This is a genomic window from Ornithinibacillus scapharcae TW25, from assembly GCF_000190475.1.
GTDB lineage: Bacteria > Bacillota > Bacilli > Bacillales > Amphibacillaceae > Ornithinibacillus > Ornithinibacillus scapharcae.
In genome coordinates, this window is record NZ_AEWH01000064.1 from 1 (window position 1) to 46,752 (window position 46,752).

At 35.9% G+C, this 46,752-nt stretch carries 43 protein-coding genes, 1 pseudogene and 1 other annotated feature; of the genes and pseudogenes, 10 read left to right on the top strand and 34 right to left on the bottom strand.

All coding sequences use genetic code 11. The features are described from left to right. Positions 1-304: 304 nt before the first annotated feature. Positions 305-1,588, bottom strand: coding sequence for a hemolysin family protein (locus G5W_RS0117965; RefSeq protein WP_010098812.1), 1,284 nt, complete (start codon positions 1,586-1,588; stop codon positions 305-307). A gap of 294 nt (positions 1,589-1,882) precedes the next feature. Between G5W_RS0117965 and G5W_RS0117970 the strand changes: the two genes are divergently transcribed. Then, positions 1,883-2,464 carry a YitT family protein gene (locus tag G5W_RS0117970; protein ID WP_010098814.1) on the top strand — a complete coding sequence of 194 codons (582 nt, stop codon included), beginning with the start codon at positions 1,883-1,885 and terminating at the stop codon, positions 2,462-2,464. Positions 2,465-2,543: 79 nt separating this feature from the next. Here the strand turns inward: G5W_RS0117970 and G5W_RS0117975 are convergent, their stop codons facing one another. The 8 genes from G5W_RS0117975 to G5W_RS0118010 all read right to left on the bottom strand — a co-directional run bounded on the left by G5W_RS0117975 (position 2,544) and on the right by G5W_RS0118010 (position 11,376). After that, entirely contained in the window at positions 2,544-3,752 is a 1,209-nt protein-coding gene (locus tag G5W_RS0117975) for a C40 family peptidase (RefSeq protein WP_029191188.1), read from the bottom strand. Positions 3,753-3,973: 221 nt separating this feature from the next. Beyond that, the gene (gene aceA, locus G5W_RS0117980) at positions 3,974-5,245 is read right to left on the bottom strand and encodes an isocitrate lyase (RefSeq protein WP_010098818.1); all 1,272 of its coding nucleotides are present in this window, start codon (positions 5,243-5,245) and stop codon (positions 3,974-3,976) included. Position 5,246: 1 nt separating this feature from the next. Further along, positions 5,247-6,839 (bottom strand): malate synthase A, encoded by a 1,593-nt coding sequence (gene aceB, locus G5W_RS0117985; RefSeq protein ID WP_010098819.1) that lies wholly within the window; start codon positions 6,837-6,839, stop codon positions 5,247-5,249. Positions 6,840-7,173: 334 nt separating this feature from the next. Then, positions 7,174-8,007, bottom strand: a complete 834-nt coding sequence (locus tag G5W_RS0117990; protein WP_010098820.1) for an undecaprenyl-diphosphate phosphatase — start codon at positions 8,005-8,007, stop codon at positions 7,174-7,176. 13 nt (positions 8,008-8,020) lie between these two features. Beyond that, positions 8,021-8,629, bottom strand: coding sequence for a DedA family protein (locus tag G5W_RS0117995; protein ID WP_010098822.1), 609 nt, complete (start codon positions 8,627-8,629; stop codon positions 8,021-8,023). A 230-nt stretch (positions 8,630-8,859) separates the two neighbouring features. After that, on the bottom strand, positions 8,860-9,567 hold the full coding sequence (locus tag G5W_RS0118000) for a DNA alkylation repair protein (protein ID WP_010098828.1): 708 nt from the start codon (positions 9,565-9,567) through the stop codon (positions 8,860-8,862). 236 nt (positions 9,568-9,803) lie between these two features. Continuing rightward, the gene (locus G5W_RS0118005) at positions 9,804-10,778 is read right to left on the bottom strand and encodes an LLM class flavin-dependent oxidoreductase (RefSeq protein WP_010098829.1); all 975 of its coding nucleotides are present in this window, start codon (positions 10,776-10,778) and stop codon (positions 9,804-9,806) included. A gap of 22 nt (positions 10,779-10,800) precedes the next feature. Then, entirely contained in the window at positions 10,801-11,376 is a 576-nt protein-coding gene (locus G5W_RS0118010; RefSeq protein ID WP_010098830.1) for a DUF1836 domain-containing protein, read from the bottom strand. Positions 11,377-11,505: 129 nt separating this feature from the next. Here G5W_RS0118010 and trhA point away from each other — a divergent pair, with 129 nt between their 5' ends. The 4 genes from trhA to G5W_RS0118030 all read left to right on the top strand — a co-directional run bounded on the left by trhA (position 11,506) and on the right by G5W_RS0118030 (position 15,755). Then, a complete protein-coding gene (gene trhA, locus G5W_RS0118015; RefSeq protein WP_010098831.1) occupies positions 11,506-12,153 on the top strand; it encodes a PAQR family membrane homeostasis protein TrhA in 648 nt (215 codons plus the stop codon). A 178-nt stretch (positions 12,154-12,331) separates the two neighbouring features. Then, positions 12,332-13,609: an extracellular solute-binding protein gene (locus tag G5W_RS0118020; protein WP_010098832.1), complete on the top strand. Its 1,278-nt coding sequence runs from the start codon at positions 12,332-12,334 to the stop codon at positions 13,607-13,609. A 67-nt stretch (positions 13,610-13,676) separates the two neighbouring features. Beyond that, a complete protein-coding gene (locus G5W_RS0118025; protein WP_010098833.1) occupies positions 13,677-14,909 on the top strand; it encodes a carbohydrate ABC transporter permease in 1,233 nt (410 codons plus the stop codon). 12 nt (positions 14,910-14,921) lie between these two features. Further along, entirely contained in the window at positions 14,922-15,755 is an 834-nt protein-coding gene (locus tag G5W_RS0118030; protein ID WP_010098835.1) for a carbohydrate ABC transporter permease, read from the top strand. Positions 15,756-15,853: 98 nt separating this feature from the next. Here G5W_RS0118030 and G5W_RS21585 read toward each other — a convergent pair whose 3' ends face one another. From G5W_RS21585 to G5W_RS0118050, 4 genes are all read right to left on the bottom strand, one after another. Then, positions 15,854-16,141 carry a hypothetical protein gene (locus G5W_RS21585; protein WP_010098836.1) on the bottom strand — a complete coding sequence of 96 codons (288 nt, stop codon included), beginning with the start codon at positions 16,139-16,141 and terminating at the stop codon, positions 15,854-15,856. Between the two features lie 120 nt (positions 16,142-16,261). Next, positions 16,262-16,606: a hypothetical protein gene (locus G5W_RS0118040; RefSeq protein WP_010098837.1), complete on the bottom strand. Its 345-nt coding sequence runs from the start codon at positions 16,604-16,606 to the stop codon at positions 16,262-16,264. 239 nt (positions 16,607-16,845) lie between these two features. After that, positions 16,846-17,901 carry a M42 family metallopeptidase gene (locus G5W_RS0118045; RefSeq protein ID WP_010098839.1) on the bottom strand — a complete coding sequence of 352 codons (1,056 nt, stop codon included), beginning with the start codon at positions 17,899-17,901 and terminating at the stop codon, positions 16,846-16,848. A gap of 54 nt (positions 17,902-17,955) precedes the next feature. Further along, positions 17,956-18,264, bottom strand: coding sequence for a rhodanese-like domain-containing protein (locus tag G5W_RS0118050; protein WP_010098841.1), 309 nt, complete (start codon positions 18,262-18,264; stop codon positions 17,956-17,958). Between the two features lie 137 nt (positions 18,265-18,401). On the opposite strand from G5W_RS0118050, the gene G5W_RS0118055 reads away from it, so the two are divergent. Further along, the gene (locus G5W_RS0118055; RefSeq protein WP_010098842.1) at positions 18,402-18,620 is read left to right on the top strand and encodes a bifunctional nitric oxide dioxygenase/dihydropteridine reductase 2; all 219 of its coding nucleotides are present in this window, start codon (positions 18,402-18,404) and stop codon (positions 18,618-18,620) included. A 65-nt stretch (positions 18,621-18,685) separates the two neighbouring features. On the opposite strand, the gene G5W_RS0118060 is transcribed toward G5W_RS0118055, so the two are convergent. From G5W_RS0118060 to metG, 6 genes and pseudogenes are all read right to left on the bottom strand, one after another. Further along, positions 18,686-20,947: a carboxypeptidase-like regulatory domain-containing protein gene (locus G5W_RS0118060; protein ID WP_010098844.1), complete on the bottom strand. Its 2,262-nt coding sequence runs from the start codon at positions 20,945-20,947 to the stop codon at positions 18,686-18,688. Next, on the bottom strand, positions 20,934-21,263 hold the full coding sequence (locus G5W_RS0118065) for a hypothetical protein (RefSeq protein ID WP_010098846.1): 330 nt from the start codon (positions 21,261-21,263) through the stop codon (positions 20,934-20,936). Before G5W_RS0118065 ends, G5W_RS0118060 begins: the two co-directional genes overlap by 14 nt. Continuing rightward, positions 21,223-21,801, bottom strand: a complete 579-nt coding sequence (locus G5W_RS0118070; protein WP_010098847.1) for an RNA polymerase sigma factor — start codon at positions 21,799-21,801, stop codon at positions 21,223-21,225. The genes G5W_RS0118065 and G5W_RS0118070 overlap by 41 nt, the downstream gene beginning before the upstream one ends. 279 nt (positions 21,802-22,080) lie before the next feature. Then, the gene (locus G5W_RS0118075; RefSeq protein WP_138919095.1) at positions 22,081-23,022 is read right to left on the bottom strand and encodes a hypothetical protein; all 942 of its coding nucleotides are present in this window, start codon (positions 23,020-23,022) and stop codon (positions 22,081-22,083) included. A 66-nt stretch (positions 23,023-23,088) separates the two neighbouring features. Beyond that, positions 23,089-23,862, bottom strand: coding sequence for a type I 3-dehydroquinate dehydratase (aroD, locus tag G5W_RS0118080; RefSeq protein WP_010098850.1), 774 nt, complete (start codon positions 23,860-23,862; stop codon positions 23,089-23,091). A gap of 74 nt (positions 23,863-23,936) precedes the next feature. Beyond that, a pseudogene (metG, locus tag G5W_RS22535) lies at positions 23,937-25,577 on the bottom strand (methionine--tRNA ligase). 56 nt (positions 25,578-25,633) lie between these two features. Next, positions 25,634-25,895, bottom strand: a binding site (T-box leader). Between the two features lie 340 nt (positions 25,896-26,235). Between metG and G5W_RS0118090 the strand changes: the two are divergent. Genes G5W_RS0118090 through G5W_RS23865 form a run of 3 tightly spaced genes read left to right on the top strand, consistent with a single transcriptional unit; the run spans position 26,236 to position 27,931 of the window. Beyond that, entirely contained in the window at positions 26,236-26,763 is a 528-nt protein-coding gene (locus tag G5W_RS0118090) for a sigma-70 family RNA polymerase sigma factor (RefSeq protein ID WP_010098852.1), read from the top strand. Next, complete coding sequence (locus G5W_RS0118095) at positions 26,753-27,739, top strand: LCP family protein (protein ID WP_010098853.1); 987 nt, start codon at positions 26,753-26,755, stop codon at positions 27,737-27,739. The genes G5W_RS0118090 and G5W_RS0118095 overlap by 11 nt, the downstream gene beginning before the upstream one ends. Positions 27,740-27,790: 51 nt before the next feature. Then, positions 27,791-27,931, top strand: coding sequence for a hypothetical protein (locus tag G5W_RS23865; protein ID WP_010098854.1), 141 nt, complete (start codon positions 27,791-27,793; stop codon positions 27,929-27,931). Positions 27,932-28,199: 268 nt separating this feature from the next. On the opposite strand, the gene G5W_RS0118105 is transcribed toward G5W_RS23865, so the two are convergent. From G5W_RS0118105 to G5W_RS0118150, 10 genes are all read right to left on the bottom strand, one after another. After that, positions 28,200-28,760 carry a GNAT family N-acetyltransferase gene (locus tag G5W_RS0118105; RefSeq protein ID WP_010098855.1) on the bottom strand — a complete coding sequence of 187 codons (561 nt, stop codon included), beginning with the start codon at positions 28,758-28,760 and terminating at the stop codon, positions 28,200-28,202. Beyond that, positions 28,753-29,202: an NUDIX hydrolase gene (locus G5W_RS0118110; RefSeq protein ID WP_010098858.1), complete on the bottom strand. Its 450-nt coding sequence runs from the start codon at positions 29,200-29,202 to the stop codon at positions 28,753-28,755. Before G5W_RS0118110 ends, G5W_RS0118105 begins: the two co-directional genes overlap by 8 nt. A gap of 155 nt (positions 29,203-29,357) precedes the next feature. Beyond that, positions 29,358-29,873, bottom strand: a complete 516-nt coding sequence (locus G5W_RS0118115) for an RNA polymerase sigma factor (protein ID WP_010098859.1) — start codon at positions 29,871-29,873, stop codon at positions 29,358-29,360. A 28-nt stretch (positions 29,874-29,901) separates the two neighbouring features. Next, positions 29,902-32,112, bottom strand: a complete 2,211-nt coding sequence (locus G5W_RS0118120) for a sensor histidine kinase (protein ID WP_010098860.1) — start codon at positions 32,110-32,112, stop codon at positions 29,902-29,904. Next, entirely contained in the window at positions 32,090-32,779 is a 690-nt protein-coding gene (locus G5W_RS0118125) for a response regulator transcription factor (RefSeq protein ID WP_010098862.1), read from the bottom strand. Before G5W_RS0118125 ends, G5W_RS0118120 begins: the two co-directional genes overlap by 23 nt. A gap of 281 nt (positions 32,780-33,060) precedes the next feature. Continuing rightward, a complete protein-coding gene (locus tag G5W_RS23455) occupies positions 33,061-33,234 on the bottom strand; it encodes a type II toxin-antitoxin system antitoxin (protein WP_010098864.1) in 174 nt (57 codons plus the stop codon). A gap of 12 nt (positions 33,235-33,246) precedes the next feature. Further along, the gene (locus tag G5W_RS0118135; protein WP_010098866.1) at positions 33,247-34,101 is read right to left on the bottom strand and encodes an SPFH domain-containing protein; all 855 of its coding nucleotides are present in this window, start codon (positions 34,099-34,101) and stop codon (positions 33,247-33,249) included. A 445-nt stretch (positions 34,102-34,546) separates the two neighbouring features. After that, a complete protein-coding gene (locus G5W_RS0118140) occupies positions 34,547-35,533 on the bottom strand; it encodes a ring-cleaving dioxygenase (protein WP_010098868.1) in 987 nt (328 codons plus the stop codon). A 67-nt stretch (positions 35,534-35,600) separates the two neighbouring features. Beyond that, a complete protein-coding gene (locus G5W_RS0118145) occupies positions 35,601-36,206 on the bottom strand; it encodes a flavin reductase family protein (RefSeq protein WP_010098870.1) in 606 nt (201 codons plus the stop codon). Positions 36,207-36,217: 11 nt separating this feature from the next. Beyond that, the gene (locus G5W_RS0118150) at positions 36,218-37,153 is read right to left on the bottom strand and encodes a ring-cleaving dioxygenase (protein ID WP_010098872.1); all 936 of its coding nucleotides are present in this window, start codon (positions 37,151-37,153) and stop codon (positions 36,218-36,220) included. Between the two features lie 399 nt (positions 37,154-37,552). On the opposite strand from G5W_RS0118150, the gene G5W_RS0118155 reads away from it, so the two are divergent. Then, complete coding sequence (locus G5W_RS0118155) at positions 37,553-37,810, top strand: hypothetical protein (protein ID WP_010098874.1); 258 nt, start codon at positions 37,553-37,555, stop codon at positions 37,808-37,810. A 425-nt stretch (positions 37,811-38,235) separates the two neighbouring features. Here G5W_RS0118155 and G5W_RS0118165 read toward each other — a convergent pair whose 3' ends face one another. The 5 genes from G5W_RS0118165 to G5W_RS0118185 form a co-directional block, all read right to left on the bottom strand. Next, positions 38,236-38,466, bottom strand: a complete 231-nt coding sequence (locus G5W_RS0118165) for a DUF2651 family protein (RefSeq protein ID WP_010098878.1) — start codon at positions 38,464-38,466, stop codon at positions 38,236-38,238. Positions 38,467-38,810: 344 nt separating this feature from the next. Beyond that, positions 38,811-40,301 carry a glycerol kinase GlpK gene (glpK, locus tag G5W_RS0118170; protein ID WP_010098880.1) on the bottom strand — a complete coding sequence of 497 codons (1,491 nt, stop codon included), beginning with the start codon at positions 40,299-40,301 and terminating at the stop codon, positions 38,811-38,813. Between the two features lie 76 nt (positions 40,302-40,377). Continuing rightward, entirely contained in the window at positions 40,378-40,941 is a 564-nt protein-coding gene (locus tag G5W_RS0118175) for a glycerol-3-phosphate responsive antiterminator (protein WP_010098881.1), read from the bottom strand. Between the two features lie 74 nt (positions 40,942-41,015). Beyond that, positions 41,016-42,671 (bottom strand): glycerol-3-phosphate dehydrogenase/oxidase, encoded by a 1,656-nt coding sequence (locus G5W_RS0118180; protein WP_010098882.1) that lies wholly within the window; start codon positions 42,669-42,671, stop codon positions 41,016-41,018. Positions 42,672-43,022: 351 nt separating this feature from the next. Beyond that, complete coding sequence (locus G5W_RS0118185) at positions 43,023-46,121, bottom strand: GNAT family N-acetyltransferase (RefSeq protein WP_033445765.1); 3,099 nt, start codon at positions 46,119-46,121, stop codon at positions 43,023-43,025. Positions 46,122-46,752: the final 631 nt, after the last annotated feature.

Sequence of the window (46,752 nt, forward strand, 5' to 3'; positions counted from 1 at the left end):
ATACAAATTAACTAATTCCATAAATATCATTTTACTTACTCTATCCTTTTGAGACTTTATTATTATGTGGTAAATAGTTAGTGTCCTTTGAAGTGTAAAACTGTTCTTTATACTATTATTTTGAGTAGCGAAAACAAATCTTATTGTTCCCTTGGAGTGTTTTATACTTTGCTGTAATTCCCCATATACTTTAAACCTATCCTACGACCTCTACGTTATATAGAAAAGAAAAAAGACAAACTTAATAGTTTGTCTTTTAAGAATGTTATTATTGTAGTGTGTGAATACCTCTAAATTAAGCAAGTTATATCTTAGTTATCCTAATTTTCTTGATTTGATAACCATCTATTTCTTTCACGATAAACTGATAACCATCTTGTTCCACTGTTGTACCTTTTTTCGCTTCAACATTATGATTAATTACCCAACCAGCTATTGTATCCACTTCTTCTTCGTCTAAGTCAGTACCTAAATATTCATTTAACTCATATATTAATAATTTACCATCAACTAAAATTGAACCATTTTCTAATTCTTCAATCATTGGTGTCTCATGTGCATCAAATTCATCGCGGATGTCACCAACGATTTCCTCTAAGATATCTTCAACCGTAATTAAACCAGCTGTTCCACCATATTCATCCACTACAATAGCCATATGAATACGTTCTTTTTGCATACGTAACAATACTTGTTTAATTGGTGTTGATTCAGATACGTGTAATATCGGACGAATGTGTGGTTCGATTGACTCCGTTCCACTCGAAAGATGACCTGTAAAGAGTTCTTTAATATTTACCAAACCAATAATGTGGTCCTTGTCACCATCTGCAACAGGATAACGTGTATATTGTCCATCACGGATAATATTCATATTGGTTTCATAACTATCTTCTTTATAGAAGCAAATCATTTCTGTTCGAGGTACCATAATCTCCCTTGCTATTCGTTCATCAAACTCAAAGATATTATTTACATAAGTCATTTCAGCTTTGTTGATTTCACCGTTTTTATATGACTCAGATAAGATTAATCGGAGTTCTTCTTCTGTATGCGCTAATTCATGTTCCTTGACAGGCTTGAAGCCAAAAAGGCGAATTAATATTTGAGCAGAACCATTCAATAACCAAATGAACGGATACATGATTTTATGGAATATAATCAGAACTCTACCAAAATATAACGTCACAGCTTCCGCTTTTTGAATAGCTATCGTCTTAGGTGCTAGTTCCCCTACCACAACGTGTAAATACGTAACACTTAAAAAGGCAATTAAAAACGATAACATAGAACTAACGGTCTCGTTCAGTTCTAAATTTTCAAATACTGGATGTAACAATCTTTCAACTGTCGGTTCCCCTAACCAACCTAACCCTAAAGCAGTTACGGTAATACCTAATTGACAGGCAGATAAATATGCATCCAGATTATCAACTAATTTCTTAGCATGAACCGCATGCCTATTCCCTTCCTCAATTAGTTGATCAATACGAGTAGAACGAACCTTTACAATCGCGAATTCGGTTGCTACAAAGAATGCTGTAAGCATAATCAATATAGCAACCAAAATTAAGTTAACTATGTCCAATTAATATCCCTGTATCATTAGATACAAGGACTTCACCTCCTGGTTTATAAAAGACTAAAATATTTATTCCGATCGTCTGGTAGATGATTCATCCCATAGGAAAAAAGAATCATCTAACCCATTAACTTTGTATAAGCAAAAAATTACCTTCCCATCAGAATCACCTACCTCCCTACAATAATTATATTCTATCTAAAACAATCAGTCTACAAAATTATTTTTTTCAGGTATTTCATCTTTTTATGTCATGACACATACAATAGGATGAAGGCTTGGACAAGGGTGGTTGAGAGTTTGATACAGAAGATATTGGCAGTTGTATTTGGAAGTCTTATGATTGGCATTGGGATTAACTATTTTGTTATTCCTCATCATCTCCTAGACGGCGGAATTATTGGACTTGGTTTATTAGGTAAATATGCTTTTGATTTACAACCTGGATTGACCATAATAATTTTAAGCATCCCACTATATCTTATTGCATTCTTTTATAATCGAAACTATTTTTATAATGGTGTACATGGATTATTAGTCTCTTCTTTTTTTATAGACCTCTTTCGACCACTTTCCTATTTCTCTGTATTCCCCATTTTCCTTAGTAGTTTAAGTGGTGGAATTGTCATTGGCATCGGGATAAGTATCATGCTCATCAATAATATAAGTGCGGGTGGGTCTGATTTATTAGCATTAATACTTTCCAAAATTACCTCGATTAATGTAGGTATATTCATTCTCAGCTTTGATAGCATCGTCATCTTAACAGGAGCGTTAGTCATTCCAGAGGCGACGGTCTTATATTCTGCGATATTAGTTGGTGCAGTCGGTTTAACTGCTTTTGTAGTTACCGGTATATTAAAACCAATTATGAAAGAATAGAAAATGGTCTTGCTGCTTTTAAAAAACAAAAATGGTTGGACACTTATTATAAGATATCCAACCACTTATACATTTTTAATTATTGAACTACTCTTCTTACATGACCACTAAAGTGGTTTTTCCAGTAACCAGAAGTCATATTGGCAACAGCTAATCCTGTTGTGTTTTGAGCACCAATAAAGTTACCGTTTCCTACATAAATACCTACATGACCATTTTTCTTGTACGTATCAAAGAACACCAAGTCCCCTGGTCTAATGTCACTATAGGAAACTTTTGTTCCAGAATACTGCATCGAAGCTGTACTAGATGGTAATGATACACCAGCTTGTCCATATGCCCATGAAACGAATCCTGAACAGTCGAACCCACCAGGTCCTTTACCAGCCCAAACATAAGGAGTTCCTATATGTGGATAACCTGCATTAATAGCTGTTTGAACGGCACTACCCGATGCAACAGGAGCACTTTGGCTTCCTTTGCTTAGTTGAGTAAGGTTATTCGTTGATTTAGAACTATTACTATTGCTGTTTCCTTGATAAGCAACAGGGTTTGAAATAGTACGTTTTGCTGCAAGTTGACGATTAACCTGTGCCTCGATTGCCGCTAGTGATTTTTCTTCTAATTGTAATTCATTAATTTTAGCTTGAAGGTTTTTCTCTTTACTATTTAATTCTTTTTTCTTCGCTTCGTTTTCCTCTTTTTGAGCTACAATTGTTGCTTGCATCCCTTTAAGCTCTGTCTGAAGATTAGATAATTCATCAAGTTTATCTGCTACCTTAACTTTGTCTTCCTCAAGTTGATTTACAAGGTCAGCATCTGATGAAGTAATTTTATTTACAGCCGTTACACGACTAATAAAATCTGAAAAGCTAGTAGAACCGAAAATGACATCTAAGAAGCCAATATTACCACCATTTTTCTGATAGTTGACCATTCGATTACTTAAAATATCATAGCGCTTCTCAATCTCTTTTTCTAACTCAGCGATTTCTTTTTCTGTTGTTTTAATTTGATTGTTGGTATCATCAATCATCTTTTGGTTTGATTTTAACGCTTCTTCGACTTTTTTAATCTCGTCATTTAATTCTTCCAGTTCGATCAAGACATCTGCAACTTCTGCTTCTGCTTTTGATAATTTATCTTTAATTTCTGTGCGCTCATCTTGAATTTGTGCTTGTCTATTTGTTAAATCATTAGTTGTCTCTGCATGTACTGTATCAATAGCAAAATTACTGGCGAAACCTATTACTGTAACAGTGGCAATTGTAACGAAAGACTTCTTCACTTTCTTTCCCCGCTTTCCCGACATTCTACTAAACTACTAAGTCAATCTATGTAAATTGTCTATCAAATCTATTACTTTAGTCATAAAGAAGTATAGCATCATTTAATTTCACTAGTATTATTGTTTTGTTACAAATAGATTTCAAAGTTTATTAGTAGGTACTAATTACAGGGGTAAAAAGAAAGGGATAAACCCTAGATGAAAGGGTTCATCCCAGCATTTTAAAATTGAGCCTCTTCTGTTGAGCCTTTGAGAGCTACGGTAGAGGAATTTCCCCCTGATATAACCTGTGCTACTTCATCAAAGTATCCTGTACCAACTTCACGTTGATGTCTAGTTGCCGAGTATCCATATTTTTCACTTGCAAACTCATTTTGTTGGAGTTTTGAATATGCTACCATTCCACTTTCTTTATATCTTCTAGCTAGCTCGAACATACTATAATTGAGCGCATGGAAACCTGCCAATGTTACAAATTGGAACTTGTAACCCATCTCCGCTAACTCATCCTGAAAACTAGCAATTTCTTTATCTGATAGTTTTTGTCTCCAATTGAATGACGGGGAACAATTATACGCTAAGATTTTATTCGGATACTTTTCATGTATCGCGTGCGCAAATTCTCTAGCTTCCTCAATATTCGGTTCCGATGTCTCACACCAAATCAAATCTGCATATGGTGCATACGAGAGACCTCGGGCGATTGCCTGTTCCATTCCTGGCACCGTTCTAAAAAAACCTTCAGCTGTCCGTTCTCCTGTAATGAATTCTGCATCAGCAGGATCATAATCGCTAGTAATTAGATCGGCCGCATTCGCATCTGTTCTAGCAATAATTAAAGTCGGTGTGCCCATTACATCTGCAGCGAACCGTGCTGCTATTAAATTTCTCACCGCTGTCTGTGTAGGTAATAATACCTTGCCACCTAAATGGCCACACTTTTTTTCAGAAGATAATTGATCCTCAAAATGCACAGCGGAGGCACCAGCCTCAATCATTGATTTCATCAATTCAAATACATTTAATTGTCCACCAAAACCAGCTTCTGCATCGGCAATAATTGGTACAAACCAGTCAATGTCCTCTTTTCCTTCTGAGTAATGAATTTGGTCTGCTCGTCGTAGTGCTTGATTCATTCTTTTCACTACAGTTGGTACACTGTTCACTGGATAAAGGCTCTGATCTGGATACATTTCCCCAGCAAGATTGGCATCCGCTGCCACCTGCCACCCACTCAAATATATTGCCTCAAGGCCTGCTTTTACTTGTTGAATTGCTTGATTCCCTGTCAAAGCCCCTAAAGCTCTAACATACGAATCACTGTTCACCATTTCCCATAATTTCTCTGCACCACGAGTCGCTAATGTATATTCTATATCAATGGAACCACGTAACCGAATGACATCTTCTGCTGAATACGGTCTCTCGATTCCCTCCCATCTCCAATTCTCTTCCCAATCGTTCATTAATTTTTGAATACGTAAATCCTCCACATTATCTGCTCCCCTCGCCAATTAATGTTTGATATGCCGGTATGGTTAAAAAATCGATAAACGTGTCACTAAAAACTAACTCTTTGAAGATATCACTCGCTGTTTCAAGTTGAGAAAGACTGAGCATTCCTTTTTCAACTTGCTGCGCTATACGGATTACTTCATCCTTAATTACCTGCTCCACCAGTTGAATCGTTATTTCGGTACCATTGTCTAATTTTCCTTCTGGGTGCTTTATCCATTGCCAAACTTGGGCCCTTGAAATTTCAGCAGTAGCAACATCCTCCATGAGATTATTAATTGGTACTGCCCCCTTACCAGCCAACCACCAAGCAATATACTCAATCCCAACACCTACATTTACACGTAATCCCTCTTCCGTTATGTTACCTTTTGGAATAACTAATAAGTCTTTAGTCGTTATCCCAATATCCAACATTTTATCCATTTGATTAGGAGTCTTCATATGGTCATCAAACACTTTCTTAACAAGTGAAACCATACCCGGATGGGCGACCCAAGTACCATCATGCCCACAACGTACTTCTCTTACCTTGTCATTCCGCACCTTTTCGAAAGCTTCTCTGTTTGCTTCGTCATTGTATTTGACAGGAATATGAGCTGCCATGCCTCCGATTGCGGGTGCATTTCGCTTATGACACGTTTCAATGACAAGTAAAGAATAAGCTTGCATAAATGGTGTCTCCATCGTTACTTGAGAACGATTAGGTAGGATAACATCCTTCCTATGTTGGAACTTTTTAATAAAGCTAAAGATATAATCCCATCTACCACAGTTTAGCCCTGACGAATGATCTTTTAATTCAAATAATATTTCATCCATTTCAAAGGCAGCCGTTATGGTTTCGATTAGTACAGTTGCTTTAATGGTTCCTGTAGGAATGCCTAACCATTCTTGTGCAAATAGAAATACATCGTTCCACAGTCTCGCCTCCGTATGATGCTCGAGCTTTGGTAGATAAAAATATGGCCCACTTCCATTTTCAATTAATTGCGTTGCATTATGATAAAAATATAATCCGAAATCTACCAAACTTGCTGACATCGGTTCACCAAATAGATAAAGATGCATTTCTTCCAAATGCCAACCTCTGGGACGTACAACGAGAACGGCCGTATTTTCGTTCAGATTATAGAATCTTCCATTCTCCCCAACAAAATCAATCTCTCTCCGTATTGCATCCTTTAGATTGCGTTGTCCTTGTATCATATTTTCCCAGGTTGGAGAAGAGGCATCCTCAAAGTCTGCCATAAAGATATTTGCCCCTGAATTCAATGCATGAATAATCATCTTCCGTTCAACAGGACCAGTTATTTCAACTCTTCTATCCAGTAAGTCTTCTGGTAAAGATGCAATGATCCAATCGCCATTACGAATGTCCTCGGTATCTTTTCGAAAACCAAGCTTATATCCACTATTTAATTTTTCCTGAAAGCTTCTCCTATCATCTAATAATGCCAACCTTTTGGCATTAAACCGGCTATGCAATTCCATTAGAAAGTCCAATGCACCCTCTGTTAAAACCTCCTCTTGTTTGGAAATGTATTTCGAGCAAGATACAACATTACCCATGGAATCCCCCTTTGTTATATTACATATTTATGTTTTATTAACTGTTGTATAACAATATGCACAAAAAAATTATTCTGCTTTTTTGGATAAACAATAATCACATTCGAGAGTAAAATCTAGGTTTTCAACATAATTTCCACATTCCGGGCAACACACTTCTTTCTGAGACATAGGCACACCACCTTATATATAACAGTAATAGCATTTCCAAAGTTGTTATGATACACATTATGCATCTCCCATCAATTTGATACTCATTTTTTTTCTTACATTACAAAAGACCGAGCTGTTATTCCTGAATAACAGCTCGGTCTCTTCGTTACAAGTATCTTCTTTATAGGAAGAAAACAAAAATGATGACAACCAACACAATTCGATAAACCGCAAATGGTGTTAACTTAATTCTATCAATAAGCTTCAAGAAAAATTTAATAGAAATCAAAGCAAAGATAAATGCACTAACAAACCCAGCGATAAAGAATGCTAATGCATCCATTTCAAAGTACTGCCAGTTTTTTAATAAAGATAGGAAGCTAGCACCCGCCATAATGGGTACTGCCATAATAAACGTAAAATCAGCAGCTGCTCGATGGCTCATCCCCATTAATACACCACCAGAAATGGTCGCTCCTGATCTAGAAAATCCTGGCCATAGTGAGAAACATTGGATTAAACCGACACTTAATGCCTGTTTATAAGTAATTTCATCTACTGTTCTAGCTTGTGGTGTTTTCGATGCATAGCGGTCCGCTACAATCATTAAAATTGCACCTAATAATAAACCGATAAGTACTGTTTCTGTTGAAAATAAATATTCATCAATAAAATCTTCAAATAAGACGCCAAACACACCTGCTGGAATTAACCCAACAATTACTTGTGTTAATTTTAAACGTTCTTTTCTTGGTTCCGCATTTTTATTAAGATATCGATTTAATCCTAATAAATCTACAAAACGTTTCCAGAACACTACGACAACAGCTAGTATAGACCCCAACTGAATTACGATTTTAAATGTATTCGCTGGATATTTCCCTAAAAACTCCTCTGATTTAAGCCACATATCATCAACAATAATCATATGCCCGGTTGAAGATACCGGAGCAAATTCCGTTAATCCTTCCACTAAACCTAGGATTAGCGCTTTTAAGATTTCGATAAAGTCCATGTTAATTCCCCTTCTATTTTCGTATCCTCTTTCGTATAAAGAGAACTGCTACTACAACAATTCCGATGGCAATAAGCCCATAAGTGATTGTTGAGTACATATCCATAAATTCTAGTATAGAACTCCAATTTTCACCAAGTACCACACCAATCATGATAAGAATGACATTCCAAATCAACGTCCCGATTAAGGTAAATAGTAAAAATAAGGTAAAGTTCATGTTCGACATACCAGCAGGTACTGAAATCAAACTACGTATTAAAGGTACCATTCTACAAAATAGCACGGTCCAATAACCATACCTATCAAACCACTTATCTGCTTTATGAATATCTTCTTTTTTAATTCGTATGATATGGCCCCATCTGTCGACAATTTTTTCTAATCGTTCAACATCAATTAATAAGCCAATTCCATATAATATGATGGCACCTAAAACTGAACCACATGTTGCAGTAATGATAACCCCTGTCACTGTAAGATCAGAATAAGTTGTCATAAATCCACCAAAAGGAAGTACGATTTCCGATGGGATGGGAGGAAATACATTCTCTAAAGCCATCATAAAGAAAATTCCTACATAGCCAAATTGCTCCATAATATTCGTTATCCACTCTTGCATGTTAATCCTCCATTGATGCATAAGGTGTTTCATACATCATAATAGTATGTCCATAATAAATATAATCGACTACTGATATTTTTATGCACATTTTACTATAGCTCAAACATTTGCATTTCGTCCATAGGAAACACGATTCTATGTAAATTGAAATAAATCGGTAAAATTTCAGACTAATTTGCAACTCTATTTCTACCCCTAAAATTAATTTATTATATCCCAATAAAGTATTAACATCTTACATATTTCCGTTTAAATCCTAATCTTCCTTTATCTAGATCTTTTTGAATACTTTCATAAGCGTTTAATAGACTGCTCTTTTTATTCTCACGCTTAACCTCTACTATTCCAATCTCTTGTGCTATCTCTAACGCCTTTTCACTTAGTGGCTTAAAGGAAATCCCTACTGTATATAGAAAATTGTTCATTGCAGATTTTGTTCTTTCTGGGGAATCATGTATCTCATTTTTTACAACTTCAAGCATACTGGCGATCTTACTTTCTGAGAATTCAAGATCAGGTCGATTCCCTAATAGCCAACAGTAACAACTCCAACCACCTGACGTTCTTAACTCCTGACCGCTTGCAATCCATTTGTCGGCAACGTTTTGCGCGATATCTGACTCCGATAATGTCACCGCTACCACATAATCCGATAACATATAAAAATATGCAGCATCCATCCAAGCATCATAATCAGTCTCTGTCATAGCATTTGGGTCTGCAATAATACCAGCAAAATACATGGCATCATAGTTCCCTGTAGCATAAAGCTCCTCCGCTAATGCTTGATTTACCTTTATTTTCTTGGCGATTGGTTTCATTGCACCTGTAGCCACACCAAACAGTGGCTCACGAGCACCATTGGAAATGTATATCTTCTTCGTACGTTCCTTACCTAATGCTTCAAGCTCCTGCATGACTGTTTCAAAATCCATCTTTGAACCTTCCTCTCTAAATATCACTATGTGCTAGGAATATCGAAATCAATAAATGTTCGTTTTACGGTTTGACACACTTCCATTTTACCATAATCTATTCGCAAAAATGATGCCATACATAAGTATATATCCATATAAAAAACGCTAGATCATACAATATGATTAGCGCTTTTTATGGATATATCCTTTGGGGTACAGAGTAGTAAAATATAGCCCATATTTGTTATTTAGAATTACGATTTCTTCACTTCGTGTGATAATAGTTTATAAGACATATTTCTTGCTTCATAGGACGTCGTATTCGTTAAAATCATGAATTCTTCAACCTCATGTATGCGTTGCAGTTCTAGTAATTTCTCCTTGACCGCTGTAGGACTCCCAATAATCATCTTACTTCGTATATCATGGAATTCGTTCAACTCTTCTCCTGAAGGCTCATGATGAAAAGCTGTGTTATTGGAACTATTTCTTTTTCTCCATAAAAAACTATCTAGTGCTATTCTTTCCGCTTCATCCGTTGATTCAGCACATATCACATTCACCGCAAAAATAATTTTAGGCTCTTTCTTTGGGTGTTTCGTGCCAATTAATCTTTTATATGTAGAAAGAATTGGTGTAGCATCTTGATCACTCATAAAATGCCCAAACGCATAATTCAATCCTTTTTCAGCGGCAAGAATCGCACTTTTTTCACTAGTGCCGAGCAACCATGGAACAGGACTAATATCCGGCACTGGTACAGGGTTTATTTTTGCGTACATATTCTCTTCCTCAAAATCTCGATTTAAGAAATTGGTCAATTCATCCAACAATTCTGGAAACCTTCGTACGTTCTCTAAAAAATTTCCTGATAAAGCCATGGATACCTCTGCTGAACCCCCTGGGGAGCGTCCCAGTCCTAAGTCAATTCTATCCGGAAATATAGTCGCCAAAAGATTGAAGGTTTCTGCAATTTTAAAAGGTTTGTAGTGTGGTAAGAGAATAGCACCTGCACCAATACGTATCTGGCTTGTGCTTTTTCCAATCATTCCTAACATAATTTCTGGAGCAGGACAAGCTAAGCCATCTAAATCATGATGCTCTGCGATCCAATATCGATAATATCCAAGCTCTTCCCCTAATTCAGCCAGGTTGATGGATTCTAACAATGCTTCTTGGTGTGTTTTCCCTACTGCAATAGGGGACTGGTCTAATATACTTAATTTCAAATAATCACCTCGTTTATCAGTGTTACTCTCCCTCGCTACTCATCTCGTCTACTAATTTTTCTGCTAATCTTCGGTAGAAATTACTCATATTGACTAAGGAAGAAATGAGCAATAGTTGTTCAAGATAATTTGAATCTTCGTCTTTAAGCTTTGTGACCTCTTGTATTACTTCTTCCTTACCTAATTTAATGTCACTTGTAAAACGTTCTACCTGATTTTCCGTTAATCTAACATAACTTTGATAGAATTTTTCTAAATCTAGATCTTCCTTAACGATTTTCTCATTCAACTTTTCCAATGTCATTTTAATATCCTGAATGGATAGTGCACCTTTGAGCTGATATATCAAGCTTATCAAGATTATGTGCTTTTTGGAGTATTTTTTATTTTCGATAGGAAAGAATAATTTTCCTTTTGCATAGTTATTAATCATTGTTTTGGTTAATACTTTGTCTTCTTCTTTTCGCTTTGTTTTCTCTAAATTACTTTCAAAAATTTGGATGACCTGATCCATATACAAATCTAAATTTGGTAGTTCTTCTAATTGTAAATGATTTTTTAAATGTAGGCTTTCTACTAGTTTCTCTATATTTTTCATGTCAATACCCTCAATTAGTTTTTCTACTATTATACGTTATTTATATCAAATAAGTAAATGTTGACTAGATGACAATATGCTAGTATTATTATATGTAGTTATCAAAACTACATGTTGAGGAGTGAGTATATGAACACCTATATTCGAGAACCAATCAATGGATTCACCCATTTGTTTGGAGCTATCTTGTCCTTTGTTGGTCTATTAGCTCTAGTAATTAAAGCATCTACAGACTATGGTTCTGCATTAGTAATTACCGCTGTCATTATTTTTGGGGTTAGCTTAATTCTGTTATATTCTGCATCAGCTACCTATCATATGGTTGTTGCAAGGGATCATATTATTGCATTCTTAAGAAAAATAGACCATTCCATGATTTTTGTTCTTATTGCAGGAACTTATACACCAATCTGTTTAATTAGTCTACAAGGCACTTTAGGTTGGACGCTTTTCATCGTTATTAATGGTTTAGCGTTACTAGGCGTATTATATAAATTAATTTGGTTTAAGGCACCTAGGTGGTTATCTACCGCTTTATACGTGCTAATGGGTTGGATTATTATTTTCTTTAGTTCTTCACTAGTAGACGTCTTAACCTGGAATGGCATGATACTCTTAATATCGGGAGGTTTAGCCTACACCATAGGAGCTATCATTTATTGGTTAAAGCCTAAATTTCTAGAATTTAAACATATGGGGTTTCATGAAATCTTTCATATTTTTATCCTAGTTGGCAGTTTAGCTCACTTTTACTGTATATATAACTTTGTTTTATAGATTCCTAAAATGATTCTATCCTATATATTTATCAAACGAGTGTGATTTTTCACTCGTTTTTTTATTGGCTTCGAAGCCAAAATTTGTTTCTAGATTATAATTTGTAATCCTTTACAATACAATTAAATAGGGCATTTGCTTGTATAATGTCTAAAAAATAATAAAGGGGGATAACCGAATGAAATTCCTAAAGTCTTTATTCTTTATGGTAATACTCTTCTCTGCACTGATGTTAACTGCTTGTTCTGATAATGGTGATAATACACAGAAAACAGATAATAATGATAATAAGAGTGGAGAGGACATGAAAACAACTGATGAGAAAGTTACCATTAAGTTCGGTGCACAGAATGACAATACACCAGCTACACAGGCACTTATAGATGCGTTTAATGAAAGTCAAGACCAGTATGTAGTGGAATGGGATCCTTTAACAAATGATTCTGCTCAAATGCATGACCAACTTTTAAATTCGCTAAATAGCGGATCTAGTGAGTATGATGTATTATCACTTGATGTTGTATGGGCAGGAGAATTTGCAGGTGCTGGTTTCTTAGAACCTATTGATTTGTTTATGAATGAATCTGGTCTTAGTAAAGATCAATTCAATGCGGGTTCCATGGCATCTGGAAATTATACAGGTAAACAATTCACACTTCCTTTTTTCCCAGATTTAGGATTACTCTATTACCGCAACGATATTGTAAGCGAAGAAGATGCTGCTAAACTGGATAGTGGCGATTATACCTATGATGATTTATATGCTATGGCGGAAAAATATACCGGTGAAGCCGAAACCAAATATGGTTTCCTCTATCAGTCGAAGCAATATGAGGGGTTAACGGTAAACGTTACAGAATTTACAAACGCGTTTTCTGATGTTCAAACGGGGTTAGAAACCATGTATAAGTTCACCACTGCAGATTTTTCACCTAAAGATCTCCTCAATTATACAGAAGCCGAAGCACATACAAACTTCGAGCAGGGAAATGCTGTGTTTGAACGGAACTGGCCATACCAATTTGGACGTATTAAAGGTCAAGAGGACGGCGTGACAGTTAGTTTGGAACAAGTGGGTATCGCCCCATTACCTAATGGAGGATCCGTTGGCGGTTGGTTACTTGGGATAAATAAAAACTCGGAAAATATAGAAGGAGCATGGACATTTATTGAATTTGCGGCAGGAGAACAAGGGCAAAAAATTATGACAACAGAAGGCGGTTATCTTCCAGGCTTCAATGCCTTATTAGAAGATGAAGAGGTCATTGCAGGAAATGAGATGCTCTCTTACCCAGGTTTCCAACAAGCACTTGCAAATACATTAGCCCGACCAGTATCACCAGACTATAATGCCGTATCGAACACCATTCAAGTAGAAGCACATAAATATTTAAGCTCCGGAGAAGGATTAGATACAGCTGCAACGACCATTGAACAAGCAGCTAAATCAGAATAAGTTCTATTAAACGAAGAAACTCCTTATGACCAGGTACATAAGGAGTTTCATATAGATATTTGTTCCAATGAGAGGTGAAAGAATGAAACATAAATTGGGAGTTAGTGGTTGGTGTTACCTACTTCCTACATTGATCCTTATCGCTGTTTTCTCTTTATGGCCAGTCATTCAGTCCATCACCTATACGTTTTTTGATTACAAACTCAACGATCCACAGAAATCTGGTCTATACCTAAACGAGAGGTTTAATGTTGATTTATTCCATGAGACTGCTATATATATCGAGTTATTTTTGACAGAAGACATGCAAAATATTACAGAAAATGACGACAAGACAAAAGCTAACACTATTCTAAACCAAATAAAAGATGCCGCTAAACCTTACGTCAATCAAAAAGGTGTTATCAAGATTACGAAAGAAGAACGTTCAAACATTACCGATCTATATCAAAATACGAAACTACTACTAGCGGAACTTTCTACTAAATATACCCTCACACATCAAGATAGTTTACCTCTATTAGTAGAGGATTTTAATAGAAGTATTATCCCCTCTAATTTCATTGGATTACAAGCATACCAAAAAGCTTTCGGTGACAAATATATTCATACAGCATTATGGAATACGATTCTATTTACGGTGGTATCTGTTGCCATCGAGCTAGTTCTCGGTTTAGGGCTTGCACTAATCCTAAATAAAGCAATGCTTGGTCAAGGACTAATTAGGACTACTTCGTTAATCCCTTGGGCAATCCCAACGGCTGTTGCAGCATTAATGTGGAGTTACTTATATGATGGATCGAGTGGAATTATAGCACACTTTTTTGAGAACTTAGGATTGATCAGCCAATCCCAGGATTTATTACTTAGTCAAGGTGGAGCAATGGTCTCTACAATACTTGCTGATGTCTGGAAAACAACTCCCTATATGGCATTACTTTTACTAGCTGGTCTACAAAATATACCAAAATCGCTCTATGAAGCAGCATCGATCGATGGAGCCTCTAAGGTCAAAGGTTTCTTTACGATAACCTTGCCATTATTAAAGTCTTCCATTCTAGTTGCCCTTCTATTTCGTACCCTTGACGCTTTCCGTGTATTTGATTTAATTTTCGTTCTTACTGGTGGTGGTCCAGGTGGGGCAACAGAAACCATGTCTATCTATGCCTACAAGACCATGTTCGGTCAAACAAATTTTGGTTATGGTTCTGTAGTCGTCATGATTATGTTCCTTTGTGTAGCTATAATTTCCATCATATTTGTAAGATTACTTGGCACCAATCTTCTTGACCGAGATTAAGGAGGGAAGTTTATGAAAACATCAAAAAGAAAGCTAGTTTTATTGTTCAGTATTGTTGTAACGGGTTACTTGTTTATTATGATATTTCCTTTTCTATGGATATTCATCACTTCCTTTAAATCAAGCGGTGAAATATTTGGTGCTGGGGCTTTTCGCTTTATTCCAGAAGAACCAACATGGAAGAACTACACAACGATTCTATTTGAAAAGGAAATATGGAAGGCAATAATGAATAGTTTTATAGTTGCACTATCCACGACTATTTATGTCATTTTTGTCGCATCCCTTTGTGCGTATGCCATATCTCGCTTTCACTTTAAAGGTAAAAGTATTTTATTGGGGTTGATACTTGCTGTCTCTATGTTTCCTCAAATGATTATTACTGGGCCAGTCTATAACTTATTTTATGATTTAGGTTGGTTAAACAGTTATTTTGTAATCCTTCCCTATTCGACTATTACATTACCAATGGGAGTCTGGATATTAGTAACACATTTTAATAAAATTCCATTAGCCTTAGAGGAATCAGCAACGATTGATGGCGCAACTAGGATACAAACGTTAACCAAAATTATTATTCCATTAGCTGCTCCAGGTGTTTTTACAACAGCAATCATTACTTTTATTGCAGCCTGGAATGAGTTTTTGTTGACTATAACATTAAATACGGAGCCGAATTACCATACTGTACCTGTCGCAATCTCATTCTTAAGGGATCAATTTTCAATTCTCTGGGGAGAGGTGGCAGCCGCTACAGCTATCGTAACGATTCCTACGTTAATCATTGTATTACTCTTCCAAAGACAGATTGTTTCGGGGCTAACTTCTGGAGGAGTGAAAGAATGAATTGTTAGGATACTGGGACTGAATTTCATTCTATTAAAGTGGGGATACCCACTTTTCTTTTACAATAATATTTTTATACTCAAAAAAGAAGAAAATGTTTAAATCCATTTCCTTCTTGAACTTCGCCTTGGATTATTTTGACTACGAGAGTCAAATTCAACTACTTGATTCCTTTCTTTCTGCCTACGTCTATCCTTTTCCAATAATGAATCTAGTTTTCGTACTGCCCTATCTAACTCATCTTCCGTAATATCTCCTCTAGCATAACTACTACATAAAATGCTATAAGCAATTGCTTTTGTCTCTATGTTCACTACAAGATCGACATCTGAATTTCCACTCTTATCGATCAGGGTCTTTAATTTATTCTCTATTTTCCTTTCCATCTATATCTACTCCTCCATTCTTTATAGGACACATTCTTTCTTTCATGCAGATGAATAGGATGTTATTCTCTTCATTCTGTTAAAAATAGAGGGACACGATTCGTATCCCTCTATAGAAAGTTAATCAAAGCGTTGGTCTTGATTTTGTCTTTGGTCCTGATCTTGATCTGAATCTGCATCGGAATCAGAATCTGCTTCAGATCTAGAACGAACTTTTGCACGAGAATCACTATCTACATTGATATCAAGATCCACTCTCGAATTACCACTATCTACAACTTTAGCTCTTGCTACGTTTGTATTTTTATCTTTAACTCGTACATCATTTTCATTATCATTATCACTTCTTACATCAGACTCACTATTGGAATCACTTCGAGAATCGCTTCTAGAATCTGAATCACCTGAACCGGACTGTCCTCCATAAGCTCCGAAGACATTCGGATTTCTCCATACTTCACTCATCGATATCCCTCCTTTTCTACTAGTCGTTATATTATATTCGTGTGATATAGTGATGATTAGATGAACGAACTAGAAAAAAATAGTCAAAGGTATATTTTTATATCAACTCTACCCAAAATTAAATATAGATACCTACTTTTTTAGAGTGAAGATAGTGACAGTTGGATAACATTTCAAAGAAAGCCAAAATAAAAAGAGTACTCAAACGACCACGTTTGGGTACTCTACCATCAAATTATTTAATAGGCAATCATATCAGATAGTACATAATGATAGACTAATTGCTCGGTATTCATTAAAGACTTTTCATGGGTACGTTCAAAAGCATGAGAAGAATCTATTCCAGGTCCAATTAATCCATGAACTATATCATGCCCAGACTTAATTGCAGCAGATGCATCAGATCCATAGTATGGATAAATATCAAGCTTATAGCCTATATTGTTTTTCTCCGCTAGTTCCACTAGACGTTTACGTAATCCATAATGATATGGACCACTAGCATCCTTGACACAAATGGATACGGTATATTCATCTGTTGACTGACCATCACCCATTGCGCCCATATCCACTGCTAAATATTCAACCGTTTCAGGTGTGATATTGGAGTTACCACCATAGCCAATTTCCTCGTTATTCGAGATTAAGAAATGTGTGGTATATGGTAGTGTAATATTCTCTTCTTTTATTCGTTTAATTAATTGAAGTAAGATAGCTACACTTGCTTTGTCATCTAAGTGACGAGATTTTATGAAGCCATTATCCGTCATTTGCACCCTTGCATCGAATGATACAAAATCTCCCACTTCTATTCCAAGTGCTCTAACTTCCTCTGCATTATGGACTTCCGCATCTATACGAACCTCCATATTTTCTTGATTCCGTTCCGCTTTTCCAGCATCCTTATAAACATGAACAGAGGTTTGATGCATCAGGATAGTTCCCGTTATCACTTTCCCACTAGAGGTGTGAATTTCACAGTACTCTCCTTCTATCGAGTTGTAACGAAATCCACCAATAAGATCCAATTTAAGTCTGCCATTGCTTTTGACTTCCTTAACCATTGCACCTAGTGTATCCACATGAGCTGTTAACATTCTATGTTCATCATTGTTTTTGCCCGGTAAAGTAGCGATTAAACCACCTTTTCGGTTACGCTTCGCCTCCACATTCAATTTGTTTAAAAACTCTTCCGCAAATCGAATGACGTTAGCCGTAAAACCTGTAGGGCTTGGAATAGATACTAATTCCTTAATTAATTCTTTGGTTTCCTGTACATTTGGATATGTAGACAAATAAAAGACTCCTCTCGTTATCTATTTTTTACAATTATTTCCCTCAAGATTGTTTTACTTATCTTCCACTTCGACATCATCTTCCCAAGCTAGCATTCCGCCAACCATGTTCGTCACATCGAAACCTTCGTCGATTAATAATTCACAAGCCATTGTACTTCTTCCACCAGACCGGCATACCATGTAGTAATGCTCATTCTTATCTAATTCGTCTAATCGATTTCCTAGCTCACCCAGTCGAATATGAAGCGCACCTGGTATTTTACCCTTCGCTACCTCATCGTCTTCTCGAACATCAATTATATTCACATCTTCACCATTTTTTACTTTTTCAGCTAACTCTTTTGCCGTAATCTCTTTCATATCCATTACCTCCATCAACTAATTATTACTATTATAAAGGAATAAAGCATGGATTAAAACATCCATGGCTATCTTACTGTTTTAGACAGATCGTGTGAATAAGATTGTCGAAAATCATTCACAGGTGAAAAGCTTTATTGTTTATGATCGTCCAAATGTCGGTGATAATTATACAAGGAAGATATTTAGACTATAACTGGTTATCTTCTATTTTTCCAACTAATGATGCAGCATTTTACTTCTGTAGGGCAAAAAGATTCATGCGAGCAGCATATCAATTACTAGTCCAATTTGGTGTGGATTCAGTGGATATTCATTATGAAATATTCGGACCTTCTGAGGATATTACAAATTAGTAAAGAAGCCTATCTCAACAGCTAATAACCTTAAGAGATAGACTTCTCTTCTCTAGTGTAACAAACTAATTTACTTCATTAATTGCTTTCAGTAACTCTTTCAAACTGCTCTTATTTGTTGTGTTTATCCACTTATCTAGTTTTTCTATCTCACCATTGAAGTACAAATTGAGAACTTCTTTTAATTCAACTTCGTAACTTTCAAATTGATCACTTTCTGATATTGTGGATTTCACTAACTGTAACCAATCTGTTCCACTTCCCGTCCCATAGGAATGAAACGGATATTCTATCGCAATCTCTAACACGCTTTCTGAAAGTCCATTTCTATACATTTCATTTGCAATCCAAAGTCCAACAAAGCGATGACTGCCATCTATGCGCATAGCCTCTCTAAACTGACTATCGGCTTTATCATGTTTTCCTTGTTTCATCAATGCACTTGCATAAATAGATTGTAAATACTCACCAAGTACATTTTCCTCTGCTAAATACCGTTCGAACCATATATTAAATTCATCCCATTGTTGCTGTTCATAATAATACATGATTAACTGAGAAATATTCTCTGAAGATGGTAACTTTTGTGCCAGTTCTTCCATATACGGAACTACCCGTTCATCTGTGCCAGTATATTCCTTATCCTCTACACCAATTAGTCTTATAATCATCCGTAAGCTGTGCAAATCGTTATGGTTACTCGCATAGCTTTCTTTATATTGTTTTAGTGCTTCTTGTATTTGATTATTAAGTAATAATTCATCCGCTTCCGTTAGTTTTCGGTGTTTTAAATAAAAGAAAGGAATATTTTTGGTTACCTCATCATCTAAACGATAGCCGTCACTTCTTGTAATAAGGTTATCATCCTGATCATAGGCAAAAACTTTCCAAAAGAAGCGATTGTCTGGATTAGCATAAGCTAATAGTGAATTCGGATCAACATTATCTTCATTCGTATAAATAATGGAACTTGGTAGGTTATAAATCTCTTCAACTGGTATATTCACTTCGGTACCTTCCACTTTTCTTATTACGTCAGAACCAATCGATCCATTATCAATCTCATAACCAAACCCTATTTTATAATAAGCTGCGCCTTCTACCTTTTCCCATTCAAAATGAACAACATCATCCTCTATTACTTCTTGATTAACAGGAGATTTTACTTCCAACAATTTTTGTAGAGTGATATTGTACGTAATATCTTCACCTGGATTAATCTCTAACCATTCATCCATTTCAACTGGCCAATTCCATCCGCTAATTTGACCGAATTGAAATCCTAGTGTTATTTGATAATTATTCGGTAGTACGCCAGTAAATTCAAAACGTCCTTCTGCATCGGTTATGACTTGATAAACTTCTTCTGGCAAAACACTACTCGAAACCTTACTGTCGTCACGTAGGAATACACCAACATTTCTAACCGGTGTGCCATCACTTCGCATAATCTGACCTGAAACAGTTGAGAGCTTAACTGCATTATTTTTTTTCTTTATAGAAAGTAATGTGCTTTCTAAGGATTTTAACTGGCGATAAAACACTTGATTATTCATATCATCTGGAACATAAGATTCATCATTCTTTTTCCATTTTCTTTGCTCTTGTTCAAATTGTTCCTCATATTTTTTTATTTGCTGTTTTACTTGCACTATAGCATCTTCTACATTACCTTCTTGAAGAATTATTTCAGTTTGGATCTGAGCAATTTGTGCCAGCAAGTCGTATTGTTCTGGGTTTATCATTACGATTAAGTCATCCAGTAATTGTTTTGCTTTATCGTTAAGTCCCTGTCTTTTTACTAATCGTACTCGTTCAATTAAGAGCTCATTTCTTTCATATTCATGGACTGACGATAGTCGCTCGGCAGAATTTACCAGTACTTCTTCCGCTTTTTCATTGTTACCTTCCTGTTCATAATAAACAGACAAAGTTTTAGCTGCTGAAGCTAAATATCCATTTGCAGGACCTTCTTCAACATATTCTTTCATAAAAGGTAGCTTGTCTTCCCATGTAAATTCTATATTACCATCCTCTATATCACTCCAATGCGTGAAAGATGGACTTATATAGATATCAAATCTATCCAATAATTCCGGTTCAATCATATACTTCTGAATTAGTTCCCATTTTTTTGTATCTAAAGATGTGTTTTGAATTTGCTCAATTACCTCTTCTTTCGCCTCTATTTTCCCAGCAATTATCTTCTTTTCGGTAAGATAGATAGAAACATTTGGGAATATTACGAAGCTAAGTAGTGGAATGAGAAATAGGATGCCAACTATTATGAACACTAAATGTTTCACCTTTAGTTTAATTCTCATCATCCTGTAGCACCCTTTCAATGTCATTCTTCCAGTAATAATTATCAGCTACTACGACTAATACACTAACGGCATCATCTTTAAGATTACTTTCATTAGTCGGTTTCATTTCCATATAACCTATCCCCATAATCAATAGTACAAAAAAGGCACTAACAGGGACTAGAGGAATTGTAACTTCCGTATTCCAGAGTTTTTGAAGCTTAGCTTTCCAGCTTAATGGGTACAATCTATTTATTACTGCATCTTTCTTAGAAAATTGAAATTGCTCCAATTCTTTATCGAGTTGGCTTTTTATATCTTTTCTCGTATTCTTCATGAAGCTCCTCTCCCTTCATTAGATTGTTTTTCAAATTCAATCGTGCTCTTTTAAGTCTAGACTTGATTGTACTTTCTTTCTCTTTTATTACCTCAGATATCTCGCTTATCTTCATTTCATTAAAGTAATACAGTGTAATAACCTCTCGATATTTATAATCTAACTCTTGTATAGCTTCACTCAAGCTCTCATTCCGAATAGCTTCCATTAATTCTGTCTCAGCAGATTGTGATGAATCTTCTTCTAGTATCTGATCATTATCAAATGAAAGTAATATATTTTTCCAACTCCACTTTCTCATCCTAGACCGACAACAGTTCATAACAATAGACGTGAGCCAGCTTTTTAACTTCGTTGGGTCTTGTAACTGTGAAATCTTACCGATAGCAATCACAAATGTATCTTGTACCACTTCTTCGGCAGTTTGATAGTCTTTTACCAACAGGTATGCTGTTCGGATCAGATAATTTCCATATATATCTATTAATTCCATGATTGCATCTTCTTGTTTATCTATTAATCTATCTGCTAGTTGCAAGCCGGCTCCCCCTTTCCATATCTTAGATGCAATCTAAACAAAATAAGTTGCATTTTTATTCCATTTTCAGATGAAATCAGATGGTATCCTCATAAAAAAATAAGATTAGTGGATAAAGTGTTCCATTGATACTGTATCCACTAATCTTATTATAAATTTTAGTGTAAATGCCGCAAAAAGTTTTTCGTTCTATGCTAAGCCCTTCATACTGGGAGTTTGTCTTCCATATCTGGCTAGAGTAAATTAGTCAATATAACTCATTTTTACCCGTTTGTACTATTAAAGAGTTTCCAGTAAATTTTCTCTTTCTTTCCCAAGCTCAATAATTTTATTTTGCAAATTCGATTGTTCTGCTTTAAGCTTCGTTAAAATATCCCATACTTGTGAAAGTTGTTCTTCTACCTGATTCATCGAATTATTTATTCGTCCCTGAACCATCCAGTCTACAATAATTCCATCGAAGAAAAAGTCAGCAAACTTAAGCAGCCCAGACATGTCCATATCAACTTGTATCATTTCATTGATATCTAATAGTTCCTTTTGGAAGCTTCTCATCCGCTGTTGTGCAATATGAATATAATTCGATGCATCATCCATCTTACTATGCTTGATTGCACTAGATAGCATTCCACCACCAAACATATCCAACGTACCCCAATTGGAAGCCGAGTTTAATGACTCTTTAGCATTCTCTAATGCTCTTTTTGCACCGTCTCCTGCTGTAATTGCTTCCTCAATTTCTTTTAAATATGCTTTCGCTTCTCCCTCTTGTTCACTTAACTCATACATTCTATTCGCATACGGAGAATCACTATTCTTTATCCACTGTTCCTTTGTAGCTAATAAATCTTTATAAGCTTGTTCACTTCCACTTAACTTTTCAAGTTGATAAGTTAAATCCTTTATAGAAGATGTGATCTCTTTCCTAGTTTTCTCCGCTTCTTCTAGTTGTAATTGTACAGCTAACACTTCTTGCTTTTCTTTATCAAGCTTCTCGTATTTAGTACCAGTGATTGTAGAAAAGAAATTGGTAATACTAAAGCCCTCTAGCTTTTTGACATCCCCCTTTTCATCCTCAAGCTGAGAACGTAATTGGTGTATCGTATTTTCCATCCCTAAAAGCTCTGCTTCAAAATCCTCAAGCTGTAAGTTTATCTTATATTTTCTATGTAAATCAGCTTTCATCTTCACAATTTGGTCGTTAATTTCTTGAAACATCAAATCTAAATCCCCCTCAGTTCTCTTTATCTTACATACGTTTTCATCAGTAAAAGGTTTCAAAACACGTTAGTTTGGTTCATCTTTATCGTGATGAAATATTTCTAAAACACTTCGTAACGGAGAGACAGGAATCTGTCCTGGCGCAGATTCCCGTCCCCCTGAAGCAAATGTTGCTGCAGATCCAAAAACTTCCCCAACCAAGCGGCTTACTAAACCTTCCTCACCCATCGATATTGTAACAAAGGGTCGATCGGCATATTTCGTTCTCATTGTGTTTGTTGCATCCAAAAGCGCGATCACATCCTGTGTATCTTTAGGCATAACAGCGAGTTTCGGTATATCTGCTCCAAGCTCCTGCATTTTCTGCAAGCGACTTATCATTTCATCTTTAGTTGGTGTTGCTTGGAAATCATGATTAGAGATAACAGTAAAAACACCTTTTTGTGTTGCCAAAGCGACTAGTTGATTAACGATAATATCTCCTGAAAACAACTCAATATCTACTAGATCAATTAACTTAGTTTGAATTGCCCTTGTAAGTAATGCTTGATAGTAATCCCCTGATATTTCTATTTGACCACCTTCACGGTAACTTCGAAACGTAAAAAGTAGTGGAACATTTGCAAGCTTCTCTCTTATCCTCATTAGTAATAACTCAACAGTATGGATATCCCTTACATCCTCAAAAAAATCAACACGCCACTCCATTATATCTGGTTTTAATGGAAGTACACTTTCTATTCCTTCGATTATCTCTTGCTTTGTCCTTCCAACAATCGGTACAATAATCTTTGGTATACCTTCACCAATTTGTACATCTCGAACTTTCACTATTCTCATTTATCTACTTACCCCTTTAACCTTTTTCATTATCTTTATACTAACACTCAGATGTTCAGATTGTCCCAAGGAAATTATCCTTCTTTCGTTCTTTCCTTCAGTAATTGAACTTCTTCCTTAACCCGTTCTAAATCAATTCGTTCAAATAGAACATTTACTTTTTCTAATGGCACATTGCTAATTTCTATCTCTTCCCATTTTAATGATTCTATTCCTAGCATTGTTTGAACAGCGTCACTAGAGAAAGGTAGGAATGGGTGTAGCAACTGTGATAGATTTGCAAGGATATAGACGCAATTAGCTATCGTTTCCGCACAATCCGTTACATTATCTTTAATTTGAATCCAAGGCTTTCGGTCATCAAAATATTTATTAGACTCACGAACAAAAGAGAAGACTTCTTCCAAAGCTTTTTTGAATTGCGCATTCGTGATTAACCTTCCAACTTCATCATACAACCTAATTACCTTTTCTTTTAATTTCTTATTAATAACTGCACTTGGTGTAATTCCGTCGAATGACTTTTCAACAAACTTTAAAGTCCGATTTACAAAATTCCCGTACGCTCCAAGTAGTTCACTATTATGGCTATAAACGAATTCACGCCAGGAAAAGTCTGAATCTCTTTTTTCAGGAGCATTAGCTAATAAAAAATAGCGTATAGAGTCTGGATGATAATGATCTAGTATCTCCGGAACCCAAATTGCCCAGTTTCTGCTGGTGGAAAGCTTCTTTTGCTCGATCGTTAAAAATTCATTGGAAACGATGTGTGTTGGAAGTGGATCCTTTTTCACACTCCTTAATATGGCTGGCCAAATAATAGAGTGAAATGGAACATTATCTTTTCCATGCACATAATAGGCAATCGTATTTGCATTCCAAAACTGCGATTCATCCTCAGCATGTTCCAATGCCCACTTTTTACTAGCAGCGTAATAACCCGTGACCGCTTCTATCCAAACATATATTTTCTTATCTTCGTAACCTTTTACAGGAACGGGAACACCATTTGGTAAATCCCTAGTAACGGCGCGGTCAACTAACCCTTCCCGTAAATACCGTTCTGAAAGATGGATAGCATTTTCTCTCCATCTTCCTTGTTCTTTCGCAAGAGAAACATACTCCTCCAAATTTTTTTGTAAAGAACTTAATTTAAAATAATAATGCTCGGTCGTCTTAATAACTGGTTCATCGCCACAAGTTTTACAAGTCTTTGAGATGAGTTCAATTGGATTTAATAACTATGAACAATAATCACATTGGTCTCCCCTAGCTTGTGATCTGCAATGTGGACATATTCCTTCCACAAACCGATCTGGCGGAAACTGTTTACAGGTGTTACAGTAGCATTGCTCCTCTTCTTTAAGATAGAGGTTCCCCGTTTTTAATAACTCTAAAAAAACTTCCTGAACTACTTCATGATGTAATGTTGTGTCAGTTCTCGTATAGCAGTCATAAGTAAAACCTAGCCTTTTAAAGCATTGTTCAAACTCCTGATGGTATTTATCAGCTATATCTTTTGGAGTAACTCCTTCTTGCTTAGCCTTGATTGCAATTGGAGTCCCATTACAATCACTTCCTGAAACGTAAAGTACCTTTTCCCCCTTTAAACGAAAATATCTTGCCAATACATCACCAGGTAATAGACTAGATAAATGTCCTATGTGCAATGAACCATTTGCGTATGGCCAAGCACCACCAATGAAAATACTCAACTCAAACTCCTCCTTTATTATTGAAATAAAAAATCCCTCGCCCCTAGACTAAAAAGTCTAAGGACGAGGGATTAACTCGTGATACCACCTTAATTCACTAATAACTCACATTATTAGCCTCAATAAGTACGGAGTGATCATTCACTCTTATACTCTGACGTTGGTAACGAATGTCAAATCTCGGCAAAGCCTAATCTATATGATGTCGACTTTGCAGCTCCAAGGCCATTTTCAATCAATGCTCTTCTGCTTCTTTTCAGCTACCGAAGCTCTCTGGGAGAATCACAATTGATTTACTTTCCTTTTCATCGCTATTTAAAAGTATTTTTACTATTATGCCATATAATCTTTCTAATGCAAAGTCGATTTTATTCCTCCCTGGGAGTTTTTCTCAGTTACTTTCAACATTTTACGTCTTAATTTATCATCATAGTAACAATCATTCCTATAGGGTTACTTATTTTTTATCGCAATTATATTGTTTTTTGTAATTTTACTGATTTGATTGTATTATATCGTTAATTTTAATTGATACGGGAGCGGATTATATCATTCAAATCAATGTAAGATATTCAAAAAATAAATATCTTAAAGAATTTGAACCTATTTTAATTTTGTAATCGTCTAATAGCTGAATTTAATTAAGGGGGGGATGAAAATGGATAAATCGGAAAAAGATTACATGCTAGACAAAGTAATGATTAAATATGGTAATGAACTAGTACGATTAGCTTTTTCTTATGTGAAAGATGTCGAGATCGCTAAGGATTTAGTCCAAAATTCGTTTATTAAATGCTACAAGAACATCGATTCGTTTCGTTATGATTCACAGATAAAAACATGGCTCTACCGTATAACAATTAACGAATGCAAAGATTATTTGAGAAGCTGGAATTTTAAAATGGTTCTAGTAAAGGATTTTATAAATTATACAAATCGGTCAGTTTTACCTTCTACGGAAAAGACTGTTATTGATAGATATAAAAATAATGAAATAAAGGATACCATCTTCTCTCTTCCAAAAGTGTATCGGGAAGTGGTTTACCTATACTACTATGATTCTTTGAAAACAGAAGAAATTGCTGATGTTCTTGATATTCCAGTTAATACAGTAAAAACCCGATTAAGAAGAGCAAAACAAAGATTAAGACCAATGTTAAAGGAGGCTATATTTAATGAGGGATGAATCTTTAAACCATTCACCTGAACCGGAATTAACATTTACGAAAGAAGACCGTGATAAAGTGTTTGAACAAATTAAGAGAACGGAGAATGCTAAATTGCAAAAGAAACCGTTTATTTCTTTTTCTAAACGTATAGCCTATTTTACTGCTACTTTAGTAGCGGTTGGATTAAGTATACTGTTATTTATACCATCTATCCTTTCAGAGAATATAAATTACCAAGAAAATAGCGTAACTAATCCGAATGGAGCAGTCGCTCAAAAAGACGAAAATTTCACCACGTTATTAGCAATGAAAGATGATAATCAAAGAATACCTCTAAACCTATTACTATCATATAGTAAAGATAAAAACATGATAAAAGTTCTCTCGATCCCTCGTGATACGTATGTTTCGATATCAGGTAATAATGGAATTAATGATAAATTAACACACGCTTATGCCTACAGTACAGAAGGCGCCGAAAGCGTAAAAACAACTGTCTCAAATTTTTTTGATATACCAATTGATTATTATGCTGTTATAGATTTAGAAAACTTTTCTACGATAATTGATTCCGTAAATGGTGTAGATTACGACTTGCAAGAGGATATTCAAGTAAGAGCTATATCTCAGGCGACTTTTAACTTTGAAAAAGGAACCAATAATTTAAACGGAGAAGAGGTTGTGGCATTAATGATGGATGCTACATACGGAGGAAGAAGTATGGATGAAGATGACCTAGTTTCTCTCTTCGATGCGGTAATGGATCGTGTAATAAAAGAAATGCCAAAAACACACTTAACTAAACTTACATCTAATGTTGAAGGAAATATACCAATGGAGCAATTATTTGAGGTTCAAATAGAACTACCTTCCATACATTTCGTTTCAATGATTGATGGAATGAAGTCTGTAATGATTGATGAGGCTTATTTTGTAAAATTTGAAGAGGACTTTTTAAACTCTGTAGCAAAAGAGTTAACGACATTTGACTAACATAGCTTCTATCTTTCTAGGGAAGAATATGCCTAAGGAGGGATATTTATTATGGAAAAAATTAAGAAGATGGAACATAACAAAAAGAACATCAAAAGCTATAGTGACCAAGAAAAGGATCAAGTGATAACCAATTTAGCACATGTGTTGAAGAGTAGTAAATATAATGATAAGGATAATGAGGATATGTAGTATTCCTGTATTAGTCTGTAATTAATCACAAAGTAAAACTTGTACAAATGCCCCCCCTAAATTTGGATTTTCTACTTACTTTAGGGGGGGAATGGCACAATATCTATTTTTTAGTAATCTATTCTGCCTGATTGTTGTATTTCACAGAGCTTTTATAATAAAAAATAAAACTGATAGTGATGGTTATAAGTGCAGTTCCACCAACAATATACAATCCATCCCCACTCCGATATCCCAAAACTGAATTTGATTTAACTAAGGAAAAACGCTATAACTTTGTTCTTTTACTTAACCATCGTTCTCTTGTCAATTTCATATTAATCGAATCAATCCATTCCCCATCGTATTCTAAGTCTCGCTCATCAATACTTTCCATTTCGAAACCCATCTTTTCATATACATGTCTAGCTCTTGGATTGAATGCATAAACACCTAACGTGATGAAACTTAAGCTTGTGTTTTGAAAAGCATAATCAAGAACTAATCTTGTTGCTTCCGATCCAAGCCCCCTGTTCCTTCCCTTTGGTCCAATCCAAATTCTAAAATTCATGCTGTTGCTTTCTTCATCATACAGGTTTAATACTACTTCCCCTACTAGAATACCAAGTGAATTATCTACAATCGCTAGGTCCAGTCGATTCGACTGTTCATTTCTCGTTTCATACCAATTAAGTGTGTATTCCCGATCATATTCTGTCGTACTTCCAGTCAGCTTTATCACCTCAGGATCTTGTAGACATTCTTCTATGTATGGAAAATCACCATCTTGAAACGGACGAAGGACTACCTTCTCACCAGCTAGTATAGGTTTATGTGTAAAATTAATCATCGAATAACCTCCTAGAATCGTTACCCCTTAATAACTGATCAGCTAATCTAATATTTTCTTTCAGATAGGATGGAGTTTCCTCGTGACTTAAAATCTCCGCTGTCGATAACCAAAAAACGTCCTCTACCTCATCCACACTCTTTGGATAGGGAATGCCCGATTCATGTTGACATAGAAATACGATATCAATGACATGCTCATTAGATTCTGTTATGAAAGAAGAACTGTTCACATATCGTAAGTCTGTAACGCTTACGCCTACCTCTTCCAAAATTTCTCTATGTAACGTCCTTTCCAAAACATCAGAAGAAACTCCCTCTTTTTCACACTTCCCGCCTACTAAAGATAAAGAACCACCTGCATGCTCTTCTTTTTCACTTCTCCGGATTAAGAGCCATTTACCATCTTTGTGTATCGCTCCTTCTACATTGACTATGAACATAGTTACCCCCGCCTCTCCATATTTACACCGAACTAGTATATTAGGATATGAATTATACTCTATTTTAACATAGGATTTTGAATAATTTAGTTAGTCAATAAAAAACAGTAATCCCAGCAAGGGATTACTGCACAAAGTATATGCTGATTTGTTAATCAAGCACTTAACTGTTCTTGAAGATCTTCCTTTAAATATTTTCTTGCACGATGGATTCGTGTTTTGACTAGTGAAAGTTTTACATCTAAACGATTTGCTATTTCTCTTTCTTTCATTTCATGCTTCACCTTAAGTGTCATAACCTCGTGATAGATACCATTCAAGTTATGAATTTTTTTATTTACTTCCTCTAATAGCCATGCAAGTTCAACTTCTGCTTCAACACTCTGCACATTTCCACTTTCTAAATTCACTAACATCTCCTGCTCAGTAGAAAGTGCTTTGTCTTTCTGTTGACTTCTTAAGAGATCAATTGCTGTTCTTCTAGTTATGACCGTTAACCACGCATAGAGTTTCTGTTCATCTTGTATCGTATCAAAATGATTCATTACTTTGATAAACGTTTCTTGAACAACATCCTCTGCCAAATAGCGATCTTTCGTTACCGAATAGCCGATATGAAGTAATCGATGATAATACATGGTATACAATTCTGTTATATCTAGCGAAACCATGCTCCGTCCCTTCCTTTCCCAGATTCCCCTAACCTTCTAACTGTATCGTGACAGTTACTTTAAACAGATCACCATCTGTTTCGATTTCAAGTCTTCCGTTATGAAGCTCGACAATAGATTGCGCTATCGCTAATCCAAGCCCACTTCCCTCTGTATGGCGGGATGTGTCCCCACGCTTAAACCGTTCAAATAATTCATCCGAATTATCTTTCAACTCATATTTCGAGATATTTTTAAACGTAATGGATGCCAAATCCTGCGTGGCATTTAGATTGATGTAAACTCGAGAGTTTTCTAGTGAATACTTTAGGATATTTGCAATCAGATTATCAAAGACACGCCATAGCTTTTGTCCGTCCACAAATGCGTTTATCGGTGGATCATCATGTGATATCCTGAATTCCAAGCTAGATCCCTTTATCATGTCATCATATTCTCCTAATGCCTGATGAAGTAATTGTACAAGATCTACTTTATCTTTTTTCAGTTCCATATTTCCACTCGCCATTTTCGATACCTCAAACAAATCGTCGATGAGTACCTTTAGTCGTTTGGATTTTCGGTCAATGATTTCTAAATAGGCTTTATTCTCTTCATCAATGTCCTGCTGCTTCAATAATTCTGTGTACGTAATTATAGAAGTAAGTGGTGTACGTAAATCATGACTCACATTCGTTATGAGCTCTGTCTTCAAACGCTCACTTTTTGCTTGTTCTGATTGCGATGTTTTTACCCCTTGCTTTAAAAGATTGATATTCGCTGCTAGTCTTACTAACACAGTATTTCCAGAAAGATTAAGATCCTTGTTCATCTTACCCGCAGCAATATCATCTGTATAGGCAACAATACGATTAAATTCACCAATCTTATTTAGAATTGTAACCGCAATCGGAATTCCAATTACACCTAGAACGATAACATATAAGAATAATAGGAAAGGATGCATGAATAACGTTATTGCTCCCATTCCCAGAATAAATACTAATCCGAATATCAATAGTATTTGGGTACCAGTTGTTTGATCTAAGAAAGCGTTTTTTAACCTTTCTAGAAATTTCTTTGCTACTTTATACGTTAGGCTCTCATGCCATTCATCCATAAAGTTCTTCCAATCCTTTACAGACTTTATCAGTAAGACTGCTTGAATCAATGCAATCGTTAAAAAGAAAGAGATAAGAAGCATCGACAGAATGAATGCAATAATAGTTTCGAAGTGCATAAAGGAACTATAACCAGGACCAAATGCCACATATGTTAATAATGGTGCAATCGCTGAAGCTCCTAATAGCAACACCCGTAAGTCAAGTGGGATCTTTTTATAATGTACTTGCCAGTTATCTATTGCTTGTCGAGACTTTTTAGCTCTATTGAAAATAATTAGTGATAAGATGAGTCCAATAATGGTAGCCGCTACAACAGTCCAATATACTATTTGCTCTTTCTTGTAATTTTCATAGAGATGCATGAAGCTACTAGAAGAAGACAAGTTTTTCGGTATACCAATGCGTCCTTCATAATTATCCATAGGGCCCATCATTTGGAGGATATCCTCCATACCGGCAAATTCGTATTGTATGGTTACTCCCTCCGTAATTGGTAAATCACGAACAAATAACATCTTTTCTTCCTTTAATTGATTGATAGAACCACCTTTATCTAGGTTGGTAATTACCTTACCGGTTGTTTTATCTTTAAAATAATACTGGAAGTTATCTTTTAATTGCTCGTATTCTGGACGATAAGCTTCAATTTCCTTGTAATAGTTTTCAAGAAGTTTTTCTTTCTCCTTCACTATTTTCGCTTCAACATGCTCATCACTTTCAAAGTTTTTCCTGATATCCTCAATCTTTTCATCACGTTCTTTTTCATGTGTAGCTGCTAATGCCCCGTTATCATTCTCGTTAGCATATTGTATTAATGGCTCATACTGCTCTTTAATACTCTGCACTTGAAATTCTAAATCACCAAATCTGTATCGATGCTCTTCTATTTCATCTGGAGTTACTGTGATTTTTTTCTTTGATTCTTCTAGCGTCAACTCATTTACTTCAAACAATTTGAGATAGTGTATAAAGCGATCTACTTCATATTTAAACTCTGAAGTGTGGAAATAATTCTTTTGTGCATAATGTTTGCTAAGACCATAGTCTAATAGTAACGAAGCGCCAAATAGTCCCGATATAAATAGTGTCGTACAAATAAACATAATAGCTAAACTACTTTTCCATTTTGTACCCAATTCCCCACACCACCTTTAAGTATCTAGGATTTTTTGAATCAATTTCTATTTTTTCGCGAATTTTTCGAATATGTACCGCTACCGTATTTTCCGCATTATAATTCGGTTCTTTCCAAACTCTTTCATATATCTCATCAATGGAGAAAACTCTCCCTGCATTTGTCATTAATAGTTCTACTATTTTATATTCAATAGGAGTTAACTTCACAATTTCACCATGGGCCGTTACTAGTTTAGAGGCTGGATCTAGTGTAAGACCATTCAGGTCGATAACTTTGTTAACCCCTTCAAATGTTCCTAATGTCACATACCTTCTTAATTGTGACTTTACTCGAGCTACAAGCTCCATCGGATTAAACGGCTTTGTTATGTAGTCATCAGCACCAACTTGGAGACCAAGAATTTTATCCGTGTCCTCACTTTTAGCACTTAACATAATGATTGGTATGTTTTTCTGTTCCCGGATTTTATATGTTGCTGCAATACCGTCTAGTCTTGGCATCATGATATCTAAAATAATGAGATGGACCTCGTGTTCATGCAAAATCTCTAATGCTTCAATTCCATCCTTAGCTTTTAATACCGTCACTCCTTCATTTTTTAAATATATCTCAATTGCATCTCGAATCTCTTTTTCATCATCTACAACGAGTACATAGCGTTCCACTTCTGCTCCCCCTCTTTCTGATTGAAGCTTTTACTTGTGTCTATCATAACCATCAATTCTTAACTTTTATGGAATGAATTTCTTAAGATTTTCTTAATATTTATGAAGCTATTATCCTATTATAATAACATTAGTAGAAATAACCATTGTAGCTTTAGAGAAACTTGTATTGTAAATGGAAAGGGTTGCTATATACTCTATAGAAAAAAGGAGCTTGTGCATATACCAAGCTCCTCATCCATTTATTTTTAATTATTAATAAGTAATCAATAATTAGGTTTTCACTCTTCTTCTTTCTCTATTTTTCGTGGCAATCTTCCTGCCTTTTTTACATTCTCCCGTAGCAGAAACTCAATATGACTATTGACACTGCGAAACTCGTCATTGGCCCATTTTTCAAGTGCTTCATAAAGCTGTGGATCGATTCGTAATGGGAAGTTCTTTTTCTTTGCCATCTAATCCCTTCTTTATTGATATAGTGACCCTGTATTCACAACAGGCTGTGCGCCATGATCCGATACAATAGAGACTAGGAGATTGTTAATCATGGCAACTTTTCTTTCGTCATCCAAATCCACGATGCCTTCTTTCTCGATACGTTCAATTGCATCTTGTACCATACCTACTGCACCATCCACAATTTGTTTTCGAGCAGAAATAATCGCACTTGCTTGTTGTCTTTGTAACATTGCTTGGGCAATTTCTGTAGAGTAAGCTAAGTGTGTTAGTCTTGCTTCAATCACTTCTACCCCTGCTACTCTTAATCTATCTTGGAGTTCTGTCGTTAATTCCGCGGATACTTCTTCGGCATTTCCTCTTAATGTTAATTCATCTTCCTCAAAATTATCATATGGGTATTTTGTTGCGACTGCACGAATTGCTGTCTCACTTTGAATCTCAACGAACTGCTCATATCGGTCTACATCGAAAACTGCTTTAGCTGCATCAATCACTCTAAACACAATAACAGCTGCAATTTCAATTGGATTACCATTAACATCGTTTACCTTTAATCGATTACTATTAAAATTTCGAACTCGTAGGGAAATTGTTTTTCGAACGGTAAACGGAATGGTTAAGACAATACCTTCACGACGGATTGTTCCCATATATCTTCCTAGGAAAATAACAACTACAGACTGATTGGGTTGGATTAGCGTTATGCCAGAACCCAGTACAATAACCAATACAATCAACATCCCACCAAGAATAAATTGATCCTCCATCATACTAAACGCCGCACCAGCGATTAGTAAAGCAATGACTAAAATCCCTAAATAACCATTCATAGCCCAGGCATTTTTTTCTTTGTAACCACTCATGAATATCCCACCTTCAATATTAATATTATCTTTATATCAATATGATATCATGTTTATGAATTTTCTTACAACTATTATGACAAAATATTTTTGGGGGAGTATAATCTTGTTGTCTGTATGTGAGGAATGGAGTAACCCGCGTGAGGTGAAAAGAATCTGGCGCGACTGTGTACTAAACTCGCGCAGGGATTGATTTAACTCACGAGACTCTAGTTGCATCTAACGAGACTCCTAGCTTAACTAGCGCAGGATTATTTTCTCGCGCGTATTTTCCGAGACTTCGCGCGACTTTCGTGAGTCTCCGCGTGATTCTCATGAAATCTCGCGCAAACTTATGGTATTTCCGCGCGACTTTGTCTCAAACTGGCACAGGGCTGGTCTAATTAATGGAAAATATAAAGAGCATCAGCTAAAAAAGATAGCCGATGCTCTAAGTACCACTATTCTAGTTTTCATATTCCTTCTCAAGTACTCTATTGCTCCTTACCGTATCAATTGGACGAACTAAGCTCTCAATTTCTTCGCGTTTTGACTCAAAGAACGGTGGTAATGAGAGTTTTTCTCCCAAGGTTTCATAGGGTTCATCCTCCATAAATCCTGGCCCATCTGTTGCTAGTTCAAATAATACTCCAGGTGCAATATTTGCATATAATGAACCAAAGTAAAAACGTTCTACATAGCCTGAATTAGGGAGACGGAATGACTCATATCGTTTCATCCACTCCTCTAGTTCCTTACGATCCTCGACACGAAAAGCAGCATGGTGAACCGTCCCATAACCTTGTCTTGCCCGAGGAAGAATCGTGTTATATTCCACTATTACTTGTGCACCATTTCCCCCTTCACCCATTTCAAATAGATGGAAGGAGCCTTCTTTTGCAACTTCGTTAAATAAGTAAACCTGTTCCAAAACGGCTTTAAAGTAATCGAAATTAGACACTCGCACAAATACTGGTCCTAGTCCTGTAATAGCAAACTCTAAAGGAATTGGTCCCTTTTGCCAAGGTGTTCCTGAAGCAACACCTTCATTATTTTCATCCGAAATCAGTTGATAGTTTTGCTCATCAAAATCAACGAACGACAGTGTTTTCTTTCCAAATTGTTCTTTTATTCCTTTATGTTTTACTTGTAATCGGTCAAATCGCTTCACCCAATATTCTAGTGCAGCATCATTCGGTACTCGGAAGGATGTTTTCGAAATTTCATCAGTGCCATGTACTCCTTTTGGTATTCCTGGAAAATCAAAGAACGTCATATCTGTTCCGGGACTACCAACGTCATCTGTAAAATATAGATGGTAGGTTTGGATATCATCTTGGTTCACGGTCTTTTTTACTAATCTTAATCCAAGGACATATGTGTAAAACTCATAGATTTTTTCGGCACTACTTGTAATAGCTGTAATGTGATGCACACCTTTTAATTGATTCATGTTTTTTCCTCCATATTATAAAAGTGACTTTCCGCTCCAATGCGCTAAGCTTCCAATCATCTTTAGATTATTTTGGTCGTTCGATAGAAAATGTTTCTCCTATCTTGGCATAACTACTACCAGCAAGTCTACTTACAGCAGCAAGTTTTTCCTGGTTGATTCTACCTGAATCATATAATTCTTCCGCAATATGAAACCGTACAATCTTTCCAATCAGTAAATCGACACCGACATCACTGTCACCTAATTCCAATGCTTGTTCTAATCTACACTCAAACCGGACCTTGGCTTCTTCAATCCCAGGAACAGTGACTTCATCACTTGGCATTAGTGTTAACTTTGCATGCTCGATTTCACTCTCATTAGGTGGAAGTGATGCTGCCGTCTGATTAATCTTATTTACATTCGATTCATCAACGATGTGAACGACAAATTCTTTATGTCTTACGATGTTTCTTGCGGTATCTTTCATTTCTCCGCTTCTCCGCTGAATAGATAACGAAATCATCGGTGGATTTGACGATATTATATTGAAATAACTAAATGGTGCACCGTTCACTATTCCTTCATCCGTTATGGATGTAACAAACGCAATGGGGCGAGGTATTATCGTACCAATTAGTAATTTATAGTTTTCTCTTTCCGCATTATTCTTCGGATCAAATGATAACAATACATTCCCTCCTAGTCTAGTTCTCTAACTTTTATAGGAATTAAATGACTATTGAGCTTTTCACGATAGTCTTCATATTGTTCCGGTAGCTTTAGCTCTTGCCCCATTGTTTCATACGATTCATCATGGGCAAACCCTGGCGGATCGGTTGCAATCTCAAATAATATTTCTCCATGCTCTCTAAAATAGATCGCATTAAAGTAGTTTCGATCTCGTACAGCCGTTACACCATATCCTTCATCTGCTACAAAACGTTGCCAATCTAATTGGTCCTCATCGTCCTTTGCACGCCATGCGATATGGTGGACCGTTCCAACACCCATCTGACCTCGTTCCATTGCTACCATCTTCATATCGACTATGTTTCCGATATCACCATAAGCTTGAAAACGTACTAAGTCTCCTTCTTCTCCAATTTTCTCTAAGCCCATTACGTTTTGCAGTATCTCGGCAGTTTGTTCAGGATGTACGGAGTAAAGAACCGCCCCGCCAAATCCTTTTATCGCTACCTCAGGCGTTACATCTCCATATGTCCACTGATTTCTCTCACCTTCTGCCCTCTCAACAAGCTCTAATTGGAGGCCGTGAAAGTCTTCAAATTGTAAATACGTTTCACCAAAACGTTCAGTTTTCTCAACTTTTACGTTGAATTTTTCTAAACGTCCTTCCCAATACGACATTGTACCTGTTGGAATGGCATAGGTTGTTACACCAACCTGCCCTCCACCGATTTTCCCTTTATAGGCATTTGCCCATGGGAAAAAGGTGATGATGCTTCCTGGTCTACCGCCATCATTACCAAAATACAGATGGTAGGTGCCTGGGTCATCAAAGTTTATTGTTTTTTTTACTAATCGCAACCCTAAGATCCCTGCATAGAAATCAACATTTTCCTGCGGATGGCCGACGATTGCTGTAATGTGATGGATTCCTGCCGTTTTCTTCACTTTAATCTCCCCTTATGGATGAGTCACTTTAATAATTTATTGACCTTACTTTTCTCTATTAAAGACCCATTAATACCCTATATCTCTAATTCGAGACAATTCAACTTAAAAAAATATAGTACTCACTTCCTATATAATTACCTTTACTCGAAAATAATCTTAATTAAGTTATTCTTAATTAAATATAATTGTATAAAATAATTTTCGCTTTGTCAACTAGAGCCCTCGAAAGGTTATTATTTTACAAATGTTAATCAGAAGAATTGGATGTTAGAAAATACTGGTAAAAATGTTGTAATTTTACTAATATAAAGAAAAGTATATTTGATTTGTAGTATCTTTCGAAGAGATTATTTTTAGAATTAACGAAATTACTTTTATTGGTTAGGAGAATAGTAGTTGAGAAAATACCTTTTTATATTTGTACTCATACTTTTCATCACTGGCTGTGAAAATTCAAATCCTAAAATATCAGAAGATGATGCAAAATTAACTGCATTGGAAGAGCACTCTAAGGACATAAAAATCATCTCAATTAGTCACGAAGATGGTCAGTATATTGTTAAATGGGAAATAGACCCTCATTTTGAGTTTGGCGCCTATTATATTGATGATCAGAGCGGAGAGATAGTCGAAGGGGAAGAGTCACGTTGTTAACATTTAGATTGAAAAGAAAGAGATGAATAATCATGCCTAAATCACTTGCTGTACTAGACAAAATTCTTGGATGGAAAACTAAATTATTATTAAGAGGAAGTTAAACATATGAAACACAAGCTATTTCCAATAGTAGTAAGTTTTTTTGTATTTGGCTCTGCTGTTATAAGTAGTATAGATTCCATTAGTTTCAAATTTAAGTTGATTTTTTATATGTGTGCTTTGACTATACTGATTATCACAGGTTTAGTAAGTTTATATAGGTTTGTTGAACGGACTAAACACTAAAAATCATATTCCAGCAAAGATGGTAGCTAGGATATTTTTCTAGTTAATCAAAAGAAATAGTACCAATAATATAAGAGGATAGTTTTGTGCTATCCTCTTATAAATTTCCAAAAATGCACTTCTAACAAAATACAAAACTATTTCTTAATAGATTTGGCGATTAAACTAACAATAGCGGAGAGTACTGTGTACACTACAACCCAAATAAAGAAAGATTCATTGAATACCGTGAAAGTTAATATGATGAATACAACAAAGGTAAGAAGTGGCATGACAAACCATTTCTTAAACAAAAATATTCCCACAATAGATGATAAAACAACAATAGTGGGAAGAGTAATAAATACTAAGCCAAAAGGATCTTTCATATTTTCAATCACCAACTTTGTTAAATTATAACAATTTATACAAATTATGCCTATACATTTTTTGCAATTTGGTATTAGGTCCCTACATCCATAACAGTCCGATATACTATTTTTATTACTTGACCAAAATAAAAAGAAGCTTGATTTAACAAGCTTCTTTCTTGGCACATAGGAAAGTATAAAAATCTTTCTCGCTTCATAAGAGAAACTAGTACATTCGTAAATGGACTAGCAAATGCGGTTTTTTCTTATGAAAAATTATAGATTTTAAAATAATTTACTAGTTTACTAGTTCATTGTACCATCAATGGGAGCACTACCCCTTGAAGGAATTCTCTCTACACCTATTTAAACGTCATTGTAGATTGTACTGCTTTTTGCCAACCTTCATATAGATTATCCCTTAACGCTTCTTCCATTTGGGGCTCAAATACTGCTTCATCATTACGATACTTCGCTATTTCTTCTTTATTTTTCCAATATCCAACAGCTAGTCCTGCTAAATAAGCTGCACCTAACGCCGTGGTCTCTTTTATTCTTGGTCGTTCAACCGGTACATTTAGAATATCGCTTTGGAATTGCATTAAGAAGTTATTCGCTACACTACCACCATCTACTCGTAATGACTTTAGGGAAATACCTGAATCCTTTGTCATGGAAACAAGCACATCCTTTGTTTGATACGCTAGAGCCTCTAATGTTGCACGGATAATATGCTCTTTCGTTGTACCTCTGGTTAAACCGAACATCGCCCCACGTGCATCACTATCCCAATACGGTGTACCTAGTCCAACAAATGCTGGTACAACATAGACCCCTTCTGTAGAGTCTACGTTTGTAGCGTATTTTTCACTATCAGCAGCATTCTGGAACATACGTAGGCCATCTCGTAACCACTGAATCGCTGAACCCGCGACAAAAATGCTACCCTCTAAGGCATATTCCACTTTTCCATCCATACCCCAGGCAATGGTCGTCAGTAGTCCATGCTCTGACTGGACAGCTCGCTCACCAGTATTCATTAACATGAAGCAGCCTGTGCCATACGTATTTTTGACCATCCCTTCTTGGAAACATGCTTGTCCAAATAAAGCTGCTTGTTGGTCACCTGCGACACCAGCTATTGGGATATTTTGACCAAATAAATGATAACTATCGGTCTTTCCATATACCTCTGAGGAAGAGCGAACCTTGGGAAGCATACTAGCTGGTATCGTTAGGATATCTAGTAATTCTTCATCCCATTGTAAATCATGAATATTAAACATCATGGTTCGTGATGCATTGGAATAATCAGTAACATGGACTTTCCCACCAGTGAATTTCCAGATTAACCAAGTATCAATAGTGCCGAAAAGCAATTCACCTTTTTCCGCTTTTTCTCTAGCACCATCCACATGATCTAATATCCATTTCACTTTTGTACCAGAGAAGTAAGGATCTACTAATAGACCAGTTTTTTCTCTGATGAGCGCTTCATGACCATTGTCTTTCAACGCTTGGCAGATTTCTTCTGTTTGGCGAGATTGCCATACAATTGCTTGGTGTACAGGCATTCCAGTTTCCTTATCCCACACAACAGTTGTTTCCCGTTGATTCGTAATCCCAATTCCAGCTATTTGTTCTGGCTTTATGTTGGATTCAACTAAGACGGTCGCGATTACGGATAAAACAGACCCCCATATTTCATTCGCATCATGCTCCACCCAACCTTGCTTCGGAAAATATTGCGTAAATTCTTTTTGTGCTACATTTACAATCTCACCTTTTTTATCAAAAATAATAGCACGGGAACTTGTAGTACCTTGATCAATTGATAAAATATATGTTTCCATTCTGTTTCCCCTCATATCCAAACTAAAAACTCTCTCTAAAATATCCAATTCCAAATTTCTATGTTACATCTCTTACTTACGATTTTGGTTGGTAATAATCCCACAATTCTTTATTAGATGTTGTAATGGTAGTTGCACCCGCCTTAATCGCTTGTTCCACTTCTTCAACGGTCTCAATAAAGCCACTAGCAATAATTTCCTTATTCGTTTGTTCGGTAAATTGGCGAATAATCTTCGGAACCACTCCTGGTAACAACTCGATATAGTCTGGATCTGTTCTTTCAATTAGCTTTCCACTCTTCTCGATTGACTTGGAATCTAATAAGAATATCCGCTGAAAGGTTTGAACACCTTTTTGTTTGGCTTTCATAATAACACTAGGCTTAGTAGAAATAATTCCATATGGCTTATATTCCTGACAAATGAATTCTGTGGCATATTCATCTGCCTTTAACCCCATCACTAAATCAATATCTAATAGTAGCTTTTTATTGTGCATATGTGCCATTTGAAAGATCGGCCTCAATCTCGAAATATGTGCATCTAGAACAGCAAAATATTCATAGTTATATGTTGCTAGTTTATCAACATCTTTCATTTCACCTATAACAGGAATAATGCTCTGACCTTTAAACGTCATATTTTCACCTACAAACCCAAATAATACGATGATTAAAAACAGTAACGTTTCTAATCATCGCTCGCTTATGAAAATTAATTTTTAAACTCAGCATCATTAAGTGCGTTTTCTAATTCTTTCTGATATTCATTCGTGATATCTTCATTCCAGTTGAAATAATCTTTCATATAATTAAGGACGTTCTCTTGATATGTTTTTACAGTGTTTATGTCGAATAAAATGGCTCCTGTTCTTCTATTAAAGAAGTCAACTGGGGTTGCGGCCATTTCATGTTCCAATGCATATTGTAATTTTGCGTACAACGTCAATGGTAGATTATATTTTTCAGCTATTTCATTCCCCTCACGGATGATATCAAATAGTATCGGCACGTTAGAACCATATCTTGAGGCTAAATGTTCCGAGTCTTTCTCTGATAGCCCAATTGAAGTTGCAACTTTTACTTGTTCGTTTACAAATTGTTTGAACATTGCAGAGCCACCAACATTACCACCTGAAATTGGGATATTTCTTGTTTCACATGAAGAATATAGTTTACCATATTCTGTTTTAAATTTGGATGCCAAGAGGTCTACGATGCTTTCTGCCATTTTCCGATAACCAGTTAGTTTCCCACCAGCAATTGTTAATAGGCCTGAATCTGATTCCCAGATTTCATCTTTACGTGAAATCTCTGATGGGTCTTTGCCCTCTTCCCAAATTAAAGGTCGTACACCAGCCCAGTTTGATTCCACATCATCTTTTGTAATATTGACTTCCGGGAACATATAGTGAATTGCTTTTAGTAAATAATCACGATCCTCTGTTGTCATCTTTGGATGAATTGGATCGGTATCATAAAATGTATCGGTAGTTCCTACATAAGCTTTGCCATCACGTGGGATAGCAAATACCATGCGTCCATCTGGTGTATCAAAGTAGACAGCCTGTTTTAATGGAAATTTCGATTGATCAATAACAATATGAACACCTTTTGTAAGCTTCAGGACTTTACCTTTTTTAGAATTATCTTGTTCACGAATCGTATCTACCCATGGACCTGTTGCATTCACAACTTTCTTCGCACGAATCTCATACGATTCCCCTGATAACTGGTCATGGACGATTGCCCCAACTACTTTTCCTTTTTCATTATATAATAGCTTCTCTACTTTTGAATAATTAAGCGCTAATGCACCTTTTTCTACGGCTGCTTTGGTAACCTCCATTGTCAATCTAGCATCATCGGTCTTATATTCAACATAAATGCCGCCACCTTTTAAATCTTGTTTTTTAACAAGAGGGGCTTTTTCCAATGTTTGTTCTGGGGTCAGCATATATCTTCTTTCATTCTTCTTCACACCAGCTAAAAAGTCATACATTCTTAAACCAATAGATGTCATGAACTTCCCAAAGGTACCGCCTTTATGGAAAGGAAGAAGCATCCATTCCGGTGTTGTTACATGTGGACCATTCTCATATACAATTGCTCTTTCTTTGCCGACCTCAGCAACCTGCTTCACATGAAATTGTTTGAGGTAGCGAAGACCACCATGGACTAATTTAGTTGATCGACTAGAAGTACCTGCTGCAAAGTCTTGCATTTCTACTAAGGCGATTTTCATTCCTCTTGTAGTAGCATCAAAAGCAATACCAGCACCAGTAATCCCGCCACCAATAACCAATACATCAAATTCTTCCTTTTGTACGGTATCGATTAACTGTTGACGATTCTTATTTGAGAAGTTCATCATCCAATTCTCCTTTTTCCTTATACTGTATAGTTATACCAAGGTATTATTATTATATGAATGAAAGCTATACTAAGAATTACTATAGGTTAAAAAAGTCCTATTGACATGAGGATAGTTTCCCTACATATGAGATAAAAGCATTCACTCGTCTATGCAACTATCTATATCTCTTAGGCATTAGATCAGGCTTTTTATACTTTCCCAAATGCAAAAAAGACCACAAGAAACAGTGTCAAATATACCTCTGACATGTCTTGCGGTCTCATTCGTCTCTCCCGTGATATTAACTTACTTTAAATTATAGCATAGAAAACAACGCATAGTTAATAATCCGTCTTACAATTAACGTTAGCAACTATTTCCAAATCTAATATTCTGTAAGTCATGCTGTGCCGATTCAGGAATGACAGTTTCTCCGAAAACAAAGAAATTTGGTACGGTAAAGTAAGTGGTATCTGCTGTAACTGTTAGTTGTTCCCATGTACCCGTTAGTAAAATTTCTTTATTGATGTATGCTTCTTTCGTTGTGTTCTCACGATTGGCAATGATGTGCAGATGTTCCCTTCTATTATTACTACCAATGATGACATTTCGATCAATAGTTATATCATTTTCATCCTTACCTGCATTTACTTTAATCCAATCACCATGTTGGTCCTGAACAGACATCCAATTATCTTGAATATCTGCTCCAGGTCTAAAGAAAGCATTGGATTGCCAATGCTCACCATGGAGTAACTTCCCAGTGTGTTGCACAATTTTCGATACATGACATAATACTGGTGTCCCTGGTAATAGAACAAAGTATTGATGAATGGTTAGGCCTTTGTACTCTTCGTTTTTCTCCATGGTTGTCGATAACTTTATACCTCTCCATTCATTTCCCTTATTATCTGTTAGGCTAGCGAAATCTGCTACGGTTTTCTCTTTTGATAATGTATGTGGTCTTATTTCGGATAAACCACTCCATAATCCACCAGACCAAGGATTCCACCATAACTTAGGCTGAACTATTGGATAAGAGGTTTCTAACCATTCATGTCCCTCATAGGTCATCGAATATACAGCTGGGAAAAACTCAGGTGCAGCTTTAATTTCAATGATTCCATTGTTTATCTTCCAAGCTTGAAGACCTTGATCACGTATTACTTCTTCTTTCATATCCATGTTTTGTTGTTGAATAACCAGTGCCTCACGTTCTACTAAGAAAGCGTCTAGGTTGGCTTTTAGTTTTACTGTTGAAACAAGAGGCGCATCTTTCAGCGAGATATTAGTGTCCCACTCTCTTTTTTGTTCTTCCCGATTAAACCCGGCAACAGTACTTTCTTTAGTATTTGCAGCTAACAAGACAATTTCTCCATGAAGATTATTTGCTTTGTAATCTGTAACTTTTAGGCTAACTGTCTCCCCTTGAACAAATGGGTTGCGATCGGATAATGTTAGCATTAATTGATTCACTGTTTTTGCTTTCTTTGTTAGGCTAGACTGCTTCGCAAAAGCTCGTAACCCTTCTGCATCGTGAAAAGCTCCAATAGAGAAGTAAACAGAATTCGTTTTGGAAGAACTATTTCCATCGATTTTCCCTAGGTTATATTCAAAATAATTATGCCAACTACCAAAATGAATCTTCTCATCAGCATGCCAGCATAAACCGATTGGGTCTGAAGCCCCCTTTGCAAACAACCAATTCTCTGTAATATGACTATCATCCCAATTGCTATACATGTTCCCAATGGAGTCATTCATTTCCACGACTTCTCCACGGTAAGGAATTACTGCCCGCTCTAGTCCTAAATGTATCGATTGATTGATCCAGATCGGTTGCTCGGTTTGAACATCTAACATATTTTCCACCTCATAGTAATGCTCCACAAGCCCTTCACTATAGAGCTTCAGTATGAAATGGACCTTTATATTCGGAAATGCCTCCAGGATATAGGTAACCTTGGCACCGACATAACCAGATTCCTTAAAAAATTCCTTTTCCTCATATTTTGCTTTGGCAATCTCTTCGGAATATGGTTTCCCAATTTTCGGTGTTAAGATATTGATACTGCTCTCCAATTTCTTTCTACCTACTTGTATTGTATTCCCTTGTTTTTTCAATTGAGTAAAATACTGTCCATTAAAAAGTTGAATTATTTCTTCATCCTCACCATAGAATGAAGCACCAATTCCCCTAAGTGGGATACCAATTAGACGAGTGAAATCGACCACATCTCCATTTTCTTTAATCGCCCTTACCTGTAATGCTGCATCATAATAGCCATGAGCTTTTACCACAAAAGGAATAGCAATGGATTGTTTATTTTTTGGATCAATTTCAATATTTAATTTACTAGATTGTATATCCATCAATTTTGAAACAGGAAACTCCAGCTCAAAACGTACTTTCTCTGAGAAATTATTCTTTAAATCTAAATAGAAAACACTTTCTTTTCCAACAAATGAAAGATCTTCTGGAAAATACGCAGCAACTTGCGCAGGATACTTCGGTAGAATCCCTACCTTAAAGACTGCCTGTTTCCCATTAATTGTAACGACGGATTGTACCGTTGGATGTGTACGGAATGAATTCTGTTCTTCCTCAATTGGCCCAATGTAGAACGTTCCTGTCACCTCCGCTGAATCGATTACCTCTAATGATTTTTCAAGCGAAAACCTAATATTTTTATCGCTAATTCCTTTTATATCAATATGAAGAGGTTTACTGGATTTATTGGTGATCGAATAACGAACAGGATAATGGTCACCAAACACTAATTGGTGCTCTGGTATATTAGCGGAAATAATGTAATCTTTCGTTTCGATTAAGCGAATGCCTCTACCAGTTCTTTCAAACTCCATTCGAAGTTCTGCATTTTCTTTTTCCCATTTATACTCATAGTAATGGAAGTCATTTTCCACCCTACCATCCGGCTTTACTTCAATTTCCCTTGTACTAGCATCATACCAGCTCGTGTCCTGGAAGAAATCTGCCACTGCCTCGGTATGTAGAACCGTCGGCATAAAATTCATTAAATGCGTCGAATCATCACGGTCCTCCCAGAAAAATCCACACTTTTTGTAAAGTGGAACTGCCTTGGTATTTCCTGACCAAGTATATAGGTCAAGTCTAGGCCACTTTAAATGGATAGTCTCTTCTAGTGCAGTAAGTAGCAATTTCTTACCAATCTTTTTACCATGATAGTCATCTCGAACATTTAAAAGTGGAATATATAATGCCCCTTCATCATCACGATATTCACTAAAACCACAGTACCCTACCACCTTTTCTCCCTCTAAAGCAAGGTAGGTGTGGATATTGGTGGAGTTTCTTTCTCGATTTATGATGGACTCCTCTGTGTCAACTGTATTAGCGCCTCCCCAGCCATCACGACTATGATTCCACATGTCTGCAACTCTTGAAGCATAACTTTCATCGTATTTTACGATTTTGATATCCATAAAAATTCCAACTCCCTTTTCATTCAGAAATAACTCATTTTCCATAAAAAAAGAACCACTCAAACGAGAATGGTTCTTTAATACCAGAATATTTTCGATAGCTATGTATACTATCATTAAAAAACCATAGGAATGCACAATACACCCTATGGAACGAATAGACGATAAATTAATTTAACGGTAATGGGTTACAGTAGGTTGTACTTGCTTGATATTCAATTTAGCTAGAGTCTTCATTACGTTAATCATGTCATACAACCTCCTTTTATAATTCTGAATGTTTTTTACTTCTTTAGTATACAGAAAATTTTTAGTTGTGTAAACCCGTTTTTTTCCAAGAGACATTGTTTTTACCACTGAATGATAAACTGTTTACCAATACAAGACTTCCAGTAGACTTAAGATAAAAATCATATTTTTGGAATCAAAAGTTTTATACTTGTTAGTCAAATTTGATTTTCAATAAGGTCAGTCTTCCATAAACGGGCAATATTGTGAATAAAAGAAAAGTTATTCACTTTGGCTTTTTGGGTTGTAAGTAAATCATCTTTAGCAAATATTTATAATAGGTATGTCCTTACTCATGGCATTAAAAAGGTTAACTCCATTTTGATTTATCCTAATTCAAAAT

Coding starts and splice junctions, on each gene's coding strand:
- G5W_RS0118010 (WP_010098830.1), bottom strand. CDS start 11,376: ATGAAAAATATAGAGAAACTAGTAGAAAGCCTACATTTAAAAAATCAT.
- G5W_RS0118025 (WP_010098833.1), top strand. CDS start 13,677: ATGAGAGGTGAAAGAATGAAACATAAATTGGGAGTTAGTGGTTGGTGT.
- aroD (WP_010098850.1), bottom strand. CDS start 23,862: ATGAGAATAGTGAAAGTTCGAGATGTACAAATTGGTGAAGGTATACCA.
- glpK (WP_010098880.1), bottom strand. CDS start 40,301: ATGGAAACATATATTTTATCAATTGATCAAGGTACTACAAGTTCCCGT.
- G5W_RS0118065 (WP_010098846.1), bottom strand. CDS start 21,263: ATGAAGAATACGAGAAAAGATATAAAAAGCCAACTCGATAAAGAATTG.
- aceB (WP_010098819.1), bottom strand. CDS start 6,839: ATGGGTAATGTTGTATCTTGCTCGAAATACATTTCCAAACAAGAGGAG.
- G5W_RS0117995 (WP_010098822.1), bottom strand. CDS start 8,629: ATGCAAGAGTGGATAACGAATATTATGGAGCAATTTGGCTATGTAGGA.
- G5W_RS0118175 (WP_010098881.1), bottom strand. CDS start 40,941: ATGACGTTTAAAGGTCAGAGCATTATTCCTGTTATAGGTGAAATGAAA.
- G5W_RS0118000 (WP_010098828.1), bottom strand. CDS start 9,567: ATGGATTTTGAAACAGTCATGCAGGAGCTTGAAGCATTAGGTAAGGAA.
- G5W_RS0118095 (WP_010098853.1), top strand. CDS start 26,753: ATGAGGGATGAATCTTTAAACCATTCACCTGAACCGGAATTAACATTT.
- G5W_RS23455 (WP_010098864.1), bottom strand. CDS start 33,234: ATGGCAAAGAAAAAGAACTTCCCATTACGAATCGATCCACAGCTTTAT.
- G5W_RS0118040 (WP_010098837.1), bottom strand. CDS start 16,606: ATGAGTGAAGTATGGAGAAATCCGAATGTCTTCGGAGCTTATGGAGGA.
- G5W_RS23865 (WP_010098854.1), top strand. CDS start 27,791: ATGGAAAAAATTAAGAAGATGGAACATAACAAAAAGAACATCAAAAGC.
- G5W_RS0118110 (WP_010098858.1), bottom strand. CDS start 29,202: ATGTTCATAGTCAATGTAGAAGGAGCGATACACAAAGATGGTAAATGG.
- G5W_RS0118050 (WP_010098841.1), bottom strand. CDS start 18,264: ATGAAAGAGATTACGGCAAAAGAGTTAGCTGAAAAAGTAAAAAATGGT.
- G5W_RS0117990 (WP_010098820.1), bottom strand. CDS start 8,007: ATGGACTTTATCGAAATCTTAAAAGCGCTAATCCTAGGTTTAGTGGAA.
- G5W_RS0118185 (WP_033445765.1), bottom strand. CDS start 46,121: ATGGATATCAAAATCGTAAAATACGATGAAAGTTATGCTTCAAGAGTT.
- G5W_RS21585 (WP_010098836.1), bottom strand. CDS start 16,141: ATGGAAAGGAAAATAGAGAATAAATTAAAGACCCTGATCGATAAGAGT.
- G5W_RS0118105 (WP_010098855.1), bottom strand. CDS start 28,760: ATGATTAATTTTACACATAAACCTATACTAGCTGGTGAGAAGGTAGTC.
- G5W_RS0118060 (WP_010098844.1), bottom strand. CDS start 20,947: ATGATGAGAATTAAACTAAAGGTGAAACATTTAGTGTTCATAATAGTT.
- G5W_RS0118020 (WP_010098832.1), top strand. CDS start 12,332: ATGAAATTCCTAAAGTCTTTATTCTTTATGGTAATACTCTTCTCTGCA.
- G5W_RS0118180 (WP_010098882.1), bottom strand. CDS start 42,671: ATGAACTTCTCAAATAAGAATCGTCAACAGTTAATCGATACCGTACAA.
- G5W_RS0118115 (WP_010098859.1), bottom strand. CDS start 29,873: ATGGTTTCGCTAGATATAACAGAATTGTATACCATGTATTATCATCGA.
- G5W_RS0118140 (WP_010098868.1), bottom strand. CDS start 35,533: ATGAATCAATTAAAAGGTGTGCATCACATTACAGCTATTACAAGTAGT.
- G5W_RS0118135 (WP_010098866.1), bottom strand. CDS start 34,101: ATGAGTGGTTACAAAGAAAAAAATGCCTGGGCTATGAATGGTTATTTA.
- trhA (WP_010098831.1), top strand. CDS start 11,506: ATGAACACCTATATTCGAGAACCAATCAATGGATTCACCCATTTGTTT.
- G5W_RS0118165 (WP_010098878.1), bottom strand. CDS start 38,466: ATGAAAGATCCTTTTGGCTTAGTATTTATTACTCTTCCCACTATTGTT.
- G5W_RS0118030 (WP_010098835.1), top strand. CDS start 14,922: ATGAAAACATCAAAAAGAAAGCTAGTTTTATTGTTCAGTATTGTTGTA.
- G5W_RS0118090 (WP_010098852.1), top strand. CDS start 26,236: ATGGATAAATCGGAAAAAGATTACATGCTAGACAAAGTAATGATTAAA.